This is a genomic window from Pigmentiphaga soli (assembly GCF_039541095.1).
Classification (GTDB): domain Bacteria; phylum Pseudomonadota; class Gammaproteobacteria; order Burkholderiales; family Burkholderiaceae_B; genus Pigmentiphaga; species Pigmentiphaga soli.
Genome location: NZ_BAABFO010000031.1, coordinates 1 through 55,378 on the forward strand (window position 1 = coordinate 1; position 55,378 = coordinate 55,378).

53 protein-coding genes, 1 tRNA gene and 1 riboswitch are annotated in these 55,378 nt (G+C 69.1%); of the genes, 25 read left to right on the top strand and 29 right to left on the bottom strand.

Annotated elements, in window-relative coordinates; all coding sequences use genetic code 11:
• From ABD927_RS21820 to ABD927_RS21835, 4 genes are all read left to right on the top strand, one after another.
• The coding region (locus tag ABD927_RS21820; protein WP_345251983.1) for a YifB family Mg chelatase-like AAA ATPase at window positions 1-994 on the top strand (994 nt) is incomplete at its 5' end.
• Between the two features lie 89 nt (window positions 995-1,083).
• The gene (locus ABD927_RS21825; RefSeq protein ID WP_345252047.1) at window positions 1,084-1,332 is read left to right on the top strand and encodes a FitA-like ribbon-helix-helix domain-containing protein; all 249 of its coding nucleotides are present in this window, start codon (window positions 1,084-1,086) and stop codon (window positions 1,330-1,332) included.
• Window positions 1,329-1,748 carry a type II toxin-antitoxin system VapC family toxin gene (locus ABD927_RS21830; RefSeq protein ID WP_345251984.1) on the top strand — a complete coding sequence of 140 codons (420 nt, stop codon included), beginning with the start codon at window positions 1,329-1,331 and terminating at the stop codon, window positions 1,746-1,748. Before ABD927_RS21825 ends, ABD927_RS21830 begins: the two co-directional genes overlap by 4 nt.
• 103 nt (window positions 1,749-1,851) lie before the next feature.
• On the top strand, window positions 1,852-2,751 hold the full coding sequence (locus tag ABD927_RS21835; RefSeq protein WP_345251985.1) for an AEC family transporter: 900 nt from the start codon (window positions 1,852-1,854) through the stop codon (window positions 2,749-2,751).
• 24 nt (window positions 2,752-2,775) lie between these two features.
• Here the strand turns inward: ABD927_RS21835 and ABD927_RS21840 are convergent, their stop codons facing one another.
• Window positions 2,776-3,702 (bottom strand): LysR substrate-binding domain-containing protein, encoded by a 927-nt coding sequence (locus ABD927_RS21840; protein WP_345251986.1) that lies wholly within the window; start codon window positions 3,700-3,702, stop codon window positions 2,776-2,778.
• A 246-nt stretch (window positions 3,703-3,948) separates the two neighbouring features.
• Here ABD927_RS21840 and ABD927_RS21845 point away from each other — a divergent pair, with 246 nt between their 5' ends.
• The 4 genes from ABD927_RS21845 to ABD927_RS21860 all read left to right on the top strand — a co-directional run bounded on the left by ABD927_RS21845 (window position 3,949) and on the right by ABD927_RS21860 (window position 7,692).
• Window positions 3,949-5,172, top strand: a complete 1,224-nt coding sequence (locus tag ABD927_RS21845) for an aspartate racemase/maleate isomerase family protein (protein ID WP_345251987.1) — start codon at window positions 3,949-3,951, stop codon at window positions 5,170-5,172.
• A 20-nt stretch (window positions 5,173-5,192) separates the two neighbouring features.
• Window positions 5,193-6,278: a tartrate dehydrogenase gene (locus tag ABD927_RS21850; RefSeq protein WP_345251989.1), complete on the top strand. Its 1,086-nt coding sequence runs from the start codon at window positions 5,193-5,195 to the stop codon at window positions 6,276-6,278.
• A gap of 90 nt (window positions 6,279-6,368) precedes the next feature.
• Entirely contained in the window at window positions 6,369-6,680 is a 312-nt protein-coding gene (locus ABD927_RS21855; protein WP_345251990.1) for a hypothetical protein, read from the top strand.
• Window positions 6,667-7,692 (top strand): CobW family GTP-binding protein, encoded by a 1,026-nt coding sequence (locus ABD927_RS21860; protein ID WP_345251992.1) that lies wholly within the window; start codon window positions 6,667-6,669, stop codon window positions 7,690-7,692. The genes ABD927_RS21855 and ABD927_RS21860 overlap by 14 nt, the downstream gene beginning before the upstream one ends.
• A 17-nt stretch (window positions 7,693-7,709) precedes the next feature.
• On the opposite strand, the gene ABD927_RS21865 is transcribed toward ABD927_RS21860, so the two are convergent.
• The 9 genes from ABD927_RS21865 to ABD927_RS21905 all read right to left on the bottom strand — a co-directional run bounded on the left by ABD927_RS21865 (window position 7,710) and on the right by ABD927_RS21905 (window position 18,098).
• Window positions 7,710-8,591 (bottom strand): polysaccharide deacetylase family protein, encoded by an 882-nt coding sequence (locus tag ABD927_RS21865; RefSeq protein ID WP_345251994.1) that lies wholly within the window; start codon window positions 8,589-8,591, stop codon window positions 7,710-7,712.
• Window positions 8,592-8,639: 48 nt separating this feature from the next.
• The gene (locus ABD927_RS21870) at window positions 8,640-10,019 is read right to left on the bottom strand and encodes an amidase family protein (protein ID WP_345251996.1); all 1,380 of its coding nucleotides are present in this window, start codon (window positions 10,017-10,019) and stop codon (window positions 8,640-8,642) included.
• Window positions 10,016-10,600 carry a hydrolase gene (locus ABD927_RS21875; RefSeq protein WP_345251998.1) on the bottom strand — a complete coding sequence of 195 codons (585 nt, stop codon included), beginning with the start codon at window positions 10,598-10,600 and terminating at the stop codon, window positions 10,016-10,018. The genes ABD927_RS21870 and ABD927_RS21875 overlap by 4 nt, the downstream gene beginning before the upstream one ends.
• Entirely contained in the window at window positions 10,601-11,974 is a 1,374-nt protein-coding gene (locus ABD927_RS21880; RefSeq protein WP_345252000.1) for an amidase family protein, read from the bottom strand.
• Window positions 11,975-12,022: 48 nt separating this feature from the next.
• Entirely contained in the window at window positions 12,023-13,669 is a 1,647-nt protein-coding gene (locus ABD927_RS21885; protein ID WP_345252002.1) for a thiamine pyrophosphate-binding protein, read from the bottom strand.
• A 78-nt stretch (window positions 13,670-13,747) separates the two neighbouring features.
• Window positions 13,748-15,892 carry an acetate--CoA ligase family protein gene (locus tag ABD927_RS21890; protein ID WP_345252003.1) on the bottom strand — a complete coding sequence of 715 codons (2,145 nt, stop codon included), beginning with the start codon at window positions 15,890-15,892 and terminating at the stop codon, window positions 13,748-13,750.
• Window positions 15,893-15,918: 26 nt separating this feature from the next.
• On the bottom strand, window positions 15,919-16,899 hold the full coding sequence (locus ABD927_RS21895; RefSeq protein WP_345252005.1) for a Bug family tripartite tricarboxylate transporter substrate binding protein: 981 nt from the start codon (window positions 16,897-16,899) through the stop codon (window positions 15,919-15,921).
• Window positions 16,900-17,253: 354 nt separating this feature from the next.
• On the bottom strand, window positions 17,254-17,553 hold the full coding sequence (locus tag ABD927_RS21900; RefSeq protein ID WP_345252006.1) for a YkgJ family cysteine cluster protein: 300 nt from the start codon (window positions 17,551-17,553) through the stop codon (window positions 17,254-17,256).
• A complete protein-coding gene (locus ABD927_RS21905) occupies window positions 17,550-18,098 on the bottom strand; it encodes a hypothetical protein (RefSeq protein WP_345252007.1) in 549 nt (182 codons plus the stop codon). Before ABD927_RS21905 ends, ABD927_RS21900 begins: the two co-directional genes overlap by 4 nt.
• Before the next feature lie 171 nt (window positions 18,099-18,269).
• Between ABD927_RS21905 and ABD927_RS21910 the strand changes: the two genes are divergently transcribed.
• From ABD927_RS21910 to ABD927_RS21925, 4 genes are all read left to right on the top strand, one after another.
• Window positions 18,270-19,094 carry an alpha/beta hydrolase gene (locus ABD927_RS21910; protein WP_345252008.1) on the top strand — a complete coding sequence of 275 codons (825 nt, stop codon included), beginning with the start codon at window positions 18,270-18,272 and terminating at the stop codon, window positions 19,092-19,094.
• A 321-nt stretch (window positions 19,095-19,415) separates the two neighbouring features.
• Window positions 19,416-19,829: a nucleoside diphosphate kinase regulator gene (gene rnk, locus ABD927_RS21915; RefSeq protein WP_345252009.1), complete on the top strand. Its 414-nt coding sequence runs from the start codon at window positions 19,416-19,418 to the stop codon at window positions 19,827-19,829.
• A 186-nt stretch (window positions 19,830-20,015) separates the two neighbouring features.
• A riboswitch (cobalamin riboswitch) is annotated at window positions 20,016-20,263 on the top strand.
• A 232-nt stretch (window positions 20,264-20,495) separates the two neighbouring features.
• The gene (locus ABD927_RS21920; protein ID WP_345252010.1) at window positions 20,496-22,352 is read left to right on the top strand and encodes a TonB-dependent receptor domain-containing protein; all 1,857 of its coding nucleotides are present in this window, start codon (window positions 20,496-20,498) and stop codon (window positions 22,350-22,352) included.
• Complete coding sequence (locus ABD927_RS21925) at window positions 22,349-23,293, top strand: cobalamin-binding protein (RefSeq protein WP_345252012.1); 945 nt, start codon at window positions 22,349-22,351, stop codon at window positions 23,291-23,293. The genes ABD927_RS21920 and ABD927_RS21925 overlap by 4 nt, the downstream gene beginning before the upstream one ends.
• A gap of 69 nt (window positions 23,294-23,362) precedes the next feature.
• Here ABD927_RS21925 and ABD927_RS21930 read toward each other — a convergent pair whose 3' ends face one another.
• From ABD927_RS21930 to ABD927_RS21985, 12 genes are all read right to left on the bottom strand, one after another.
• A complete protein-coding gene (locus tag ABD927_RS21930; RefSeq protein ID WP_345252014.1) occupies window positions 23,363-24,346 on the bottom strand; it encodes a Bug family tripartite tricarboxylate transporter substrate binding protein in 984 nt (327 codons plus the stop codon).
• A gap of 47 nt (window positions 24,347-24,393) precedes the next feature.
• Window positions 24,394-24,873 (bottom strand): hotdog family protein, encoded by a 480-nt coding sequence (locus tag ABD927_RS21935; protein WP_345252016.1) that lies wholly within the window; start codon window positions 24,871-24,873, stop codon window positions 24,394-24,396.
• Window positions 24,870-25,388, bottom strand: coding sequence for an FAS1-like dehydratase domain-containing protein (locus ABD927_RS21940; RefSeq protein ID WP_345252017.1), 519 nt, complete (start codon window positions 25,386-25,388; stop codon window positions 24,870-24,872). The genes ABD927_RS21935 and ABD927_RS21940 overlap by 4 nt, the downstream gene beginning before the upstream one ends.
• A 29-nt stretch (window positions 25,389-25,417) precedes the next feature.
• Complete coding sequence (locus ABD927_RS21945) at window positions 25,418-26,239, bottom strand: MBL fold metallo-hydrolase (protein WP_345252018.1); 822 nt, start codon at window positions 26,237-26,239, stop codon at window positions 25,418-25,420.
• A complete protein-coding gene (locus ABD927_RS21950; RefSeq protein WP_345252019.1) occupies window positions 26,232-27,635 on the bottom strand; it encodes an MmgE/PrpD family protein in 1,404 nt (467 codons plus the stop codon). The genes ABD927_RS21945 and ABD927_RS21950 overlap by 8 nt, the downstream gene beginning before the upstream one ends.
• Before the next feature lie 101 nt (window positions 27,636-27,736).
• Window positions 27,737-28,441: a GntR family transcriptional regulator gene (locus ABD927_RS21955; protein ID WP_345252021.1), complete on the bottom strand. Its 705-nt coding sequence runs from the start codon at window positions 28,439-28,441 to the stop codon at window positions 27,737-27,739.
• 235 nt (window positions 28,442-28,676) lie between these two features.
• Entirely contained in the window at window positions 28,677-29,480 is an 804-nt protein-coding gene (locus ABD927_RS21960) for an HpcH/HpaI aldolase family protein (protein ID WP_345252022.1), read from the bottom strand.
• 23 nt (window positions 29,481-29,503) lie between these two features.
• A complete protein-coding gene (locus tag ABD927_RS21965) occupies window positions 29,504-30,712 on the bottom strand; it encodes a CaiB/BaiF CoA transferase family protein (protein WP_345252023.1) in 1,209 nt (402 codons plus the stop codon).
• Entirely contained in the window at window positions 30,709-31,686 is a 978-nt protein-coding gene (locus ABD927_RS21970) for a hydroxymethylglutaryl-CoA lyase (protein ID WP_345252024.1), read from the bottom strand. Before ABD927_RS21970 ends, ABD927_RS21965 begins: the two co-directional genes overlap by 4 nt.
• A gap of 46 nt (window positions 31,687-31,732) precedes the next feature.
• Window positions 31,733-32,962: an acyl-CoA dehydrogenase family protein gene (locus tag ABD927_RS21975; protein ID WP_345252025.1), complete on the bottom strand. Its 1,230-nt coding sequence runs from the start codon at window positions 32,960-32,962 to the stop codon at window positions 31,733-31,735.
• A 36-nt stretch (window positions 32,963-32,998) separates the two neighbouring features.
• Window positions 32,999-33,847, bottom strand: a complete 849-nt coding sequence (locus ABD927_RS21980) for an amidohydrolase family protein (protein WP_345252026.1) — start codon at window positions 33,845-33,847, stop codon at window positions 32,999-33,001.
• A 39-nt stretch (window positions 33,848-33,886) separates the two neighbouring features.
• Window positions 33,887-34,723: an amidohydrolase family protein gene (locus ABD927_RS21985; RefSeq protein WP_345252027.1), complete on the bottom strand. Its 837-nt coding sequence runs from the start codon at window positions 34,721-34,723 to the stop codon at window positions 33,887-33,889.
• 237 nt (window positions 34,724-34,960) lie between these two features.
• On the opposite strand from ABD927_RS21985, the gene ABD927_RS21990 reads away from it, so the two are divergent.
• Entirely contained in the window at window positions 34,961-35,935 is a 975-nt protein-coding gene (locus ABD927_RS21990) for a tripartite tricarboxylate transporter substrate binding protein (RefSeq protein WP_345252028.1), read from the top strand.
• Window positions 35,936-36,070: 135 nt separating this feature from the next.
• Here the strand turns inward: ABD927_RS21990 and ABD927_RS21995 are convergent, their stop codons facing one another.
• Window positions 36,071-37,012, bottom strand: coding sequence for a LysR substrate-binding domain-containing protein (locus ABD927_RS21995; RefSeq protein WP_345252029.1), 942 nt, complete (start codon window positions 37,010-37,012; stop codon window positions 36,071-36,073).
• 214 nt (window positions 37,013-37,226) lie between these two features.
• Here ABD927_RS21995 and ABD927_RS22000 point away from each other — a divergent pair, with 214 nt between their 5' ends.
• The 11 genes from ABD927_RS22000 (at window position 37,227) to ABD927_RS22050 (ending at window position 49,086) form a co-directional block, all read left to right on the top strand.
• Window positions 37,227-38,204, top strand: a complete 978-nt coding sequence (locus ABD927_RS22000; protein ID WP_345252030.1) for a TRAP transporter substrate-binding protein — start codon at window positions 37,227-37,229, stop codon at window positions 38,202-38,204.
• Window positions 38,205-38,405: 201 nt separating this feature from the next.
• Window positions 38,406-39,113, top strand: coding sequence for an isochorismatase family protein (locus tag ABD927_RS22005; protein WP_345252031.1), 708 nt, complete (start codon window positions 38,406-38,408; stop codon window positions 39,111-39,113).
• A gap of 2 nt (window positions 39,114-39,115) precedes the next feature.
• Window positions 39,116-40,828 (top strand): GMC family oxidoreductase, encoded by a 1,713-nt coding sequence (locus tag ABD927_RS22010; protein ID WP_345252032.1) that lies wholly within the window; start codon window positions 39,116-39,118, stop codon window positions 40,826-40,828.
• On the top strand, window positions 40,825-41,349 hold the full coding sequence (locus ABD927_RS22015) for a TRAP transporter small permease (protein ID WP_345252033.1): 525 nt from the start codon (window positions 40,825-40,827) through the stop codon (window positions 41,347-41,349). The genes ABD927_RS22010 and ABD927_RS22015 overlap by 4 nt, the downstream gene beginning before the upstream one ends.
• A gap of 2 nt (window positions 41,350-41,351) precedes the next feature.
• Window positions 41,352-42,668 (top strand): TRAP transporter large permease, encoded by a 1,317-nt coding sequence (locus ABD927_RS22020; RefSeq protein WP_345252034.1) that lies wholly within the window; start codon window positions 41,352-41,354, stop codon window positions 42,666-42,668.
• Window positions 42,665-44,164 carry a carboxylase gene (locus ABD927_RS22025; RefSeq protein WP_345252035.1) on the top strand — a complete coding sequence of 500 codons (1,500 nt, stop codon included), beginning with the start codon at window positions 42,665-42,667 and terminating at the stop codon, window positions 44,162-44,164. Before ABD927_RS22020 ends, ABD927_RS22025 begins: the two co-directional genes overlap by 4 nt.
• The gene (locus ABD927_RS22030; protein WP_345252036.1) at window positions 44,161-44,772 is read left to right on the top strand and encodes a biotin/lipoyl-containing protein; all 612 of its coding nucleotides are present in this window, start codon (window positions 44,161-44,163) and stop codon (window positions 44,770-44,772) included. The genes ABD927_RS22025 and ABD927_RS22030 overlap by 4 nt, the downstream gene beginning before the upstream one ends.
• 5 nt (window positions 44,773-44,777) lie before the next feature.
• The gene (locus ABD927_RS22035; protein WP_345252037.1) at window positions 44,778-46,229 is read left to right on the top strand and encodes an acetyl-CoA carboxylase biotin carboxylase subunit; all 1,452 of its coding nucleotides are present in this window, start codon (window positions 44,778-44,780) and stop codon (window positions 46,227-46,229) included.
• Window positions 46,226-46,987 (top strand): SDR family NAD(P)-dependent oxidoreductase, encoded by a 762-nt coding sequence (locus ABD927_RS22040; protein WP_345252038.1) that lies wholly within the window; start codon window positions 46,226-46,228, stop codon window positions 46,985-46,987. Before ABD927_RS22035 ends, ABD927_RS22040 begins: the two co-directional genes overlap by 4 nt.
• A gap of 166 nt (window positions 46,988-47,153) precedes the next feature.
• The gene (locus tag ABD927_RS22045) at window positions 47,154-47,957 is read left to right on the top strand and encodes a citryl-CoA lyase (RefSeq protein WP_345252039.1); all 804 of its coding nucleotides are present in this window, start codon (window positions 47,154-47,156) and stop codon (window positions 47,955-47,957) included.
• Complete coding sequence (locus tag ABD927_RS22050) at window positions 47,950-49,086, top strand: CaiB/BaiF CoA transferase family protein (protein ID WP_345252040.1); 1,137 nt, start codon at window positions 47,950-47,952, stop codon at window positions 49,084-49,086. Before ABD927_RS22045 ends, ABD927_RS22050 begins: the two co-directional genes overlap by 8 nt.
• A gap of 46 nt (window positions 49,087-49,132) precedes the next feature.
• On the opposite strand, the gene ABD927_RS22055 is transcribed toward ABD927_RS22050, so the two are convergent.
• From ABD927_RS22055 to ABD927_RS22080, 6 genes are all read right to left on the bottom strand, one after another.
• Window positions 49,133-50,128: a Bug family tripartite tricarboxylate transporter substrate binding protein gene (locus ABD927_RS22055; protein WP_345252041.1), complete on the bottom strand. Its 996-nt coding sequence runs from the start codon at window positions 50,126-50,128 to the stop codon at window positions 49,133-49,135.
• A 67-nt stretch (window positions 50,129-50,195) separates the two neighbouring features.
• Window positions 50,196-51,065: an isocitrate lyase/PEP mutase family protein gene (locus tag ABD927_RS22060; RefSeq protein WP_345252042.1), complete on the bottom strand. Its 870-nt coding sequence runs from the start codon at window positions 51,063-51,065 to the stop codon at window positions 50,196-50,198.
• The gene (locus ABD927_RS22065; RefSeq protein ID WP_345252043.1) at window positions 51,062-51,925 is read right to left on the bottom strand and encodes an amidohydrolase family protein; all 864 of its coding nucleotides are present in this window, start codon (window positions 51,923-51,925) and stop codon (window positions 51,062-51,064) included. Before ABD927_RS22065 ends, ABD927_RS22060 begins: the two co-directional genes overlap by 4 nt.
• A 9-nt stretch (window positions 51,926-51,934) precedes the next feature.
• Window positions 51,935-53,053 (bottom strand): ketopantoate reductase family protein, encoded by a 1,119-nt coding sequence (locus tag ABD927_RS22070; RefSeq protein ID WP_345252044.1) that lies wholly within the window; start codon window positions 53,051-53,053, stop codon window positions 51,935-51,937.
• Window positions 53,054-53,325: 272 nt separating this feature from the next.
• Window positions 53,326-54,282 carry a LysR substrate-binding domain-containing protein gene (locus ABD927_RS22075; RefSeq protein ID WP_345252045.1) on the bottom strand — a complete coding sequence of 319 codons (957 nt, stop codon included), beginning with the start codon at window positions 54,280-54,282 and terminating at the stop codon, window positions 53,326-53,328.
• A 99-nt stretch (window positions 54,283-54,381) separates the two neighbouring features.
• Window positions 54,382-54,457, bottom strand: a tRNA-Arg gene (locus ABD927_RS22080).
• A 307-nt stretch (window positions 54,458-54,764) separates the two neighbouring features.
• Here ABD927_RS22080 and ABD927_RS22085 point away from each other — a divergent pair.
• Window positions 54,765-55,378, top strand: a 614-nt coding sequence (locus ABD927_RS22085; protein ID WP_345252046.1) for a c-type cytochrome, incomplete at its 3' end; no start/stop codon positions are given.

Below are 55,378 nucleotides of genomic sequence, written 5' to 3' on the forward strand. Positions count from 1 at the left end.
CGCCGCTCTGGCGCCCGCCCAGCCGGCGCCGGCCGCCGCTGCGCCTGCCGTGCCGTGCATGGCCGACGTCAAAGGCCAGGCGGGCGCCCGGCGCGCGCTGGAGGTCGCCGCGGCCGGCGGCCACAGCCTGCTGCTGAGCGGTTCGCCCGGCGCCGGCAAGACCATGCTGGCGCAGCGCCTGCCCGGCCTTCTGCCGCCGCTCGAGCCGGTCGAAGCGCTGGAAGCGGCGGCCATCGCCGGCCTGGCCGCCGGCGGCGAGCCTTCGGCCGGCATCGCACTGGGCGCGCGCCCGCTGCGGGCGCCGCATCATTCCACCAGCGCCGCCGCGCTGGTCGGCGGCGGCACCCGGCCCCGCCCCGGCGAAATCAGCCTGGCCCACCTGGGCGTCCTATTTCTCGACGAGCTGCCCGAGTTCGGCCGCCACGTGCTCGACATGCTGCGCGAACCGATGGAAACCGGCCGCGTCGCCATCGCCCGCGTCGGCTACCGCGTCTGCTACCCGGCCCGCTTCCAGCTGGTGGCGGCGATGAACCCCTGCCGCTGCGGCTGGCACGGCCATCCGCGGCGCGCCTGCTCCTGCACTCCGGACCAGGTGGCCGCCTACAGGGCCCGCGTCTCCGGCCCGCTGCTCGACCGCATCGACCTTTATGTGGACGTGCCGCCGCCGGCCGACGACTGGCCCGACGCGCCGCCGGCCGAACCCACCGCCGCCATCCGCCCGCGCGTGGAGGCCGCCCACCGGCGCCAGCTGGCGCGCCAGGGCCGCAGCAACGGCGCCCTGGACGCCACCGGCACCGAAGCCCACTGCCGGCTCGAACCCGACGCCCACCGCCTGTGGAAGCGGGCGCTGCTGCGCATGGGCGGCTCGGCGCGGGCGGGCCACCGCATCCTGCGGGTGGCCCGCACCGTGGCCGACCTGGCCGGCGCCGACACGATCGGACCAGCCCATATTGCGGAGGCCGTGCAGTACCGGCTGCCCGATCGGACGAACTGAAACTCAGGACGTCGCAGAGGGACTTCATGAAAAAGTTGTCAGAGCATCCATCAATGATTAAAATGCAGTCAATGATTAACGAGGTGCCCATGGCAACCATGACCATCCGCAACATCGACGATCAGCTCAAGGGGCGCTTGCGCGTGCAGGCGGCTTTGCACGGCCGTTCGATGGAAGACGAAGCGCGCGACATCCTGCGCGCCGCATTGTCCGTCGAGCCGGCACGGGGCGTTTCCTTGATGGCGGCGGTCCGGGCGCGTATCGCGCCGCTGGGAGGCATCGAACTGGAACAGCCGGCCCGCGAAGCGATCCGCACGCCGCCGGAGCTGGGCGCGTGATCGTTCTGGATACCAATGTGCTGTCCGAGATCCTGCGGCCGGCTCCCGATCCGCAAATGCTGGCGTGGCTGGAAAGCCAGCCGCGCTTCGCGCTGTTCACCACGACGGTGACGCAAGGCGAGCTGCTTCATGGCGTGCGGCTGCTGCCCGATGGCCAACGCAAGTCGGCCCTGCTGACGGCGGTGCAGGCCATTTTCGCGGCGGATTTCGCAGGACAGGTGCTGGGTTTCGATAGCGACGCGGCGGGCGCCTACGCCGAGATCGCGGCAACGCGCCGGGCGATGGGCCGGCCGATCAGCCAGTTCGATGCCATGATCGCGGCCATTGCGCGCTCGCGTGGCGCGAGCCTGGCAACGCGCAACGCCAAAGACTTCGGCGACTGCGGAATCTCCGTGATCAACCCGTGGAACCGTTGACCGGGAAACCCGAAGCGATCCGGCACGGCCGCCCGATGCGCGCGAATGGCGCCGCGTTCGCGCTATGCTGCGGGTCTTCGACTTTCCGGCACGATACCTGGGCATGGGCCTCCTGATCCCCTACGTCTCGATACTGGGGCTGCTGGCCCCGCCCGTTACGGTCATTGCAATCGGCGCGGCTTGGGCCAAGAAGGGACTGGAATTTCCTGCCCATTTCCTGAGCCTGCTGGTCACCACGGTCGCCACGCCGGCGCTGATCTTCCATATCCTGGTTACCACGCCGCTCAGCAACCATGTGATCGCCGTCATCGCCGCCGCGTCGGTGCTAGCCCTGGGGCTGACCATGGCGGCGGGCGCGGCGGCGCTGAAGCTGGCCCGCCTGCCGGTGCGCAAGCTGCTGCCCACCGTGACGTTTCCCAATGCCGGCAACCTGGGCCTGCCGGTTTCCCACATGGCGTTCGGCGACGCCGGCCTGTCGACGGCCGTCGCCTTCTTCGCCATATGTACCTTCCTTCAGCACACGGTCGGCGTGCGCACGCTGCCCGCCACGCACGGCATGCCCCCGGCGTGGAGGAGCCCGGTCCTGCTGTCTGCCCTGCTGGCGGTGGCCTGCCGGCTGTCGGACTTCGTGCCGCCGCAGTGGATACTCGACACCACCGACCTGGTCGGCAGCATGACCGTGCCCCTCATGCTGCTGAGCCTGGGACACGCGCTGGCCCTCATCCCGTCCGACGGCCTGCGCGCCGGCGCCAAGATAAGCGCGATGCGGCTGGCGATCGGCCTCGCAGCGGGCTATGCCGCCAGCCGCGTGGCGCTGCCGGCGGACGTCGCGGGCGCCCTGACACTGCAGATGGCCATGCCCTGCGCCGTCGTCAGCTATATCTACGCCAGGCGCTATACCGACGTGGCCGACGTCTCGGCGGGCGCCGTGCTGGTGTCGACGCTGGCGTTCCTGCTGCTGGCGCCCCTGCTGCTGTGGCTGCTGGGATCGACGCCGGGCTAGACGCGGGCCGCCCCGGCCGCGCGGTCAGGGCAGGTAGCGCCCTTCGTGGGACGCCTGCAGCTTGCGCAGATAGGCATCCATGAACTCCACCGTCACGCGCACTTTGGCGGAATTGTCCAAGCGCGAGGGGTAGACGGCCCAGAAGTTCGCCTCCTGGCAATAGTCCGGCAGGATGTGGACCAGTTTTCCCGACCTGATCGCCGGCTCGATGTTCCAGAGCGAGCGCAGCAGGATCCCGCGCCCTTCGACCGCCCAGCCCAGGGCGATCTCGCCATTGTTGGTCGACAGGGAACCCGTTACCTTGACGGTTTCTTCCTTGGCGCCGGCACGCAGCCGCCACACGCCGAACGGATGGTCCCGTTCCTTGATCACCAGGCAATCATGGTTCAACAGATCGGACAGGACGCGAGGCGTGCCGCGTTCCCGAAGATACTTGGGCGAGGCGCACAGGATCCGCTTGTTGGCGCCCAGGCGGCGCGCGATCAGGTGGGGCGCGATGTCGTCGCCGACCCTGAAATCCAGGTCGTAGCCTTCGGTGGCGACATCCACCAGCCGATCGAAGACCTCCAGGCGTACCTGCAGGGTCGGATAGCGTTCGCGCAATGCGGAGATGGCGGGCGCCACGATGTTGCGCCCGAATCCGAAACTGCTGCTGATGCGCAACGAGCCGCGCGGAATCTGCTGGGTGATCCGCACGCCTTGCACGAGCTGGTCGAGCTGGTCGAGGACGCCCTGGGCCAGGTGGTAGACCCGCTCGCCGGCCTCGGTGACGGCCACGCGCCGGGTGGTCCGATGCAATAGCGGCGTGCCCAGTTCCTGTTCGAGCAGGCGCACCCTCTTGCTGATATAGGCCGGCGAAACGCCCAGTTCTTCGGCCGCCGCGGCGAATCCGCCTTTCCGAACGACCGTGATGAATACTTGCAAATCCGGATTGGCGGGAAATTTCTGCATGGCAAGGCGTTCGGCCCACCCCTTATCGAAAAGAAAGGTCCTTCCTCCGACACCTATAGCTTTTGTTTATTTAAGTTACCCCATCGCCAAGCCCTCCGCAATTGCCCGCTACCGGGAATTGCCCGCCGATTCTTTCTGATTTGTGTTCTGGGCATTCACGAAGCGTGGCAGTAAATCCCTTGCGCCGCTCACTACAATGTCCGAGCCGATCCGGCGAAGCCGCCGGCTCTACACAAGGGGATCAACATGCGCAAGCGCCTGCTGTCGCGAGACGGTCTTGGGTCACTCAAGAAAATAGGTTTCATCACCCCGTCCTCCAACACCGCGCTGGAGCCGCTCACGGCCATGATGTTCGAGCCCGTCGGCGATCTGGTGTCGGTCCACTGCGCGCGCCTGAGCGTCAGGACGCTGACGCTGGATCCGGCCGACGTCGGGCAGTTCCAGACTGACTCGATGCTCGCGGCGGCCCGCCTGCTGGCGGACGCGGAAGTCGACGCCATCATCTGGAACGGCACGTCCGGCGCCTGGTCGGGCGAAGGACTCGATATCGACCGCGAGATCTGCGAAAGCATTACGCGGCATACCGGCATTGCGGCGTCGACCTCTTCGCTGGCGCAGGTCGAGGCTTTCCGCAAATACGGCGTGCGGCGCTACGGCCTGGCGGTCCCGTACGTCGAGGGCCCGACCGCGAAGATGCTGGCCTCCTATGAAAAGGAAGGCTTCCACGGCATCCGCCAGGCTCGCCTGGACGAAACGGTCAATGTGCGCGTCGGCCGGACGACGTTCGAACGCCTGCGCCAGCTGCTGCGCGACGCCGATCATCCCGAGGCCGATTGCCTGATGGTTGGCTGCACCAATCTGCCTGCCACCGTGCTGCTGGACGAAATGGAGCACGAACTCGGCAAGCCGGTGCTCGATAGCATCGCCGTGACGGCGTGGCATGCCCTGGCGATGGCCGGCGTGGACCGCCCCATACACGGCTGGGGCATGCTGCTGCGCGACCATCCCGTCATCAACGCGCTGCAGGAGGTGATGCAGGAGCTGCTCCACGAATGCAAGGCAAGCCGCACCACCATCCGCCTGGACGTGCCGGAACACAACATCCACTGCGACGACGTCTACGCGGAGGCCACCGCCCCCGGCGTGGCGCCGTTGAAGCTCGACTCGTCGCTGAACCAGCGCAGCCTGGGCACCGTCCGCTGGCTCGAAGCCAACCGCAGGCTGCTGGTGCAGGACGACTGCGTCAACTCGGAAGTGCCGCCGCCCGCGGCCCTGATGAACGTCTACGGCGTCAAGGCCCAGGTGCTCGGCCCCATTCTTGCCGGCGACCACATGATGGGATGGATCTCGGTCCATCATATTCCGGGCACGCGCACCTGGACCGACACGGAACTGAACGCGCTGGAGCGCGCGCTGAAGCGCGCGCGCAGCATCCTCGAACAAGCCTCCTGGCTGAAGGCGCAAGCCTGAGCAAGGCCTGGAAACGGAATATGCACAAGATAGCAGTCATCGCCGGCGACGGCATCGGCAACGAAGTCATGCCCGAGGGCCTGCGGGTACTGGAAGCGGCGGCGCGCAGGTTCGACCTTGCCCTTGGCTACGAAACCTTCGACTGGGCCAATTGCGACTATTACCTGAAGCACGGCCAGATGATGCCCGACGACTGGTTCGAACGGCTGCAGGGATTCGACGCCATCTATTTCGGCGCGGTCGGCTGGCCCGACAAGGTGCCCGACCACATCTCGCTGTGGGGCTCGCTGCTGCAGTTCCGGCGCAGGTTCGACGAATACGTCAACCTGCGGCCGGTGCGACTGCTGCCGGGCGTGCCGTGCCCGTTGAGCGGCCGCCGTCCCGGCGACATCGATTTCCTGGTGGTCCGCGAGAATTCCGAAGGCGAGTATTCGTCAGTGGGCGGCCATATGTACGAGGGCACCGAGCGCGAGGTCGTGGTCCAGGAGGCGGTCTTCTCGCGCTACGGCGTGGACCGCATCCTGAAGTATGCGTTCGACCTGGCCCGAAGCCGGCCCAAGCGCCACCTGACCTCGGCCACCAAATCGAACGGCATTTCCATCAGCATGCCGTTCTGGGACAAGCGGCTGGAGGCGGTCGCCGCCGGCTTTCCCGACGTGGCTTGGGACAAATACCACATCGACATCCTGGCCGCCCACTTCGTCCTCAATCCGCAGCGCTTCGACGTGGTCGTGGCCTCCAACCTGTTCGGCGACATCCTGTCGGACCTCGGCCCCGCCTGCACCGGCACCATCGGCCTGGCGCCGTCGGCCAATCTGAATCCCGAACGGCGCTATCCCTCGCTGTTCGAGCCGGTGCACGGCTCGGCTCCGGACATCTACGGCCGCAATATCGCCAACCCCATCGCGATGATCTGGTCCGGCGCCATGATGCTCGACTTCCTGGGCGACGGCGCGCCGAACTACCGGGCCGCGCACGATGCGATCGTCGCTGCGATCGAATCGGCGCTGGAAGGCGGCGAACGCCTGACGCCCGACCTCGGCGGCACCGGCAGCACCACCGATCTGGGCAAGGCCATCGCGGCCGCGCTGGAAAACGCGGGCTGAGCAAGCCGACGGGAGGCCACCTGTACAATCGCAGCCAACCGTCCGGCAAAGCAGCATCGCGCGAGGAATGACATGTGCGGTTTGTGCGGAGTGCTCGTCCAGCGCCGCCACTGGGCCGACCAGGGCGGCGCCGATACGCCGCGCCGGCAGCGCCTGGCGCGGCTGGGGATTCTCAGGCAGATACTGGCCGCGTATGCCTGCCGGATCAGCGACTGGCAGGGCAGCGCCTACGTGCTGGAAAGCTACACCGGAAAATCCGAGATCGTCCACGACCTGGCGCAGATCTGGGCTGCCGTGGAAAGGCTGACCGGCCGCAAGCCCGACCCCCTCGCGCTGGTCCGTTCGGCCGGGCGCATCCAGCTGCGCCCCGAACCGTCCGCCCCCGCCGATGCCGCCCGCTGAAGATCTGCTGCCGGTCCACGTCGTCACCGGTTTCCTGGGAAGCGGCAAGACCACCCTGCTCAAGCGGCTCCTGGCCGACGCGGCATTCGCCGACAGCGCGGTGCTGATCAACGAACTGGGCAGCGTCAGCCTGGACCACCTGCTGATCGACTACGTCGAGCAGGAAACCATCGTCCTGAAGAACGGCTGCATCTGCTGCGGCGTGCACAGCGACATGCGGACGGCGCTGGCCGGGCTGCTCGACAGGCGGGACCGCGGCCTGGTGCCGCCGTTCCGGCGCGTATTCATCGAGACCACCGGCATGGCCGACCCCACGCCGGTGCTCAACACGCTGACGGTGGACGACATGCTGGTCCACCATTTCCGCCTGGGCGCGGTGGTGGCCACGGTGGACGCGGTGGCGGGGCTGCGCCAATTGTCGAACTACCCCGAATCGGCCAAGCAGGCGATCGTCGCCGACCGCCTCATCGTCACCAAGGCCGATCTCGCCGAGCCGGACAGGGTCGATGCGCTGGTGGCGGCGCTGCGCGCGCTGAACCGGACCGCCCTGCTGGAAGTGCCGCTGCACGGGCCGGACCCCGGCGGGCTGAGGCTCGACGAAGACATCGCCTCGCCCGGCCGCGCCAGGGAGATCCTCCGCTGGCTGCCGGCGGACGACGCGCCGGGCGACGGCTACCTGCGTCCGCGGCCGGCGAACCGGCACGCCAGCCGGTTCCGCACCGTCACGCTGACCTTCGATGCGCCGCTGGACTGGACCGTGCTCGGCACCTGGCTCAGCATGCTGCAATACCGCTACGGCGATACCCTGCTGCGCATCAAGGGCCTGCTGAACATCGCCGGCGCCGACCGGCCCACGGTGCTGCACGGGGTGCAGCACCTGATGCATCCGCCGGCCCACCTCGACGCCTGGCCGGGCGGCGACCGGCGCTCGCACCTCGTGCTGATCGGCGACCTGCCCGACGAACAGGCCCTGCTGGCCTCCTATGCCGAGTTCGATTCCTGGCGCGGCTGAACGCGCCAGGCGCCGCCTCACCCCTCGAACGGGAAGCGGCGGTCGAAATCGTCGGCCATCTCGTCCAGCGTCACGAAGCGCACCCCGGGATGGCTGCGCATGTGGTTGAACAGCCGCTCCAGCATCAGCAGCACCTGCGGCCGGCCCGACACATCGGGGTGGATCGTGATCGGAAAGACCGCGTAGTCGCACTCGCGGTAGACCCAGTCGAACTGGTCGCGCCACATCTCCTCCAGGTGGCGCGGGTTGACGAAGCCATGGCTGTTGGGCGACTTCTTGATGAACATCATCGGCGGCAGATCGTCCAGGTACCAGCTGGCCGGGATCTCGATCAGCGGGGTTTCCTTGCCGCGCACCAGCGGCTTCATCCACTCGCCGGCCTTCTTGCCGTAGTCGATCCGCGTCCAGCTGTCGCCGACGCGCACGCGGTAGGGCTCGAAGTCCTTGTGCATCAGGCTGTGGTCGTACTTGATGCCCTTCTTCAGCAGCAGTTCGTTGGTGATGCCGCTGAACTCCCACCACGGCGCGACATAGCCCGTAGGCCTGCGCCCGGAAATCTCCGTGATCAGCTCGATGCACTTGTCCAGGACGTCTTCTTCCTGCTGCGCGCTCATCGCGATGGGATTCTCGTGCGAGTAGCCGTGGACGCCGATCTCGTGGCCGGCCTCGCTCACCTTGCGGATCTGCTCGGGGAAGGTCTCGACGGAGTGGCCCGGCACGAACCAGGTGGTCTTGATGCCGAACCGCTCGAACAGCGACAGCAGGCGCGGCACGCCCACTTCGCCGGCGAACAGGCCGCGCGAGATGTCGTCGGGGGAATCCTCGCCGCCGTAGGAGCCGAGCCATCCCGCCACGGCATCCACGTCGATGCCGAATCCGCACAATATTTCCTTTGCCATGCCGTACGCTCCTTTATGACTTCATGAATGACGAAATGCCGCGGCCGCTCATCCCCGCTCCAGGGCCGCCTGCAGCGACACGCCCGCCCGCAGCAGCGCGCTTTCGGTCCCGGCCATGCCCTGGAACAGGATGCTGGTGGGCATGCCCGCCTGGCCGGTGCCGCTGGGGATGGCCAGGCCGCACAGGTTCAGCAGATTTCCCAGGTGGGTATTGCTGATCGTGCGCAGATTGGTCTGCGCGAACAGCGCCGGGTCGTTGGCCAGGGGCTCGAGCAGCGGCGCCACGTGCGGCACGGTCGGCACGGCGATGAGCGCGTCGCCGGCGGCGGCGCGCAGGCTGCGCCGCAGCCGCAGCCGACCTTCGCGCAGCGCCGTGAAATGCAGGCCGGCCATGGGCCGGCCTGCCAGCATGCGCGCCCGCACGAACGGATCCATCCGTTCCGCGCTGCGGCTCTCCAGCAGCTTCGCATGAACGGCATAGGCCTCGGCCGCCGCGAATGCGCCGTGTTCGTCGACCAGACGCTGCATCATCTCCAGTTCGGGCACCGACCGCTGCTTCACGCGCGCGCCGAGCTTCTCCAGCCGGTCGACGGCATCCAGGAAGTTGCGCGTCACCTCCGGCTCCACCGGCACGCTGGCGTACTCGTGCGGCACCACGATCGACACCTCCGACAAGGGCAGCGGCCGGCCTTCATCCGGCTCGTCCTCGCCGGTGAGCGCCCGGTCCACCAGCAGGCAATCGGCGGCGCCGCGCGCCAGCACGCCCACCGTGTCGAGCGTGGTCGACAGCGGAAACACGCCGGTCCTGTCGTAGCGGCTCTCCGCGGGCTTGAAGCCGACCAGGCCGTTGAACGCCGCCGGCACCCGGGTCGAACCGCCTGTATCGGTGCCGATCGCCACGGGCGCCAGGCCGGCCGCGACGGCGACCGCCGACCCGCTGGAGGAGCCGCCCGGCACACGCGCCTCGCCCGTGGCCAGCGGATTGCGCGGCGTGCCGAAATGCGGATTCATCCCCAGGGCGGTATAGGCGAATTCGCTCAGATTGGCCTTGCCCAGCGTGACCATGCCGGCAGCGGCGAGGCGGCGCACGACCGCCGCGTCTTCGCGCGCCGGCGCCGCGTCCCTGAACAGGGCGGACCCCGCCGTGGTGACGCTGCCGGCCACGTCGATGTTGTCTTTCCAGATGACGGGGATGCCGTCGAGCGGTCCCAGTGGCTTGCCCGCGCGATGGCGCGCGGCGCTCTGCGCGGCCTCCCCGCGCGCCCGCTCGAAGCAGGTCGAGATCAGTACCGCGCGGTCGGGGCAGGTCTGGATGCGCGCGATGAAGTACTCCGCCAGCTCGACCGGATCCGTCGCCCCCTGCGTCAGCATGCGGCCCAGTTCGACGACCGGCAGCCGCCACGATCCGGCATCCAGGCCAGCGCTCATGACAAGCCCTTCACGCGCCGCGACACGTGCTTGAACGCATCGGTGCCCGCCGCGCCGACCCATTCGAACAGCACCATCTCGGTGGATACGATCGAGGCCCCCGCCTGCCGCATGCGGTCCAGCGCCAGGGCATGGTTGGCGGGATGGCGCGAGTCGACCGCGTCGGCCACCACGAACACCTCGAAGCCCTGCGCCAGCAGGTCCAGGCAGGTCTGCAGCACGCACACATGCGCCTCGATACCCGTCACGATGGCCTGGCGCCGGCCGGCCCGCTCGCGCAGCTGCGACATGCGCGCGGCCAGCGCGGGCTCGCCCACGCAGGAGAACGCCAGCTTGGCAAGCGCGGGCTGATCGGCGGACAGCAGGGCGGCCAGCGGTTGCACCGTCGGCCCGAGCCCCTGCGGGTATTGCTCGGAGCACAGCCACGGGATGGCCAGGTCGGCTGCCGTCCCGGCCAGCGCCAGGACGCGCTCCAGCGCCCGCGGTCCGGCATGCATGGCCGGCAGCAGCCGTTCCTGCATGTCGACCACGAGCAGCTGCGACTCGGCGGCGGACATCTTTTTGGCGGAAACACTCGTCATTCATTTCTCCTCGACTCGATATTGGATGGCGGACTCTACGCGCAGCGCCCACGACAGCAGTTCCCGCTCGGACCCCGCCGGCATGCCGAGCGAGACGCCGACCGGCATGCCGGCCTGTCCGCGGCCGCTCGGAATCGACACGCTGCAGCCGTCCAGCATATTGGCCATGACCGAGAAACAGGTGGTTCTCCGGTTCAGGCGCTCGAACTCCGCGGGCGAACCCTCCACTTGCCCGAGCAGCGGCGCCACGTGCGGCGCGGTCGGCATCAGCAGCGGACCGCCCCGCACGGCGGCCCACACCCGGCCGGCACAGTCCCGCCGCAGTGCCTGCAGCGCAAGCAGATCGTATGCCGACATGGCCCGGCCTTTCAGGATCCGCTGCCGCACGAAGGGATCCATCAGGCGCGCGCCCTGCGGGCTTTCCACCCAATTGCGGTGCTCGCGATAGGCCTCGGCCAGGCTGATGCCGCCGTGCCGCCGCATGCCTTCCTCGATCAGCCCGAAGTCCGGCAGGGCAAGCATCCGGCAGGCGATCCCATGCCGTTCCAGGCAGGCCAGGACGGACTCGAAATTCTCCCGCACGTCGGGGTCGGCCCAGGCCAGGATATCGGCCGGCACGTGACAGCACAGCGGGTCCTGCGGCACCGGCAGCCGGGCATCGCCGCACAGGGCGGCGTCCAGGGCCGCGCAGTCGGCGACACTGCCGGCCAACAGGCCCACGGAGTCCAGCGACGGCGCCAGCGGAAACACGCCGCGCATGTCGTAGCGCCCCACCGAGGCCTTGAAGCCCGCCAGGCCGTTGAACGCGGCAGGCGTGCGGATCGATCCGCCGGTATCGGTGCCGACGGCCAGCGGCGCCAGACCGCGCGCCACCGCAACCGCCGCGCCCGACGACGACCCGCCCGGCACCCGCGGCGCATCGGCCGCGCGCGGGTTGTGCGGCGTGCCGTAGTGCGGATTGAGGCCGAGGGCCGAGTTGGCGAACTCCGTCAGATTGGTCTTGCCCAGCGACACCAGGCCGGCCAGGCCGGCGCGGTGCACGACATCGGCGTCCGCCACCGGCGGGCCGCGGTCCGCCAGCAGCCGCGAACCGGCGGTCGTCGGCGTCCCGGCCAGATCGAAGACGTCTTTCCAGACGACCGGCACGCCGTCCAGCGGGCCCAGCGGTGCGCCGCGCCGCAGGCGTTCGCCGCTGGCGCCCGCCTCGCGCCGCGCGCGGTCGAAGGTGGCATGGAGGAAGACGGCCGGGTCGGGGCAGGCGCGGATGCGGTCGATGAAATGCTCAGCCACCTCCTCGGCCTGGCACTCGCCGGCACGCAGCCGGCGCCCCAGCTCGACCGCGCCATATTGATGGAATGCCGGAACGTCAGCCATGGCGTAGCGGACTCCGAAGGCCGGGGCGCACGAACCGCACGGCGCCCGTCAGGTGCTGTAGCTGGAAAACTTGGCGGTGACGGCGCGGGCCAGGGGATCGGTCCGGACGTTCACTACGGCAGGCACCTTGGCGGCGAAAGCCCGTTCCAGCGCCGGCCGGATGTCTTCGGCCTTCTCCACGTAGGCGCCGAAGCAGCCCAGGCCTTCGGCCATCTTGTCGTAGCGGGTGAAGCCGAGGTCGCGGCCGGGCTTGACGCCGTCCGGATCGGCCGTCCAGCCGCCGTTCAGGCTGATCACCGTGACCAGGGGGATATTGAACCGGCGCGCGGTGTCCAGCTCCATCGCATGCATGCCGAACGAACCGTCGCCGTGCAGCACCAGCACCTGTTTGTCGGGATGCGCCAGCTTGGCGCCGATACCGAACGGCAGGCCCACGCCCATGGTGCCGAAGGTGCCGGAATTCAGGCGGTGGCCGGGATGGAAGGTCGGGATCGACTGGCGGGCATAGTTGAGGATCTCCTGGCCGTCGACCACGAGGATGGCGTCGCGGTCCAGGAAATCGCGGATTTCCTTGCACAGCCGCAGCGGATGGATCATCTCCTGGTCGATGTTCAGCTTGGCTTCCGCCTGCTGCGCCTTCTCGGCATTGATCGCCGTCAGCTTCGATACCCAGTCGTGGTAGCGCTGCTTGTCGAGGCGGCCCTGGCCGGCCTCCAGCAATTGCCCCAGCACCGCCTTGGCGTCGCCCACGATGCCGACGTCGCAGCCGCGGGTCAGCCCGATTTCCTGCGGGTCGATGTTGATCTGGATGATCTTCGCGTCCCCGTTCAGCCGCGGCGCGCGCAGATGGCCGTTGACGTAGTTGGAGCGGGTGGCCACCGAGATAACCAGGTCAGCCTCGCGCATGGCGGTGGACTTGGCGTACAAGAAGGCCAGTTCGTGATCGTCGGGCAGCACGCCGCGCCCCTGGGGCGTGGTGAAGAACGGGATGCCGGCCTGCTCGACGAAGCGCCCGAAGGCGGACGAAGCCTGCGACCACAGCACGCCGCTGCCGCTCAGGATGATCGGCTTGCGGGCCTGCTCCAGCAGGCGCAGGGCCTGGTCGATGGCGGCCGGCGCCCCGTACGGGCGGTGCGCCGGCTGGGCCCGTTCGAGTTCGGGGTAGACGATCTCTTCTTCGTCGATCAGCTCATACAGGATGTCGCCCGGCATATCCAGGTACACGGGGCCCGGACGGCCATGGCGAGCCTGCCGCAGCGCGGTCGCCACCATTTCGGGAATCCGGCGGATGTTGGTGACGCGCTCGGCCCATTTGGTGATCGGCCGGAACAGCGCGACCTGGTCGATTTCCTGGAAAATGCCCTGGTTGCCGCCGATCGAGTTCAGGGGCGCTGACCCGCCGATGGCGAGCACCGGCACGGCATCTCCCCAGGCGGTGGCCACGCCGGTGACCATGTTGGTGGTGCCCGGTCCGGAGCACCCCATGCAGACGGCAACCTTGCCGGTGGAGCGGCCCCAGGCGTGGGCCATCATGGCGCCGGCGCTTTCGTGGCGCACGTCGATGGCGCGTATCCCCTGCCGGATGCAGTGCGACTCGACCTCCAGCATCGGGCCGCCCATGATGTAGAACATGGACTCGACGCCCATCTTCTTGAGACTGTTCGCGAGAATCTCCGAACCCTTGATCTTGCTCATTTATTTTCGCTCCTTGGCGGCGGGCCGGGCCGCGCCGCTTGTTTTACACATGCTGCTTCGCAGGAATTCCGCGGTATGTCAGGACGCCGGCGCCACGATCATGCGGGCGTCGACCACCGAATACCCCTTGTCGTGCAGGATGACCGGGTTCAGGTCGATCTCGGCCAAGTCCGGATGCGCCGTCGCCACCTGCGACACCTTCATCAGCAGGTCGACCAGCGCCTCCTTGTCGGCCGCCGCCGCGCCGCGCACGCCGTCGAGCACCGAGGCGTAGCGCAGCTCGGCGATCATCTCCCGCGCGTCGGCCTCCTTCAGGGGCAGCGAACGGAACGCCACGTCGCGGATCACCTCGACGAAAATGCCGCCCAGGCCGAACATGATGACCTTGCCGTATTGCGGATCCTGCGTGACGCCTATGATCAGCTCCACGCCGCGCGCCGCCATCGGCGTGGCGAGCGCCCCGGTCACCTCGGCGCCGGCGTCGTACCTGGCCGCGTTGGCCTTGATCTCGGCGAATGCCGCGCGCAGCGCCTGCTCGCCCGTCACGTTCAGCTTGACCCCGCCCGCCTCGGACTTGTGCAGGATGTCCTTCGAAACGATCTTGACGGCCAGCGGCGCGGCGCCCAGCTTGCCGATCGCCGCGGCGGCGTCGCCGTCGGTCCGCATCAGCACGCTGGGAGGAACCTGGATGCCGTACTCGCCAAGGATTTCGCGCGACTCGGTCTCCAGCAGGTCGCGCCCCTGCTTCCGGGCCGCCTGGATCAGGGCTTCGGCATGGGCCCGCGGCGCAAGCGCCTGGTCCGCGCCGGCCGAGGCCAGCAGCCGTTCGCGCGCCCGGCCATAATCGGCCGCGGCGGCCAGGCACTGCACGGCCACCTCGATGTGGCGATGGAAAGGCACGCCCGCCTCGCGCAGCACCGCCAGCGAGGACGGCTTGAAATTCGCGAAGTGGGTCTGCACGATGACCGGCTTGCCGTGCTTGTGCATCAGTTCGCCCAGCTCGCGGCACACGGCCTGCTCGGCTTCGGCGACCGAATCGTCGTAGCGGGTGGTATAGCCGCCGAAATAGCCGACCAGCAGCAGCGCGTCGATGTTCGGATCCTCCAGGATCGCCTTGGAGATCGGGCCGTAGTACTCCACCCTCGGATCGGTGCCGCCGCCCGCGTCCACGGGATTGGAGATCGCCGAGGCGGCCGGCACCACCGCGTGGATCTTGGCCTGCGTCTCGGCAGACAGCTGGGCCAGCACCAGGCCGTTGGCGGCCAGCGCTTCGGCCGCCATCGTGATCGGGCCGCCGCCTTCCGAGACGACGGCCACGCGGCGCCCCTTCATGACCGGAAACAGCGACAGCGCATCCGCAACCGGGTACATGTGGTCGGACTGCCCCACCATGACCACGCCGGCCTGCTGCAGCACGCCGCGGCTGACGGCGTAATCGCCCGCCAGCGAACCGCTGTGCGACTTGGCGGCGCCCTTGCCGGCGTCGCTGCGGCCGGCCACGTACATCACGATGGGCTTGGCCGGCGCCACCTTGCGGGCCGTTTCGATGAACGCCGGCCCGTTCTTGAACCCCTCGACGTAGAACAGCGCCGCCCGGGTGGCGTCGTCCGTGCCCAGGTAATCCAGGTATTCGTGGAACTGGATGTCGGCCTGATTGCCGACGCTGAGCATGGTGCTGATGCCGGTGTTGGCCTGGAACTGGAATTCGGCCACCAGCGAGAGCAGCACGTTGGCCGAATTGGACAGCAGCGCCAGCGGTCCGGTGGGCACGTTGAACCAGCCCGAGGCATTGCATCCCATGCGGGCGCTGAACATGCCGCTGGTGTTAGGCCCGATCAGCCGCACCCCGTACCGCTTGGCCACCGCTACCGCGCGCTCTTCCAGCACGCGGCCTTCTTCGCTGGCCTCGCTGAACCCGCCCGCCAGCAGCACGGCCCCCTTGACGCCCTTGCGGCCGCATTCCTCGAGGATGTCCGGCACGGTCGCGGCGGCGGTGCAGACCAGCGCCAGGTCGATGTCGAACGGAACGGCGGCTACGGACGGATAGGCCTTGTATCCCAGGATCTCATCATCGGACGGATGAATAGGCAGAATTGTCCCTTTATAGTTAGCCGAGGCCAGTGTCCGGATGGCCCGGTTGCCGCGCTTGAGCGGACTTTTGGAAGCGCCGATGACGGCGACGGTGCGAGGATTGATGACGGGATCGAGGTAGTGCTGTGACATGGCGGTAAGGGAAAGAAAATGATGCGTTACATGAGGGGCATGCCGGAGGCCTTGACCAGCTCGCCGTACAGCTTGATGCTGTCGTTCAGCCGTTGGCGCGCCTGTTCGGGCGTGCCGCCGGTCACCGTCAGCCCCGCCTCCGTCAAGCGCCTGCCCAGGTCGTTTTGCAGGGCCTTCTGGATCGCCGCGTTGAGCTTGTCGACCACGGCCTTCGGCGTGCCGGCCGGCGCCACCAGCCCGTGCCAGCCGACGAATTCGTAGCCGGCCACGCCCGCCTCGTTCATCGTGGGAACGTCCGGCAGCAGCGCCGAACGCTGCGAGCTAGACACGGCCAGCGCCTTCAGGCGGCCGCTCTTGATGTGGCCGATGATCTCGGGCAGCGGCGAGAAGTTCACGTCGATCTGGCCGCCGAGCAGGTCGGCGATGGCGTTGGCGCCGCCCTTGTACGGCACGTGGAGCAGTTCGACGCCCGCGCGCATGCTCAGGGCCTCCATCGCCAAATGCTGGGTGGAGCCGTTGCCGGCCGACCCGTACGACACCTTGCCAGGATTGGCCTTGGCGTAGTCGACCAGCTCGCGCACCGAAGAAATCGGCAGGCGGGCATCCTTGGCCTTGATCATCAGCACGTTGGGCTGGATGCTGTATTGGATGATCGGCTCGAAATCCTTGCGCGGATCGTAGGGCAGTTGCTTGTAGACGCTGACGTTGGCCGACAGTTCGGTAGAGCTGCCGGACAGGAGCGTGTAGCCGTCCGGGGCGGACCGGGCCACGGCCTCGGCCGCGATGATGCCGGCCGCGCCCGGCCGGTTCTGGACCACGAACGGCTGGCCCAGCGCCTTGCTCAATTCCTCGGCCACGAAGCGGGCGATGGTGTCGCCGCTGCCGCCGGGGGAATAACCCAGCAGAATGTTCACAGGCTTGCTCGGATATTCCTGCGCTTGCAGCGGCCCCGCCATGCAGGCGGCGGCGAATAGCGCGAATCCGATTTTCCCCAGAGCTGTTTTCATCGTTGCCCGCCTTCGTCTACATATCTCAAAAAAGGAGAACAAACTGTAGGCCAGCACCTCGAATGGCAACAATGTCGAGTTCGGTTAATTCATAAGATACGGATCATGAATAATTGCCGATTAAGCGAGAGGAAACCTTCTTCTAATCGTCTGACCGGCGGAGACCCAGGCGGAGCAAGGGTTTGGCCGGAGGCGATTATTAACACTTTTTTGGTGCGGCGCCGCACATTAATAGTGCGGCATTCTCTTTTCATGCCTGAGCCGCCCCCGAATAGTGCGGCATTTATTTCGACTGGAATCGGCGCAGCCGGCATTTTGAAAATGAATTCGCGGCACCGGGAAAATATGCGTGGCCTACCGCCGGTCGCGCGCCGCGTTTCCGTCCGGATCTTGCTGCGCTGCAGGAGCGGTCATTCGCTCCAGACGGCCGAGCCAGCGCAGCGCCTGTTCGCGGCTCTCGCCGCACATCGACTCGTCGGGCTGCAGAGAGCCGCACACCGCCGGCCGGTCCGGGTGGCCGAAGATCCGGCAGCGCTCGTCGTGGTCGAGTTGCACGCAGCGCACGCCGGCCGGCTTGCCACCGGGCATCCCGGGGATCGGGCTGGAGATCGACGGCGCGATGCAACAGGCGCCGCAGCGTTCGCGGCAGTTCATTCCGCCCGCAGCGACTGCACGAAGGTTTGCGCCACGTCGCGCGGCAGGTCGGCCTCGTTGCCCAGCGCGATCACTTCGATCAGCATGTCGCCCAGCACCACCATCCGCCCCAGCAGCCAGGCAGGCGAGTCGGCCACCGTGCCGTGCACTTCGAGTTCGACCGACCGGTACAGCCTGCGCGTGTCGGACGGCGCCTGCTTCAACGCGACGTCGCGGCGGCCGGTCTGGGAGCCTTGCAGGTTGGCGCGCAGCACCTCTTCGAAGCCGTCCGCCACCTTGGCCATCTCGGCCGGGTCGTCGCGCACGGCGGGCGGCAGCCGGGCATGGCCGACGGCGAACACCGAGGTGTCGATCTGCGCCACGGTGAAGGTCAGCGACAGGGTATGGCCGCCCACGTCGACGTCACGGGTTTCGCTTTGCGGGCGGGACGGGAAGGCCACCCGCACGGCGCCGTCGGCGGCCGGCATTTCGCGCCAGTCGTACTTGGGCGAACAGGCCGCCAGCAACAGCACGACCCAGGCGAAGGCGATGCGCAATCGGGACAACGTGGCCCTCCGGGCAGGAACGAAACAGGGAAAGGGCGGCGGCACGAGGCCGCGGCGACAACAAACCGGTACAACCCGTTACACCGCCCGCCGCCTGCCGGCGGCGCCGGCTGAGCGACAATGCCGCGTTCAGAATCAACCGAGACGGGCTTCCCATTGTCGCTGATTTCCATGACCACCGCGCCGGACGGCACCCAGCTGGCGAGCCATCGCTGGCCGGCGACGGCCGGCGAGGCGGGACGGCCGGCCTACCTGCTGCACGGCCTGGGCGAGCATGCCGGCCGCTATGACGGCCTGGCGCGCTGGCTGGCCGAACGCGGCTGGGCGCTCGCGGCGCACGATCACCGCGGCCACGGCCGTTCCGGCGGCAAGCGCGGCAGTCTTGCCCACGACGACGACCTGGTGCGCGACGCCGAACACCGGCTGGCCGAGTACGCGCAGCAGACGGGCGCGCCGCCGCTGTTGGTAGGACACGACCTGGGTGCGCTCGTAGCCGCGCGGATCGCGCTGCGCGGCGAGATGCCGCTGGCCGGCGTGGTGCTGTCGTCGCCGCCCTTCGCCTTGCCCGCGGCGCGCGGCCGGCATCTGCTGCGCGGCGCGCTGGAGCGCTTCGCGCCCGACCTGCGCCTGGGCACCGGGCTGCGCACCGACGCGCTGTCGCACGACCAGGCCACGATCGACGGCTACGACAACGACCCGCTGGTGCACGACCGCATCACGCCGCGGCTGGCGCGCTTCATCGGACAGGCCGGCGAGCGTTCCATCGCCGAGGCCGGCGCGCTGAAATGGCACACGCTGCTGCTGGTGGCCGGCGGCGATACCGTGGTCGACCCCGCGGGCAGTCGCCGCTTCGCCGACGGCGCGGCGCCCGGCATGCTGGCGCTGCGCTGGTACGCCCAGGCGCGCCACGACATCTTCAACGAGACGGCGGAATTCGCCGGGCCGGCCTATGCCGACCTGGAGGCGTGGCTGGCCACGCTGAGCGCGCGGGCCTGACGGCCGGCGCCGGGCCGAATCGGGCCGGCCGCGCCCAAGGTCGGCCGCAATACGCCAGCAGCCACTGCGTCGATGGCGTGCAATAGGCTATGCTTTAGCCATGGATCCTCTGTTCTCCGCCTCGCCGGCGCGCCTTCCGATGCGCCGCGTCGCGCCTCCCGGCCCGTGCCGGACGGCCGCGCGCCCGCGCTCGTCCGCACCCTGCCACGCCTAGGCCCGGCGACCGATCCATTTCTTTCCGCGTCTTCCGCTCCGGTCGCCGGGCCCGCCCCGAGCGGCGCGCCACCCGCGCGCAATTCATCTGCTTCCCGGAGTCCCGACATGACCATCGCCTTGCCCGACGACCTCGTCGTCAATGAACTCGACTATCTCCGCATCACCCGCCTGCTGGCCCAGCTGCCGCGCGACGCCGGCGTGCGCGAAGCGCTGGCCGGCGCGCTGGAGGCCGCCGACCGGGTGCTGCCGGCCGAAATGCCGCCCGACGTGGTGACCATGCATTCGCGCGTGGTGACCGAGGACGCCGACGGCACCCGTCGGACGCTGACCCTGTGCTACCCCGATGCCGCCGACGCCGCGCAGGGCCGCGTCTCGGTGCTGTCGCCGCTCGGCTGCCGCCTGCTCGGCGCGGCCGTTCCGGGCACGGTGCAGTGGCAGCCGCCCGAAGGCGCGGCGCGCAGCCTGCGGCTGCTCGAGCTGCAATACCAGCCCGAAGCAAGCGGCGACTACGCTGTGTGAAGAGACCCACCCCTACGCGCTTCGCGCGCCCCCGGAGGAGGCCCTCCCCTACGCGCTTCGCGCGCCCCTCAAGGGGCGATGCGAGCGGACCGGCGGAGCCGGATCCGCCGCATCCTGGAGGGGCGGCGCAAGTTCGTGTGTTTGGAGAAGGCGCGACGCCGCGGTGCCCTCTGCGGCCCGGCGTGATAGAGTAGCCGCCGAGTTCGGTGCCCTCGCACGAGGGTCAAACGGGAAACAGGAGAGCCGGCCCGTCCGGTCTTAACCTGTGCTGCCCCCGCAACGGTAAGCATTCCGCCGCAACCGGCATGGCCGGCCGCGGCACACCGCGCCAGTCCCACTGTGGTCCGCGCCCCGGCAAGCCGGGCGCCGCGCCATGGGAAGGGGGCGCGGCCAAGGATGCCAGCCCGGATACCGGCCGGCTCGCCGACCTTCCCGGTCGGCAGGGGGAAACGCTGCGGAGGGCAGCCATGATTCCGACGCCGCGGCCGCAGGGCCGGCGGCGCAACCCGAACGCGGCATGCGCCGTGGCCGCGCGGCATGCGCGGCCCAGTCCGCCATGCCAGGCGGGGGGCGCGCGCCATCGGGCTCGGCATCGGGCGGCCGCCGCGGCGTTTCCGGTTTCATTTCCGGCGTGCGGGGTCGCACGCCATACCGGACACCGCATCCATGTCCCTTTCCGTTTCCCGGCCGCTGGCCGGCATCGCAAGCGTTCTTTGCTGTGCGGCGCAGGCCGCTTCGCCCTCTCCCGCCGGCAATCTCGAGCCGGTGGTCGTTACCGCCGCCCGCGCCGAACAGCCGCTGTCGAACGCGCTCGGCGACGTCAGCGTGATCGACGCCGAGACCCTGCGCAACGCCGGCCAGAGCAGCCTGGCCGAACTGCTGCAGAGCCAGTACGGGGTCGACATCGCCACCAACGGCGGCCCGCAGACCACCACCAGCGTATTCCTGCGCGGCGCCAACAGCGCCCACACGGTATTCCTGATCGACGGCCAGCGCGTGGGCTCGTCTTCCGCCGGCGGCGCCGGCATCAACGCGATCGGGCTGGCCGACGTCGAGCGCATCGAGATCCTGCGCGGCCCGGCCAGCGGCCTGTACGGCGCCGACGCGATCGGCGGCGTGGTCAACATCATCACCCGCCGGCCCGCGGCCGACCGGCCGCTGGAGGCGCACGGCTCGGCCGGCATCGGCAGCTGGAACACCCGCAAGGCCGACGCCGGCCTGTCGGGATCGAGCGGCATGTGGCGCTACGCCCTGTCGGCCGGCCACGCCAGCAGCGACGGCTTCAACGCCACCAAGCCGACCGAACCCGGCGGCCTGTTCGATCCCGACCGCGACGGCTACCGCGAAGACCACGCGGCCGGCCGCCTGGGCCTGACCTGGGCCGATGGCCAGGACATCGAGGCCTCGTTCCTGCGCTCGCGCCTGAACGGCCAGTACGACGGCGGCGACGGTTTCGACGACCGCATGATCCAGAAGACCGAGTCGTACTCGCTGGCGTCCACCAATCGCATCGCCCGGTCGTGGACCAGCCGGCTGCGGGTCGGCCGCACGATCGACGACAACGTCAGCCTGTACGCGCCCAGCGCGTTCGACCCGGCCGGCCGCGGCGCCTTCCGCACCCGGCAAACGCTGTTCTCGTGGCAGAACGATTTCGCGCTGGCCGCCGGCCAGTCGCTGTCGGTGGCCGCCGAGCGGCGCGAGGAAGACGTCGACGGCACCACGGCCTTCGATCCGTCGTCGCGCAACACCAACTCGCTGGTGGGCGTGTACCGCGCCGACCTGTCGGCCCACCACATCCAGGGCAACCTGCGCTACGACCACGTGGCCGCCTACGGCAGCCGCGTCACCGGCGGCCTGTTCTACGGCTACGACCTGAGCCCGGCCTGGCAGGCCACGGCGGCGGCCAGCACCGGCTTCCGGCTGCCGACCTTCAACGACCTGTACTACCCCATCTACGGCAACCCCGACCTCGGCCCCGAATCGTCGCGCAACGTCGAGGCCGGGCTGCGCTACCACCGCGGCAACGTCGAGGCCGGCGTGCAGGCCTACCGCAACAAGATCGACAACCTGGTGGTCTACCAGAACCCGTTCGCGGTCAACAAGGACGCCGTGATCAAAGGCATCACGCTGAACGCCGCCGCCCGGCTGGGCGCGACCTCGCTGCGCGCCAGCCTCGACGTGACCGACCCGGAAGACCGCAACACCGGCCAGACGCTGACCCGGCGCGCGCGCCAGGCGCTCAAGCTGGCGGCCGAACACCGCGTGGCCGGCTGGCTGCTGGGCGCGGAATGGCTGGCCAGCGGCTCGCGCCTCGATACCGCCTACAACGCCTCGTCGTTCTCGAATGAAACGTACAGGCTGGGCGGTTATAGTCTGCTCAATCTGACCGCTTCCTACGATCTGACCAGGCAACTGCGGCTGCAAGTACGATGGAACAACGTGACGGACAAGGACTACGAATTCGCGCGCGGCTACGCCACGCCGGGTTCGAACGTCTTCGTCAGCCTGAGCTATCAGCCGTGAACGCCGGCGGCCGGCGGCTGGCTGCGGCGCTCCTGGCGGTGGCGGTAGCGGCGCCGGCCGCTGCCCGGGCCGACCCGGTCCGGGTGTTCGACGACGAAGGCCGCCTGGTGCAGTTGCACGGCCCGGTGCAGCGCGTGGTGTCGCTCGCGCCGCACCTGACCGAGATGCTGTTCGCCGCCGGCGCCGGCGCCCGCGTGGTGGGGGTCGACCAGCACAGCGACTATCCGGCCGCCGCGCGGGCGCTACCGCGCGTGGGCGACGGCCTGCGGATCGACGTCGAACGCATCCTGAGCGTGAAGCCCGACCTGGTCGTGCTGTGGTCCTACGGCGCGCTGCCGGCGGCCAGCCAGAAGCAGCCGCTGCAGCAATTGCAGGACATGGGCGTGGCGGTGTACTACAGCCACCCCGCGCAACTGTCCGACATTCCCGACGAGATCGGCCGCTTCGGCCGGATCATGGGCACGGCCGGCGCGGCCGACGCCGCCGCCGACCGCCTGCGCCACAAGCTGCAGGACCTCGCCTTCCGCTACGCCGCGCAGCGCCCGGTGCGGGTGTTCTACCAGATCGGCGGCAACCCGGCCTATACCGTCAACGGCCGCAGCATGATCAGCCATGCGCTGGGCATCTGCGGCGGCGTCAACGTATTCGCGGCGCTGCGGCCCACCTCGCCCATCGTCGGCACCGAGAACGTGCTGGTGGCCAATCCGCAGGCCATCATCGCCGGCGGCAGCGATGCCCAGTCCCGGAACCGGCTGGCCGCCTGGAAGAAATACGCGCCCGGCCTGGCCGCCGCCGCCCTGGGCAACCTGTGGACGGTGGACGCCGATCGCATGCACCGGCCCGGCCCGCGCATGATCGAGGAAACCGGGCAGCTGTGCGAATACCTGGACCAGGCCAGGCAGCGGGCGTACGCCGATTCCGCGCCCGCCGAGCCGCGGTAAAAGGCGTCCACGCGGCCGGGCGCCAGCCCCGGCCGGACTGCATACGGTACGCGCCGCGCGGCTGGCCGTTCACTGCGCCTTGATGCCGGCCACGTCGATCACGGTCTTCCATTTCCTGTTTTCTTCGTCGATCCGCTGCCCCAGCTGTTCGGGCGTGCCCCCGCCGATCTCCAGGCCCAGCTTGTCGGCCTGCTCCTTGAACGGCTGCGACTGCAGCATCTGGTTGACCGCGGCGTTGAGCTTGTCGATCACCGGTTTCGGCGTGCCGCCGGGCGCCAGCACGCCGTACCAGCCAGAGCTTTCCACGCCCTGCACGCCGGCCTCGGCAAAGGTGGGGATGTCGGGCATCAGCGGCGACCGCGCCGAGGTGCTCACGGCCAGTCCCGCCAATTGGCCGGAGCGGATGTGCGGCAACACGATCTCGGGTGCCAGCGTCATCTGGACGCGTCCGGCCAGCACGTCGACGATGGCCGGCCCGCTGCCGGGGTAGGGAACGTGCATGATGTCGGTGCCGGTCTTGAGCTTGAACAGTTCCATCGAGAGATTCAGGTTCGAGCCGGTGCCGGGCGACGCGTACGCCAGTTTGCCCGGCGCCGCCTTGGCCTTCGCGATCAGCGTCTTCACGTCTTTGGCGACGTCGGGCCGCGCCGCCAGGAAATAGGCGGTGCCGCCGATGTAGGTGATGGGCTCGAAACTCGTGGTCGGGCTGTACGAGGCGTTGGAGAACAGGTTCGGGCCGATCGCCAGCGTGGCCGGGCCGGCCAGCAGCAGCGTGTAGCCGTCGGGGCGCGCCTTGGCCACGTACGCGCCGCCGACCAGGCCGCCGGCGCCCGGCTTGTTGAGCACCACCACCGATACGCCAAGAATCTTGGAAAGCTGGTCGGAAATGACGCGCCCGACCGAATCGAATCCGCCGCCCGCGGCGAACGGCGCGATCAGCTGGATGGGCGCGCGGGGGAAAGATTCCTCGGCCATGGCCGGCGCGGCGATCGGCAGCGCGAGCGCCAGGGCCGGGAGCGCCCCGAGGCGGGGCCAGTTGTGCCTGTTCTTCATTTCTGTCTCCTATGGGATGGTGCCTGTCGTATTGCGGTTGGACGGCTTCAGTCCGCCGGCGGCCTGAACGGATAAGGCAACGGCGCGCCATCGGCGAAGGGCAGCGCCACGGTGGCCTTGCCGGGCGTCGATTCCAGCCCCGCCTCGTTGCGTATGCCCAGCGTCAGGTCCACGCAGCCGAACTGCGCATGGCGGCGCACGGCGGCCACCTCGGCCCAGACCGAGAGCGTTTCGCCGGCCACGTTCATCGCCCTGAACTGGAAGGCGACCTTCCACACCCATCCGGTGTAGCCGGCCCAATGCCTCAGCAGCGAAACGATGAACTGCTGCTTGAAAGACCCGTTGATCAGCAGGCCGGGCAGCTGCTCGTGCCCCACCGTGAACGGATGGTCGTAGTGGATCTTGTGCCAGTTCTCCATGGCGGCGGACCACCGCATCAGGTGCGCGGTGCCCAGCGGGCCGTAAGAGGCTTCGATGCGGTCGCCTACCTGGACGGATTCGAAACTGCGATGCGGGAACGTGTTCATCGGTAGATCGCCGTGCTGCGCACGCGCATGAGGAGTTCGTCGGACGGGGCGAGATAGTCGGTCTCCACCACCACCAGGACCATCGGCCCCTTGCCGGACTCGCGCTGCGTCATGTCCGCATAGCGGGACTTCATGCGCACGCGCTCGCCGTGCCGCGCATAGCGGAAGAACTCGACTTCCGAGCCGCCGTTCAGGCGCGTCTTGCCGCGGATGGGCAGCTCGGGCAGGCCGCGGATGCTGGAGCCGACGGCCGCGTCGAAGTCCGGATCGCCGGCATGTTCGGTGAGCGGGTCCGGGGTGCCGAAGGGGCGCCGGAACATATGGGTGGGGAATAGCGGCGGCGCGACCGGCGCGCCGAAGGGCGCCGTGTCGGAGCCGGGGGCGAAGATCGGGTCCTCGTCCATGATCGCCTGCGCGTAGCGGCGCACCGCGCCGGCCTCGACCGGTTCGGGCGCCTCGATGGCGGGGCTTTCCATCCCGACGAAGTCCAGCAATTCCTGAGTGAGCGTAGCCATGGTGGGTTGAGCAGGTAGAGTGGATGGGTTCAGTCGCCGGCCAGGTCGAACACCGTCGTCTCTTCCAGGGAATCGCCGAACATGGCGGCGATGCCGGCGCGGCGCTTGCCGAGCAGCCGCGGCCAGCCGTCTTCGAGCACCATCGGCAGGTCGTGGCCCGGGATCAGTACGCTGCCCGGCCGCCGGCCCCAGAGGGCGATGATCTTGTCGATCGACGCGGCCGAGAGCCTGGCGTCGTAGGTCATGTCCGTGTGGCGCGACACCAGTTCGGCCCGGTTCTTGGCCGCGTCCTGGACGACGATGAGGTCGCGCTTTTCGCCGGCCAGCACGAATACCAGGTGGCCGGGCGTATGGCCGGGCGCCAGGTGGACGGACACCGCGGGCAGCACCTCTTCGCCTTCCTGCGCCAGATGCAGCGAAGGCCACGCGGCCAGCTCCTTGACGTAGACCTCGGGCACCGGCGTGGAGCCCCATGGCGCCTTGCGGGCCCATTCGAGTTCGACCGCGCCGATCACCATGCGCGCCTGGCCGAACAGCGTGAAATTGATCATGTGGTCGTGGTGCGCGTGGCTCAGCAGCACGTCGGTCACGTCGCCGGGCGTCACGCCCAGCGCTTCGAGCGCCGCGATCAGCGGTTTGCGCATGCCGAAGGCGCCGGTGTCGATCACCGCCACGCGCCCATGGCCGCGCAGCAGGATCACCGAACTCCAGCCCAGCCCGCCGTGGCAGGTGGCCTTGCCGGGATAGCCCTGCAGGAGCAGGTCCACGCGGTAGCCGCCCACCTCGAAGGTGGAGGCTGCATCGCTTGCGGCCGCGCCGGCGGGCGGGACCGGCGAAAGGGTTCTAGCCATGATGGGTTACCTCGCGCTCGATGTTTTCCTTGCGCCGCGCCGCGCCGGCCCAGCGCCGGACGAAGGCCGACATGTCCGGCACCGCGGCCAGGTCGAGGAAGGACTCGAACAAGGCCTGGGCGGGCGCGCCGTAGTCCGCCACCCGCAGGCAGGATTCGAACTTGGCGAACAGTTCGCGGTCCCCGATCGGGTTGGCAGGCGTGCCGCGCATGTCCGACACCGAGGTAGCCAGGCGCCGGCCGTCTTCGGTCTCGATCGTGATCGTGTCTTCCGGCGCGTAGCCGGTCAGCGGGTCTTCGCGCGAGTCGTGTTCGACCGCCACGCGGCGGATCAACGCCTGGACGTCGTCGCGCAGCACGAAATCGTCGGTCAATTCGGCCAGCGTGAGCCGGCCCGCCGCCAGCATCGCGGCCACGGCGAACTCGATGCTGAACTTGCCTTCCAGCGCGGTGCGCGGCCGGTGCGCGTGCAGGATGGTGGCGTTGCGCGCGCTCATCCGGACCGTCACCCGCCTGACGCTGCCGGCCGGCAGCGTCCCCTGGGCCAGCAGTTCATGCATGCCGTCCAGCCCGCGGTGCGTGCTCAGGCAGGTGGGGTATTTCTTGATCGTCAGCCCGCGGGCGAGCAGGTGCCAGTCGCTGGCGGCGCGCACCGGGCTGTCGAGATCGACCCGGCCGGCGGGAGAGGCGGCGCGCAGCAGCCCCTGCGGATGCTCGATCGCGTCCGGCGAAGCCTGCATGCCTTCCGCGGCCAGCCGCGCCGACAGGACGCCGGTGCAGGCCGCCGAGCCGGCATGGAAGGGCTTGACCATGCTGCCGAAATTGGCCATCACCCCCGCGCTCTGCGAGGCGGCGATGCCGAGCGCATGCGCGCTTTCGCGCGGGCCGAGCCGGCGCAGCCGGGCGCAGGCGGCGGCCGCGCCGACCGCGCCGAACAGGCCGGTGGGATGCCACCCTTTGCGGTGATGCTGGTCCGGTTCGCGCAGCACCAGTTCGGCCCAGGCCTCGAAGCCCATCACGTAGGCGTCGAGGAAGTCGCGGCCGCTGGCGCCCAGCACTTCGGCCTCGGGCAGCAGCGCCGCCAGCAGGACCGCGCTGGGGTGGCCCTGGATCGACACGTCGTCGAAATCGAGCGCGTGCGCCGCCGTACCGTTGACGCGGGCGGCATCCATGGGATGGGCCGTGTCCGGGCCGAGGCATACATGGGCCTGGCCGCCGGCCGGCAGGGTGCGGCGGACGATGCCCGTGACGGGCTCGACGCTGCCGGCGATCATCGTGCCGACCGCGTCGACCAGGCCGCGCGCCGCGATGCCGCGCGCGGCCTCCGGGATGTCGGCCGGCCGGACGCCTGCGATCAGCGCGCCCAGTTCATGGGTAATGGCGGGTTTGTCCGGCACATTCCTCTCCTCATATTAAATGCACTTTTGCATCCAAATTAAGATGCAAATCCTCTCGTATCGAATCACGTCAGGCGGCGCAGCCGGCGCTGCGCCGCCGTTCAGGCCATGTCGCGCCCGCCCCGTTTGCGCCGCGGCACCAGCGGCGATTCGCGGTCCATGTTCTCCAGGTGCAGGTATCTCAACAGGCGGTCGCAGCCGCCGCGGATGTGGCTGCCGAGCACTTGCGTGGCCTTCTTCACGTTGCGCGCTTCCAGCGCGTCGAGCACGCGTTCGTGGTCCTTGAACGGCGCCTCGCTCGGCAGCGGCCCTGGGCCGTCCACGCGGCGCTTGAAAATGAGCTTCTCGAAAATGGCGTCCAGCGTGCGGCACAGGTAGCGGTTGCCCGACAGCGCCGCGAGCTGCAGGTGGAAGGTCTTGTCGAGTTCCAGGCGTTCGTGGGTCAGGCCGATATCCGGGCCGAACATCTTCGCGTAGGCGGCGTTGGTCTTGCGCAGCGCGGCGATGTCGGCGGCGGCCACCTCGCCGCCGAGCGTCTGCGCCAGCGCGAACAGTTCGAGCGCCTCGCGCGTCTCGTACAGGTCGCGCACGTCGGCCACGGCAAGCTCGACCACGAAGTATCCGCGCCGCGGCTGGCGCCCGGCATAGCCCTCCTGGTGCAGGCGCTCCAGCGATTCGCGGATCGGCGTGCGCGATACGTCCATCGCGTCGGCCAGCTCCTGCGGGATCAGCTTGTTGCCCGGGCGCAGGCGGCCGGTCAGGATCCACTGCTTGAGCGTCGTGTAGACGAAGGTATTGGTGCTCATCTCGGCGCCGCCGGACATTTGACCTTTATTCGAATCTATCAAGACTTGTTCTCGTGAAGACCATCGATGAATTCGAGCACGGCCGCCGCACACTCGAGCGGCCGCGACGCCGTCAACTGACGCCCGACATTTTCGCTCAATCGCTCAAGTGAATGGCATGCAGTCTCGAATCCGGGACCTTGCTCTGCCATGCCTGTCTTCGGGAAACCGCTTGCCGGGCGGGCCTTATGGCGCGTCACGCGCCCAGCGCCTTGCGCACCCCCGAGGTCCATTGATCGGCCGCCGCCAGCAGGAATCCCGCGTCGGTCTGCGTGGTGAGGAAGCGCGCGCCGGCCTGGATCGCCTTTACCTGCCGCTCGACGTCGCGGTTGCCGCCGCAGCCGGCGAACTTGCCGTGGCGCCGCGCCGCCTCGATCACCTTTTCCTGCGCCGCCTTCAGCGCGGGATGGTCGAACTGCCCCGGCTTGCCGATATCCGACAGGTAATCGGTCGAACCCAGGTGCAGGACGTCGACGCCGTCGATCGCCGCGATGGCCTCCACGTTGGCCAGGCCTTCCTCGGTTTCGATCATGCAGGCCACCAGCGTCGCGTCGTCGAGCTGGGACACCAACCGGCCGGCCGGCACCGGGCGGAAATCGAAATGCGGATACCCCCCGGCCAGCGAACGCCGGCCGCGCGGCGCGAAGCGGCAGGTCTCGACCCCGCGCCGTGCCTGCTCGGGCGTATTGACGTCGGGGAAGACGATGCCCAGCACGCCGTTGTCCAGCAGCAGCGAGGTATCGGGATCGTCCACGCCGCGCACCCGGACCACGGGCGCGATGTCGCAGGCCATGGCCGTCTGCGCGATGTGGCCGATGGTCTCCAGGTCGAAGATCGAATGCTGCGTATCGATGAAGATGAAATCGTGCCCGCTGGCGCGCGCGATGCGCGCCACGTCGGCCGAGCGGGACAGCCTGACGCTCATGCCGAGCGCGGCCTCGCCTGCCCGCAGGCGCCTGAGCACCGGATTTTCCAGGCGCGGTTCCGAAGGGATGGTCATGACGGCTCCGAATGGGTGAAGGTTCAGACGACCCGCTGCGCGCGCAGCGCGGCGATCCGCGCGGGGTCGTAGCCGAGGGTTTGCAGCACCTCGTCGGTATGCTCGCCCAGCATGGGCGGCGGCAGGTCGACGTCCGGCTGCGCCCCGCCCAGGCGGAAGCCGGCGCGATGCACGGTGAACGGGCGGTCCACCACCTCGTTGGGCGGGAAGGTCTTGAGCAATTCGCGCGCTGCCACCTGCGGATGCGCCAGCACTTGCGGCAGCGACAGGATCGGCCCGGCCGGCACGCCCACGGCGGCCAGCATCGCGTCGAGTTCGGCCACCGTCCACGCGGCCAGCTTGGCTTCCAGCCCCTCGCGCAGCGCCTCTCGGTGCACGACCCGGGTCGGCCGATCCACGAAGCGCGGGTCGGCCTTGAGCTCGGGCGCGTCGAGCGCGTCGCACAGCGCCTCGTACTGGCGCTGGTCATTGGCCACGATGTTGATGACGCCGTCGCGCGCGCGGAAGGCGCCCGAGGGGCTCGAGGCCGGATTGTCGTTGCCCATGGGGCTCGGCGGCTTGCCCGCGTTCAGATAGTTGGAGATCGGCCACGACGGCATCGTCGACAGCGACGCGTCGAGCATCGACACGTCGATGAACTCGCCTTCCCCCCGCACGGCGCGCTTGTACAGGCCGGCGGCGATCGCGAAGGCGGCGACGATGGCCGCCGTGCTGTCGCACACCTGGTAGCCCGCCCGCACCGGGCTGGTTTCCCTGGTGCCCGTGTTGGCCATCAGGCCGCAGTAGCCCTGCACGATCTGGTCGTAGGCCGGGCGCGAGGCCAGCGGCCCGTACTGGCCGAAGCCGGAGATCGAGCACCAGACGATGCCGGGCTTGATCCGCCTGGCGGTGTCGTAGCCGAAGCCCAGGCGCTGCATCGTGCCCGGCCGGAAGTTCTCCAGCAGCACGTCGCACCGTTCCAGCAGCCGGCCGAGGATCTCCAGGCCGGCGGGCTGTTTCAGGTCGAGCGTGATCGATTTCTTGCCCGCGTTGTTCGACAGGAACGAGACCCCCATCTGGCGGGCCGACAGTTCCGGGTCGCCGCCCAGGCGGCGGGCGATGTCGCCGATGCCCGGCACCTCGACCTTGATGATTTCCGCGCCCAGCAGCGCCAGCTGGAAGGAGCACAGCGGCCCGGCGATCACGCTGCTCAGGTCGAGCACCCGCACGCCGGCAAGAGGCAGGACGCTCATTGGCCTACCCCCTTGTTCGCCGCGATCGCGGCACGCCGGCGGGCCAGCGTGCCGCCGGTCTTGACCGAGCCGGGCAGCGGATGCCCCACGATGCGTTCGGCAAGCCGGGCCGCTTCGATCATCGCCTCGGCCGACACGCCGGTCTCGATGCCCAGCTCGTCGCACAGGAAAACGAGGTCCTCGGTGCAGACGTTGCCCGCCGCCGCCGGGTTGCCCGCGAACGGGCAACCGCCGAGTCCGCCGACGCAGCTGTCGAAGGTCGACACGCCCATCTCCAGGCCGGCGTAGGCGTTGGCGATGCCCATGCCGCGCGTATCGTGCAGGTGCAGCGCCAGCTCGAGATCGGGAAAGCGCGCGCGGACCTTCTCCAGCACTTGCCGGATGGTGCGCGGCGTCGCCCAGCCCATCGTGTCCGACAGGTTGAGCTGGCGGATCCGGGACCCATGCCCGGCGGCGATGTCGATGCCGGCCTGCACCAGGTCCAGCACTCGCTCCACCGGTATGTCGCCCTCGAAATTGCAGCCGAACGCCGCCATGATCGACACCCGGTTGACGTCGATGCCATGCGCCTTGTACAGACCCACGGCGCCGCGCTGCTTTTCGATGCTCTCGGCCATCGTCTGGCGCTGGTTGCGCAGCAGGAAGGCCTCGGACGCCGTCAGCGACACGAAACCCTCCAGGTCGAGCCGCCCGGTGGCCAGCGCGCGGCGGATGCCGGCCTCGTTCAGCGCCAGGGCGGTATAGCGCACGCCTGGCTTGGGCGTGATGCCGGCCACCACGGCCTCGGCGTCCGCCATTTGCGGCACCATCTTCGGATTGACGAACGAGACGGTCTGTATCTGCGAGAGGCCGGTGCCCGACAGCGCGTCGATCAGTTCCACCTTGGCAACAGTGGGAACCGGCTGCTTTTCGAACTGGAACCCTTCGCGCGGTCCCTGCTCGACGATGCGTATGGCCTTCGGAAAATCTGACATGAGGACAACCTTCTGACTGTCGTTGTTGCTCGGCCCGCCCTGCGCGTCAGGCCGCCAGCAGCTTGCGGGCGATCAGCACGCGCTGGATCTCGCTGGTGCCGCCGCCGATCTGCGCATGCCGCAGGTAGCGGTAGAAATGGGTGAGCGGCAGTTCGAGCGACTCGCCCATCGCGCCGTGCACCTGGATCGCATGGTCGATGCAGCGCGCGCCCCATTCGGTGCTGCACAGCTTGACCAGCGCGGCCTCGGCGCGCACGTCGTCGCCGGCGTCGGCGCGCGCCGCGGCCTCGTAGGTCATCGACCGCAAGGCCTTCAGGTCGATGTACATGTCCACCAGCTTCCACTGGATCGCCTGGCGGTCCGAAATAGGCTTGCCGAAGGTGACGCGCTGCTTGGCCCATTCGATCGACATGTCGAGCGCGCGCTGCATCTTGCCCAGCGCCAGCGGCCCGCGCAGCAGGCGATCGTGGATGGTCAGCCAGCGCTGGCCCAGCGAGAAGCCCTTGCCGACCTCGCCCAGCACGGCCTCGGCCGGCACGCGGCAGTTGTCGAAGTGGACGATGTATTGCGCCGAGCGCGGGCTCAGCCAGGTGCGCAGGCCCGGCTGTTCGATGTGCACGCCGGGGTTGTTGCGGTCTACCAGGAACATCGTGATGCCGCCGCGCTGGCGCTTTTCCGGGTCCGTCACGGCCTGCAGCATGATCACATCGGATTCCGCGGCCATCGAGATCCACATCTTGGTGCCGTTGATCACCCACTCGTCGCCGTCGCGCACCGCATGGGTCTTCATCATGCCGCCCGGGTCCGAGCCGGCGTTCGGCTCGGTCTGGCCGAAGCTGGTGGTCTTCTCGCCCTCGATCACGGCCTTCAGGTATTTGTCGACCTGCTCGCCCTTGCACTCGTAGAGGATGTTGGGCACGTTGGCCAGCGGGAACGGCACGGCCGTATACATGAACTGCTCGATGATCGCCACCTGGGCCAGCAGCGACAGGCCCGAACCGCCGAACTCCTCCGGCACCATCAGGTACCACAGGCCGGTATCGCGCGAGATGCGCTCCAGCCGCTTGCACACGTCTTCCGGGAACACCGACTTCAGGTTCAGCGTTTCCTTCAGGCCGTGCGCATGGTTGGGCGAAAGCAGGAATTCCTTTTCGAGCGGCAGCAGTTCGTCGTGGACGATGCGGCGGGCGAGTTCCTGCAGTTGTTCGATGTCGGGCGGCAGCTTGAAGGCGCTGTCGTTGGCGTTTTCGTGGTCGGCGGGGAGGGTGTCCAGCACGTTTCTAACTCCGGATTGCGTTTGATTTGGATTCAGTCACACGGCGTCGGACCGGCCGATCGGCCAATCCAGCCAAGAACACAGGGCGCGGCCCATCACCTGTTCGAGCGCCTCGCCCGACAGCCACGGCATTTCCTCCGTGTACATCGTGACGCACTGCGTATAGGTGCAAGGCATGCGGGTCAGGTCCGAGCCCCAGAACACCCGCTCGGGCCCGTAGGCATCGATGACGCTGCGCACGGCGTCGAACATGTTCCTGTACGGATAGGGCTGAGACGAATAGAACGGCACGCACGAGGCCTTGACGGCCGTATTGGGCCGCGATGCCATCTCCACCAGCAGCGGGATATCGACCTTGGCGGCCTCGTCCTTGCCGCGGCGCAGGCCCAGGTGGTCGATGACCAGGCGCAGCCCGGGATGCGAGGCCAGCACCTTGCTCAAGGCTTCCAGCTGCCCGTTCGGATAGACCAGCAGCGGAACGCCTTTTTCTTCCGCCAGGCTCCAGACCCAGTCTTCGGCCGGGTCGTACAGCAGGCGGCGCTCGCGCTCGGTGCGCAGGGTCAGCCGCAGGCCCAGCATGCCGGGCTGGTCCATCCAGCCACTGATCTGTTCGCGGCGATCGGGCGCTTCCATCGAAACGCGGCCGGTCACGGCGAATACGTCTGGATGCCTGCGCGCAGCTTCCAGCGCGACATCGTTGCGGTCGCCCTCCCACGAGGGCGGCACCAGCACGCAGCGGCTGACGCCGGCTTCTTTCATGCTGGCCAGCAGATCGTCGGCGGTAAAGGGCCGTTCCTTGTGAGGCTTGGCCGGACTGTCGGTCACCCAGGGGCGTTCCGGCGTATCGGCGGCCCAGATGTGGACTTGCGAATCGACGATGAACATGAATGGAATCCAGATTGCGTTACGAGGCAAAGGCCGCGTTCAGGCGGCCGCGCCCAGGGGCCATCCCATCCACTCGCACAGGCCGCGCCCCATCACCCATTCCTTGTCGCTTGCCGACAGGAAGGGCAGCTCTTCGGTGAACAACGTGACCGCCTGGCGATACGTGCAGGGCAGGCGGGTCAGGTCGGTGCCCCAGAACACGCGCTTGACGCCGAAGGCGTCCACCACGCGCCGGATCGGGTCGTGCAGCGCGGGGTAGGGATAGGACTGGGTCGAATAGTGCGGCAGCGCCGAGGCCTTCACGGCCACGTTCGGGTACTGGGCGAGCGCCAGCAGGTCGGGCAGGTTGGCGAAGGCCTCGGCATCCTTGGCGCGCTGCGCCGCCATGTGGTCGACCACCAGGCGCAGGTCGGGATGGCGGGCCGCGACGCCGGCCAGTTCGCGCAGATAGGCATACGGATAGAGCATGACCGGCACGCCGTGGCGCTGCGCCGCCGACCACAGGTCTTCGCTGCGCGGGTCGCTCATCAGCGCCTTTTCCAGGTCGGTGATGAAGGTCAGGCGCAGGCCCAGCATGCCTTGCGCCTTCCACTGCGCGACCAGGCCGGCGCGGTCGGGATGGTCCACCGGGAAGCGGCCCACCGCCGCGAAGCGCCCGGGGTAGGCGCGCGCCGCCGCGATGACGGTGCCGTTATAGTCTCCGGCCCACGACGGCGGGATCAGGATGGCGCGTTCGACGCCGGCAGCATCCATTTCCCACGCCAGGTCGTCGGCCGAGAACGGCTGCGCGCGCTGCGGCGGCCGCATGCCCTTGGCCCAGGGACGTTCCGGGGAATCGGCTTCCCAGATGTGTACCTGGGCGTCCACGATGTGCACCGCTGTCTCCTTTTGTTCGAGCTATTTTGCATCCAGATTGGGATGCAGTTTGACAGCGGAAAGACGGGCGGCGCAATACCATCCGGCCCGGATTTCCCATTGCTATTTGGAATAGCCGATTCCTCGGAAGCTCATTTGCAGAAGCGGGGCGCGCTGATAACTTCCTGCATCGTTTCACATTCGGCGGGGGCCGCCATTGCCGCGGACGCCGAGCAATAAGACAGCAAGGAGACAAGCATGACGAAGTCCATGAAGACACTGGCCGCGTGCGGCCTGTTCGCCGCTTTCGCGGCCGGCGCCGGGCAGGCCGCCGCGGCCGCCGATGCCTACCCGAACCGCCCCATTCGCCTGATCGTCGGCTTCGCGCCCGGCGGCAGCGTCGACACCGTGGCGCGCCTGCTGGCGCAGCGGCTGGGCGAGGCCCTGGGGCAGCCGGTGGTGATCGAGAACCGGCCCGGCGCCGACAGCAATATCGCCAATGAATTCGTGGCCCGGGCCGATCCGGACGGCTATACGCTGCTGCTGAACACCGGCGCGCTGGCGATCAACGTCAGCCTCTACAAGCACGTGCGCTACGACGCCATCCGCGATTTCGTGCCGATCTCGATGGTCGGCAAGAGCAACATCGTGCTGGTGACGGGGCCCGGCATGCCGGTCAAGTCGTACAAGGAACTCTACGAGAAGCTGCGCGCCAACCCCGGCAAGTTCAACTACTCGTCGGCCGGCGGCCCGCAGCTGCTGGCGGCCGAGCTGTACAAGCAACGCACCGGCACCGACGTGGTCCGCATCTCGTACAAGGGCGGCGGCCCGTCGATCAACGCGGTGATGTCGGGCGAGGTGCAGATGTCGTTCTCCAACATCCCGACCGTGATGCCGCACGTCAAGAGCGGGCGCCTGCGCATCCTGGCGGTGGCCGACGACCACCGCAACCCCAGCATTCCCGACGTGCCGACCTTCAAGGAGCAGGGCGTCGACATGAACGTGTCGCTGTGGCAGGGCATGTTCGCGCCGGCCGGCACGCCGCAGCCGGTCATCGACAAGCTGTACTCGGCGGTGACGACGGTGGCGAAGTCGGAAGAATTCCGCAAGCAGATGGCCGCCGCCGGCGTCGACGTGGTCGCCAACACGCCGGCCGAGTTCTCGCAGCAGGTCCAGGCCGAGGTCAAGCAGTGGGCCGAGGTGATCCGCATCTCCGGCGCGGCGGTGGACTAGGGCCCACCCCCTGGCGGCCTTCGGCCGCTCCCCCTCAAGGGGGCGGCACTGGCGGACCGGCAAAGCCGGATCCGCTGTGCCCTGGGTGGCGGCGGATTCATGCGGCGGGGGGGCGCGTAGCGCGTAGGGGTGGGTTCAATCCATCTGCTGATGGCGGGCTTTTTCCATTTCTGCCTGCACCGCGGCGCGCGTCCAGCGCGGGCCGCACATTTCGATGAACTCGTACTGGTGCGGCTGCAGGTACTGGTTGCTGCGCAGGAAGATGCGCGTGGTCGACGGCTCGAACAGGTCGCCGGCCGGAATCGCCCGCAGGCCGACGTCGCGCTCGGCGTCGAAACTGGCCTCCGACAGGACGGCGATGCCCAGGCCTTTTTCCACGTAGGTCTTGATCACGTCGGCGCCGATCGCGATGACGGACAGCGTCGGCTCGATGCCGGCGCGGTCGAAGGCGGCCATGATCTGCCGGCCGGCCGTGAACATCGGATCGTAGGTCACCAACGGATAGCGGGCCAGGCTGGCCAGCGTCGGCTGGCCGGCGTCCAGCAGCGGATGCCCGTGCGGCACGATGACCTGCTTGGCGAAGCTGCGGCAGGGCAGCGATACCAGCCCCTTCATGGCCGAGGGTTCGTCGGTCGATACGCCGATGTCGGCACCGCCGCTGCGCACCAGCTCCAGCATGCGGGCCGGATCCGAATGCCGCAGGATCACGCGCACGTCGGGATAGCGGGCGGCGAAGCGGCCGACGATGTCGGGCAGCACGTAGCGGGCCTGGGTGTGGGTGGCGGCGATGACCAGCGGATCGGTGTGCTGGCCGCTGGCCGCCTGGCTGATGGCCTTGATGTTGCGCACCTCGGCCATGATGTTCTGCGCCATCGTCAGGATCTTGGCGCCGTCGGCCGTGATGCCGGACAGGCGGCTGCCGCGCCGCTCGAAGATGCGGAATCCGAGTTCGTCTTCCAGCGCCTGCACCTGCTTGCTGATGCCGGGCTGGTGCACGTGCAGCGTCCTGGCCGCCTGGGAGATGTTCAGCCGGGCATCGGCGATCTCGCAGATGAAGCGCAACTGCTGGAGGTTCATCGGGGCCTGGGGCTCAGGGCGAAAGAAAAGCGGGACGATACGCACCCCGGATGATAAGCGGTCGGCCGCCGGGCCGTCACATCACCGTCAGGGGGAAATGGGGACGCTCGAGCATTTGACACGTCTGAAAAACTAACATAATGTCAAAAATACGAAAAAAAGCAGTTGTTGTCCCATTTTTTAACCATGTGCGCTTCACAGGGGGTCAGGGTCCATGAAATTGCTGAAATCGCTCGCCGTCGCGGCATCGTCCATGCTGCTGGCCGCCTCCGCCACGGCCAAGGACTACCGCATGTTGTCCAGCTGGGATCAGAACTACGCCTATAACCCTTACATCGTCGACCCCTTCGTGCAGGGTCTGGACAAGGCCACCAACGGCCGCATCAAGATCACCGTCAGCGGCCCGGAAACGGTGCCCCCGTTCGAACAGCTCGAGCCGGTCGGCTCCGGCGTGTTCCAGTTCCTGTTCACCCATGGCGCCTATCACGTGGGCTCGACGCCCATCATGATGGTGGCCGAGGCGATCGATGCCGACCCCGAGAAGCTACATGCCTCCGGCCTGTTCGACTACCTCGACAAGCAATACCAGCGCTTCGGCGTGAAGCTGGTCGCCGCGCCGGTCACGCCGAAAGGCGCCTACCACTACCTGCTGCGCGCCCCGATCGGGCCCGACGGCGGCATGAAGGGCCGCAAGATCCGCGGCACCGTCACCTACAAGGGCGTGACCGACATGCTGGGCGGCGTGCTGGTGGTGCTGGCGCCGTCCGAGATCTACACCTCGCTGGAGAAAGGCCTGGTCGACGGCGCCGTCTGGCCGGCCGTCGGCGCCTACGAATACCGCTGGTACGAAGTCGCCAAATACCTGGTGCGGCCGGCGATCGGCGTCAACTACGAACCGATCTTCATGAATCTCGACGCCTGGAACGCGCTGCCCGCCGGGGACCAGAAGATCGTCATGAGCGTGGCGCGCCAGATCGAAGACGCCTGGTACAAGCAATCGCCGGCGGTCTGGAAGAAGGAAGAAGACGCGCTGCTGGCCAAGGGCATGCAGATCACCAAGCTGGGCCCGGCGCAGCAGGCCAAGCTGGACCAGACCTGGAAGGAAGGCCTGTGGGCGGCCGGGGCCGAGAAGAACGCGGCCGACACCAACAAGCTGCGCGACTTCGCCCGCAGCAAAGGCCTGGCGCAATAGCCTTCGGAACATTTCTGGAACAAAATTCTTTTATTTACCATTTTCAGTAAACGTTCCATAATTTTCCACAACCCGCGAAGCGGGGCGCCCGGTCAAAGTCCGGGCGCGTCGCCGCCGGTGCGGCGGCGGCGACTTTTTCCGATCCCGGTCGACGGGGTGAATGGGGGGAATGGCGGCATGGCGCGGATCTGGGACGCATTCTTGACCGAGCGGGACAAGGCCGTCATGCAGGCGGCCGGCTACGGCGCGCGCGGCGGCTTCGGCCGGCGCCCCGCCCTGCTTGTGGTCGACGTCAGCTACGCCTTCACGGGCGAGCGGCCCGAGCCGATCCTGCAATCGATCGAACGCTGGAACAACTCCTGCGGCGCCGAAAGCTGGGACGCCATTCCCCATATCGCCCGGCTGGCCGAACGGTTCCGGGCGCGGCGGCTGCCGGTCATCTATTCCACCGGCATCGCCCGCGCCGACAACTGGGACGCCTGCAGCTGGTCGTGGAAGAACAGCCGCACGGCGGCAGCCCCGGCGCCCGAACCTCGCCGCGACGGCAACCAGATCGTCGACGAACTCGCGCCGCAGCCATCCGACATTGTCATCACCAAGCAGAAGCCCAGCGCCTTCTTCGGCACCCAGCTGGCCAGCTACCTGGTCTATCTCGGCTGCGACAGCCTGGTCGTGACCGGCTGCACCACCAGCGGCTGCGTGCGCGCCACCGTGATCGACGCGTTCAGCCTGAACTTTCGCTCCACCGTGGTCGAGCAAGCCTGTTTCGACCGCTGCCAGGCCAGCCATGCCATCGCCCTGTTCGACCTGAACTGCAAATACGCCGACGTCGTCGCCACGCAGGAAGTCCTGGACTACGCCGACACGCTGCCGGCCGACCTGTTCCCGGCGCTGCCCAGCCGGCCCTGAACATGCGCGGCACGGAAGGTTACGACTACGTGATCGTCGGCGCCGGCTCGGCCGGCTGCGTGCTGGCCGACCGCCTGACCGAAGACGGTTCGGCCTCGGTGCTGCTGGTCGAGGCGGGCGGCTGGGACCGCGATCCGTTCATCAAGATCCCGATCGGCTGGGGCCGCCTGATGCAGAAACGCCTGCACGACTGGGGCTACGACACCGAACCCGACGCCGCCCTCGGCGGGCGCACCATGGAATGCACGCGCGGCCGGGTGATCGGCGGCTCGTCGTCGATCAATGCGATGGCCTATGTGCGCGGCAACCCCGGCGACTACGACCGCTGGGCCGGCTACGGCCTGCCCGGCTGGTCGTACGCGCACGTGCTGCCCTACTTCAAGCGCCAGGAACGCTGGCAGGACGGCGAAAGCCTGTACCGCGGCGGCAGCGGGCCGCTGTCCACCGTGCGCGCCAGCTATCGCGACCCGCTGTCGGCCGCCTGCCTGGAGGCGGCCGACAGCGCCGGCTTCCCGCGCACCGACGACTACAACGGCGCGCGGCAGGAAGGCTTCGGCATCCTGCAGTCGACCATCGGCAAGGGGCGCCGCTGCAGCGCCGCCGACGCCTACCTGCGCCCCGCGCTGGGGCGGGCCAACCTCACGGTGGCCACCGGCGCCCTGGTGACCGGCATCGCCTTCGAGGGCGAGCGCGCCGTGGCGGTGGAATACCGCCGCGGGGGCCGCGCCCGCAAGGCGGCGGCGCGGCGCGAGATCATTCTGTGCGCCGGCACGATGAACACGCCGCAGATCCTGATGCTGTCGGGCATCGGCGACCCCGCCGAACTGGCCCGCCACGGCATCCGCACCCGCGTGGCGCTGCCCGGCGTAGGCGCCAATCTGCAGGACCACCTTACCGTGGCGGTCGAATTCCGGCGGCGCGAAAGCGGGCCCTTCGTCCACCACATGCGCGCCGACCGCCTGCTGGCGGGCCTGGGCCAGGCCTACTTGCGCGGCACCGGCTTCGCCACCGACCTGCCCAGCGGATGGACGGCCTTCCTGCGCACGCCCCTGGCCGGTGCCCTGCCGGACATCCAGCTCATCTTCCGCGCCGTGCCGATGGCCGCGGCGCCGTGGTTCCCCGGCGTGCGCAAGCCGTTCGAAGACGGCTTCGCGGTCCGCGCGGTGCTGGTGCGGCCGGAAAGCCGCGGCCGCGTCGCGCTGCGTTCGGCCGACCCCGCCGACAAGATCATGATCCGCCAGAACCTGCTGTCGGCCGGCCGCGACCGCGCCGTGATGCGCGCCGCCCTGCGCCTGATACGCGAGCTGGCTGCGCAGCCGGCGCTGCGCCGCTACATCGGCGCCGAGCTGGCGCCGGGCGAGGCGAACTGGTCCGACGCCGGCCTGGACCGCCACATCGACCGGTACGCGGCCACCGCCCACCACCCCGCCGGCACCTGCCGCATGGGCGGCGGCGACGATCCGGGGCTGGTGCTCGACCCCGCCTTCCGCGTGCGCGGCACGGCCGGGCTGCGGGTGGTCGACGCTTCGGCCTTCCCGGATCTGGTGGGGGGCAACATCAACGCGCCGGTCCTGATGATGGCCGAGAAGGCTGCCGACCTCATCCTCGGCCGCGAACCGCCGGCCCCGATCGCCGCGCGCACGCAGGCACGCACAAACACGCAACGGCAATACCAAGACCAGGGAAAGAAGAAGATGGAGTCCGCGCATCCATGAACGCACCAGCCACCCTCCGCCCGCCGGGCCGCCTGGCGTCGATCCACGACGCCATCACGCGCTTCGGCTTCTATTGCTCCGGCGCCTGCCTGGCCGCCATCGTGCTGTCGTACTGCTACGAAGTCGTCTCCCGCTACTTCTTCGCCGCGCCCACCACCTGGGCCTCGTCGCTCGTTTCCTACCTGCTCTGCTACACGGTTTTCCTGGCCATGCCGGAGCTCACGCGCGACCGCATCCACATCTTCATCAGCATCGTGCTAGACCAGATGCCCGTACGCGCGGCCACCCTGCTGCAGCACGGCGCCTACGTGATCGCGGCCCTGGCCTGCCTGGCGGCCGCCTGGTTCTGTTCCGAGGCGACCTGGACCCAGTACGTCCGCGGCATCTCTACCGTGAACGAATGGCCCGCGCCCAAGTGGCTGCTGTCGATCGCCATTCCCTACGGCTTTCTTTCCACCGCCATCTACTTCGGCCGGCTGGCGTTCGACGGCCAGCCCTATCAATCGCCGGAGGGCATCTGAACATGGCCTGGTGGGCAATCCTCCTCGTCGGCATGGCCACGCTGCTGGGCCTGATGTTCCTGGGCATGCCGATCTTCGTCTCGTTCCTGATCCTGAACGTGGTGGGCGTGCTGGCGCTGATCGGCCCCACCGGCTTCGGCATGTTCGCCAACAGCATCTACACCACCGCCACGCTGGCCGACCTGGCCGCGGTGCCGCTGTTCATCCTGATGGGCGAGCTGCTGTTCAAGTCGGGCGCGATGGAAGTCGTGATCGATTCGCTGGACCGCCTGGTGGGCAAGGTGCGCGGGCGGCAGTACGTGCTGTGCATCCTGCTGTCGGCGATCTGCGGCGCGCTGTCGGGCGCGGCCATGGCGGTGGCCGGGCTGCTGGGCCGCTCGCTGTACCCGACCATGGAAGCGCGCGGCTACGACCGCAAGCTGGCCACCGGCACCATCCTGGGCGGCGCCAGCCTGGACCCGATCATCCCGCCCAGCGTGCTGGCGATCGTGATCGCCTCGCTGGCGAAGGTGTCGACCGGGCAGATGCTGATCGCCGGCATCGTGCCGGGCCTGTTCCTGACGCTGCTGTTCCTGGCGTACGTGTTCATCCGCGTGCGCCTGAACCCTGCGCTCACGCCCGACGTGTCGGCCGAGCTGCGCGACCCCGCCACGCGCGGCAGCGCGCTGATGGCGATCGTGCGCATGCTGCCCGTGTCGATCATCTTCTTCATGGTGGTCGGCACCATCATGCTGGGCGCGGCCACGCCCACCGAAGCCGCGGCCACCGGCGTAGCGGCGTCCATCCTGCTGGCCTGGTATTACGGCGGGCTCAGCATGCGCATGCTGCTCGACGCGGTGGGGTCCGGCATCCGCGTGGCCGGCATCATGCTGGCCATCATGGCGGCGGCCACCATGTTCAGCCAATTGCTGATCTTCTCGGGCGCGCTCAATTCGCTCGGCGCCTTCATCCAGCACCTGCAGCTGCACCACGCGGCGATGCTGGCGGTGCTGCTGGTCGTGCCGTTCTTCCTGTTCATGTTCCTCGACCAGACCTCGGTGCTGATGGTGCTGATTCCGCTGTACCTGCCCATCATCGGCATCTATCACTTCGACCAGATCTGGTTCTGGACGCTGATCCTGATCATCGCCACGGTGGGCGGCATCTCGCCGCCCTTCGGCTACACGCTGTACGCGTTCAAGAGCGCGGTGCCGTCGATGCCGACGCGGCTGCTGTTCAGCGCGGCGTGGCCCTTCGTGTGGCTGATCATGCTGGGGGCGCTGCTGATGATCGTGTTCCCCTCCATCATCACTTTCCTTCCCTACCTGGTGCGGTCATGAGCGTCCCCTCGAACCAAGTCCGCTTCGTCGACACCACGGTGCGCGACGGCCAGCAGTCGCTGTGGGCCACCAATATGCGCACCGCCATGATGCTGCCGGTGCTGCCCACGCTGGACGAAGCCGGCTTCGAGGCGATCGAGATCCACGCCAACAGCTTCGAGAAGAAGATCGTGCGCGAGCTGAAGGAGGATCCGTTCGAGCGCCTGCGGCTGTGCCGCGAACGCGCGCCGCGCACGCCGCTGCGCATCATCCGCGGCCGTTCGCTGATGTCGTTCCAGACCGCGCCGCGCGCGATGGAAGAACTGTGGTACCGGACGATGGGAGCCTACGGCATCCGCGAGATACGCACGTCCGATTCCTCGCATACCGCATCGAACTGGCACGAGCACGTGGAGATGGCGCGCGCCGCCGGCCTGGACACGATCATCAACCTGATCTTCTCGATCTCGCCGCGCCATACCGACGACTACTACGCGCAGAAGGCGCGCGAGGCCGCGGCGCTCAAGCCCTACCGCATCTGCCTCAAGGACCCCGGCGCGCTGTTCACGCCCGAGCGGCTGCGCACGCTGGTGCCGGCGGTGCTGGCCAATGCCGGCGGCATCACGGTGGAGTTCCACACCCATTGCAACACCGGGCTGGGCGGCCTGTGCACGCTGGAGGCCATCAAGCTCGGCATCCGCACCGTCAACACCGCCATCCCGCCGATGGCCGAGGGCTCGTCCAACCCGTCCACCTTCGACGTGGCGCGCAACGCGCGCGTGCTGGGCTACGACACCGTGCTCGACGAAAGCCGGCTGCCCACGGTGGAAGCCCACCTGCGCGAGGTGGCCGCGCGCGAGAACCTGCCGGTGGGCATGCCGCTGCCCTACGACGCCGCGCACTACATCCACCAGGTGCCTGGCGGCATGATTTCCAACCTGCGCTTCCAGCTCAGCAACGCCGGGCTGATCGACCGCCTGCCGGCCGTGCTGGAAGAGATCGGCCGGGTGCGCGCCGATTTCGGCTATCCGATCATGGTCACGCCGTACTCCCAGTTCATGGGCGCGCAGGCGGTGATGAACGTGCTGGCCGGCGAACGCTACAAGACCGTCTCCGACGAGATCATCCACTATGCGCTGGGCACCTGGGGCGCGGACGAACGCGACGCGATCGACCCCGATGTGCGCGACCGCGTGCTGGCCCGGCCGCGCGCGAAGGAACTCGCGCGGCAGCCGGCGGACGAGCCCAGCCTGGCCGAGCTGCGGCGGCGCTACGGCGGCCCCGGCGTATCCGACGAAGAGATGATGCTGCGCATCTTCACCGACAAGGAAACCGTCGACGCGATGAAGGCGGCCCGCGGCGGCGGACCGTGGAGCGCGGGCGGCGGCATCGCCGGCCTGATCGAACGAGTGTCGCGGCAGCGGCGCGTGGCCTTCGTCCAGGTCCAGGCCGGCGACATGCGGCTGCGCATCGGCCGCGCCGCCGCCCCGGATACCAGCCCCCAAGGAATGAAATGAGCAAGTTGGATGCGTTGAGCGACGCGGAGATCGCTAAAATCGGCAAGCTGGTCGAGGTGCTGGACAAATCGGCCTTCGATTTCATGACGCTGGAGCTGGGCGACTTCCGGCTGACGGTGGGCACCGGCAACGCGGCCGCCGGGCTGGCCGGCGGCCCGGCGGCCGGGCCCGTACATCCGGTGCCGTCCGGGGCCGCCGGCAGCGCGCCGGCGCCGGCGCCGATGCCGATGCCGGCCACGGCGCAATCCGCCGCGGCTGCGGCAAGCCCGGCCCAGGCCGCAGATTCCGGCGCGCCCGGATCGGCAGCGCCTTCATCCCCGGCATCACAGCCGCCGTCGGCCGAAGCCGTCCCCGGCGCGGTCGACGTCACCGCCACCACCATGGGCCGCTTCTATTCGCGCCCCGAACCGAACGCCGCGCCCTTCGTGTCGGTCGGCGCGCAGGTCGAATCCAGTTCCACCGTCGGCCTGATCGAGGTGATGAAGCTGTTCAACAGCGTCGCCGCCGGCGTCGACGGCGTCGTCGCGCAGATCTGCGTGGAAGACGGCCAGCTGGTGGAGTACGGCCAGGTGCTGATGCGCGTGTGCCCGGCCGGCGCGGCGGGCTGAGCGCCATGGCCATCGCCCGCGTCCTGGTGGCCAACCGCGGCGAGATCGCGGTCCGCATCGTGCGCGCCTGCCAGGCGCTGGACATCGAAACGGTGGTCGCCGTTTCCGATGCCGACCGCCACAGCCTGGCGGCGCGCATCGCCGACCGCGCCTTCTGCGTCGGCGCCGCCAGCGCCGCCGAAAGCTACCTGAACGCCCCGCGGATGGTGGCGGCCGCGGTCGAGACCGGCTGCGACGCGCTGCACCCCGGCTACGGCTTCCTGGCCGAATCGCCCGAACTCGCCCGGCTCTGCATCGACCACGGCGTGGCGTTCGTCGGTCCCAGCTCGGAACAGATCCGCCAGATGGGCAACAAGATCGAGGCGCGGGTGCTGGCGCGCCGCTACGGCATCCCGACCCTGCCCGGCTCCGAGAAGGTGGCCTCGGTGGCCGAGGCCGCCGCGGTGGCCGAACGCGTGGGCCTGCCGCTGATGATGAAGGCCGCGGCCGGCGGCGGCGGCCGCGGCATGAAGATCGTCGAGCGCATCGAAGACCTGCCCGGGCTGTTCGCGCGCGCCTCGGCCGAGGCCGGCGCCGCCTTCGGCGACAGCACGATCTACCTGGAGCGCTACATCGCCAACGCGCGCCATGTGGAAGTACAGGTACTGGGCGACAAGTTCGGCAACGTCATCCACCTGGGCGAACGCGACTGCTCGCTGCAGCGCCGGCACCAGAAGATGGTGGAAGAAGCCCCGGCGCCCAACCTGCCGGAGGCCCTGCGCCGCGGCATCCGCGACGCCGCCGTCACGCTGGCGGCCCGCTTCGGCTACGAAAACGCCGGCACCGTCGAATTCATCGTCGACCAGGACGCCGCCGCCTTCTACTTCCTGGAAATGAACACGCGCATCCAGGTCGAGCATCCGGTCACGGAAATGATCACCGGCATCGACCTGGTGCAGGAGCAGTTCCGCGTGGCGGCCGGCGAGCGGCTGCGCTTCGCGCAGGACGACGTGGTGTTCCGCGGCCACGCGATCGAATGCCGCATCAACGCCGAACTGCCGGAAGCCGACTTCCGCCCCAGCCCCGGCCGCATCACCGCCTGGCGGCCGCCCGAGGGCCCCAACATCCGGCTCGACACGCATTGCCATGCCGATTACCTGGTGCCGATGTTTTACGACTCGATGCTGGCCAAGCTGGTCGTCTACGGCAGCGACCGCGCCGAGGCGATCGCCCGCATGGCGCGCGCGCTGCGCCGCTTCGCGGTCGAAGGCATCCACACCACGCTGCCGTTCCAGCGCTTCCTGATCGACCGGCCGGAGTTCCGCGACGCCACCATGCGCACCACCCTGGTCGATGAGCTGACGGCCCCCCCTACGCGCTTCGCGCGCCCCCCGGGGGGCGATGCGCGCGGACCGGCGGAGCCGGATCCGCCGCATCCTGGATCGGGCCGGGCGCAGCGCCTTGGAGAACGGATATGAGCTGTGTCGTTGCCGACAAGAGCGTGATCGTGACCGGGGCCGCCAGCGGCATCGGCAAGGCCTGCGCGGCCTATCTGCTGGCCGGCGGCAACCGCGTGCTGGCGATGGACCTCGACATGGTCCGCCTGGCGGCGGCCTTTCCCGAGCGCGACGAGCAGCAGCTCGTCCTGTTCGCCGGCGACGTGTCGCAGGCCCCGGCCTGCGTGGCGGCGGTGGAAGCCGCCTGCCGGCAGTTCGGCAGGCTCGACGCGCTCATGCACTGGGCCGGCAGGCACTCGATCAAGACCTGGGACGAACTGACGGCCGAAGACTTCGCCGACCTGCTCGCGGTCAACGTGACGGGCGCCTTCCTGATGGCCCAGGCCGCGGCCCGGCGCATGAAGGACGACGGCGGCGGCGCGATCGTGCTGACCGGCTCCACCGCCGTCATCCACGCCCCGATCGGCGGCAAGGCCGGCAACGGCGGCCCGGCCTACGTCACCGCGAAGGCGGCCGTCACCGGCCTGGTCCGCACCCTGGCGCGCGCGCTCGGCTCCCACGGCATCCGCGTCAACGGCATCGCCCCCGGCGTGACCGAAACGCCGATGATCGGCAACTACTCCGAACAGTCGCGCCAGGCGCAGATCGCGCAGTCGCCGATGGGCCGGATCGGCTCGGCCGAGGAAGTGGCCGAGGCCGGCTGCCTGCTGATCGCCGACGCCTCGCGCTACGTCTCGGGCGAGATGCTGATCGTCAACGGCGCCACCAGCTTCGGCTGAGCCGGCAGCGCCATTCCATGCACACATGTCAGCCTATGCCAACCGCCTCCACCTCGCATCGACCCACGCCCCAGGCCCGGGATGCGACGGATCCGGCTTCGCCGGTCCGCGCGCATCGCTCCCCGGGGGCGCGCGAAGCGCGTAGGGGGGCCCTACAGGAGCCGCGATGAAAGTCGGCAAGCAGGACCATCCATTCACCGCGATCAGCACCTCGGACGCGCACTCCATCAATATCCGCGGCAGGGAGCTGGCGCGCGACCTGATCGGCCGGGTCAGCTTCACCGATCATTTCTTCCTGCTGGTGACCGGCGGCATGCCCTCGCCCGACCAGAGCGCCATGCTCGATGCCGTGCTGGTGGCGATCGCCGAGCACGGGCTGGTGCCCAGCAACCAGGCGGCGCGCATGACGCTGGCCGCCGCGCCCGACGCCATGCAGGGCGCGGTGGCGGCCGGCATCCTGGGCTGCGGCTCGGTGGTGCTGGGGGCGTCGGAATCCTGCGGCCGCTTCCTGGCGCGGATCCTGACCCGCGCCGGGCAGGAACAGCTGCCGCCCGAGGAAGCCGCCCGCAAGGAACTGGCCGAGATGCGCGCCGCGCGCCTGCCGGTGCCCGGCTACGGCCATTCCCAGCACCGCGAGGGCGACCCGCGCGCGATCCGCCTGCTGGCGCTGGCGCGCGAGCGCGGCGTGGCCGGCGCCCACGTCGCGCTGCTGGAACGGATCGAGCCGCTCATCCCCGGCATCTACGGCCGCGAATTGCCGATCAACGTGTCGGGCGCCATCCCGGCCGTGATGCTCGACGCCGGCTTCCCGCTGGCCGCGCTCAAGGGCATCCCGATCCTGGCCCGCACCGCCAGCCTGATCGCCCACCTGTGCGAAGAGGCCGAGCGCCCGATCGGCTTCATCCTGGCCGGCCACGCGGCCGAGGCCATCGGCTACGACGGCCCGCCGCTGGGAGGACCGCATGCCTAGCGTCCTGAACGGCATCCGCGTCGTCGAGCAGGGAACCTTCATCACCGGCCCGGCGGCCGGCATGATGCTGGGCGACCTCGGCGCCGACGTCATCAAGGTCGAGCAGCCCGATGCCGGCGACCCCTTCCGCGCCTTCCGCGGCGGCCTCTACAGCCCGCACTTCCAGGCCTACAACCGCAACAAGCGCAGCATCGCGCTCGACATCCGCAAGGACGAAGACCGCGCCATCTTCGACGACCTGATCCGCAGCGCCGACGTCTACATCCAGAACTTCCGCCCCGGCGCGGCCGACAAGCTGGGCGCGGGCGAAGAGCGCCTGCGCGCGCTGAACCCGCGGCTGGTCTACTGCTCGATCAGCGGCTTCGGCAAGACCGGCCCGGCGCGCCAGCGGCCGGCCTACGATACCGTGGCGCAGGCCGCCAGCGGCTTCCTGCACCTGCTGGTCAATCCGAAGAACCCGCGCGTGGTCGGCCCGGCCATCGCCGATGCGGTCACCGGCTTCTACGCCGCCTACGGCGTGCTGGGCGCGCTGTACGAACGCGAACGCACCGGCCGCGGCCGCTCGGTGGACGTTTCCATGCTGGAATCGATGTGCCACTTCAACATCGACGCCTTCACCCACTACTTCACCATCGGCGACGTCATGGGCCCGTACAGCCGCCCGCGCGCGTCGCAGTCCTACGTGATGGAGTGCGCCGACGGCAAATGGCTGGCGCTGCACATGTCCTCGCCGCCCAAGTTCTGGGAATCGCTGGCCAAGGCGATCGGGCTGCCCGACCTGTTCGACGACCCGCGCTTCGCCGACCGCTTCGCCCGCATCGACAACTACGAAGACCTGACGCAGACGCTGGCGGCCGAGTTCATCAAGCGGCCGCGCGCCGAATGGTGCCGCCTGCTGGAGGCCGGGGACGTGCCGCACTCGCCCGTGCAGCATACCGACGAGGTGCTGGCCGACGAACAGGTGCGGCACCTGCAGATCGCCACCTCCGCGCGGCATCCGACGATGGGCGAATTCCGCTCGGTGCGCAGCCCGGTCAGCTACGATGCCGACCGCACGCCGCTGGCCGAGGCGCCGCCCACGCTGGACGAACACCGGCAGGAAATACTGCGCGAACTCGGCCGGCAGTGAGCGGCGGGCCGGCCGCCGCGCGGAACGGCCGGCATCGCTCCGGGGCCTAGTTGTTGGTGATGTTGGCCGCCTGCAGCATCTTGCGCCACTTCACGATTTCCTCGCGCACGTAGGCATCGGCCTCTTGCGGCGTATTGACGATCGGCTTGAGCCCGTTCTCCTTCAGCACCTTCTTGACGCCCTCGTCCTCCAGCGAGGCCTTGGCCGCCTTGTACAAGACGTCGAGGATGGCCGGCGGCGTCCCGGCCGGCGCCAGAATGCCGTACCAGGAGTCGATGGCGTCGACCTGCAGCCCCGTCTCGCGGATCGACGGCACGTCGGGCAGCACCGGCGTGCGGTCGGCCGACGTCACGGCCAGCGGCACCAGCGAGCCGTCCTTGAGCTGGCCGGCGATGGGGATCGGACTCACGCAGAAAAACTGCACGCGGCCGCTGAGCAGGTCGGCCGTCGTCTGGCCCGCGCCCTTGTAGGGGATGTGGACCATGGAGATGCCGGCGGCATGCTTGATGGCCTCCACCGCCAGCTGCCCGGGCGAGCCCGGGCCCGACGACGCGTACGAGAAGCGGTGCGGATCGGCCTTGGCGGCCTTGATCAGGTCGGGCAGGCTGCGGATGCCCAGCGCGGCCGGCACCACGCAGACCAGCGGCGAGCTGGCCAGGATGGTGGCGGGCGAGAAGTCCTTGATCGAGTCGTAGGGCAGCTTGGGCACCAGCGTGGCGTTGACGGCGTGGGTGACGGTGCCGAGCAGCAGCGTGTTGCCGTTGGGCGCAGCGCGGGCCACGAAATCGGTGCCTATCACCTGCCCGGCGCCGCCCTTGTTCTCGATCACGAAGGTCTGCTTGAGGTTGGCGCCGATGGCCTGCGCGAACGCCCGCCCGATGATGTCGGTGGCGCCGCCCGCGGCATACGGGACGATGACCCGCACGGGTTCCTTGGGATAGCCGTTGGCGGCGCCTTGCGCCAGGCAGGGCTGCAGGGCCGCCAGCCCCATTGCCGCCGATACCGTTCCGGCCGCGAACCGGATTGCTTGGATGCGTTTCACATTGTCTCCTGTGTCTTGTCTTGCATGCGGTTGCGCCGGCCCGGCCGCGGACCGGCGCGCGGGCGCCTCAGCCGCGCAGGGTTTCGGCGATCAGGCGGTCGTACTCGGCCTGCCTCGTCAGGCGATCGATGAGTTCGTCGGACGCGACGTCCTTGATCCCGGCAGGCGCCACGCCCGTGGCCAGCTGATGCATGACCTCGCGCATCGCCTTGATGGCCGCCATATAAGGCTTGTGGCCCTGCAGCACCACGCGCACGCGGTGCTCGACCAGGAACGGACGGTCGTCGAGTTCGGGCGTGATGCGCCCCAGGATGACCGGCAGCCGGGTGGCCGCCGACACGGCCTCGACCTGGGCCCGCGTCTTGGGGCTGCTGAGGAAGATGGCGTCGGCGCCGGCCTGCTCGAAGGCCCGCACCCGCTCCACGATCTCGCCGATCGGCGCCAGCGACAGCGTGGTGCGCGCGATCACGACGGTGGCCGGATCGGTGCGGCCGGCGATGGCGGCCTTGATCTTGCCCACCGCCTCGGCGGCCGGGATCAGCGCTTCCCGGCCGCTGGCGCCGAACGGCACGGGCAGCAGCGTGTCTTCGATGGTCAGCGCCGCCACGCCGGCCGCTTCCAGTTCTTCCACCGTCCGCTGCACGCTCAGGGCGTTGCCGAAGCCATGGTCGGCGTCGATCAGCAAGGGCAGGTCGGAGGCGCGGCTGATGCGCCGGCACAGGCCCGCCAGTTCCGACAGCGTCAGCACCACGAGGTCGGGCGCGCCGAGCACCGCCAGCGATGCGACCGAGCCGGCCAGCATGGCGATCTCGAAGCCTTCGTCCTGCGCGCAGCGGATGGAAAGCGGGTCGAATACGGAAGCGGGATGGACGACCCGCGGTTCCGCGATGAGCGCGCGCAAGCGCTCGCGTTTGGTGGTGGCCGAAAGGGCGCTCATTGGATGTTTCCTTGGTCTTGGTTGTCCGCGGCTTGCCAGCCGACCCAGCTGCACAGCGCCAGGCCCATGATCTGGGCCTTGTCGGCCTCGCTCAGGAAGGGCAGTTCTTCGGTGAAGTGCGTCACGATCCGGCGATACGGCGCGTCCACCCGGGTCATGTCCGAGCCCCAGAACACGCGGGCCGGCCCGAAGGCCTCGACCACCTGCCGCAGCGGCGCCCGCAGCCCGGGGTAGGGATAGGCCTCGCTCGAATAGCTGGGCAGCGCGGTGGCCTTGACCGCCACGTTGGCGCAGTCGGCCAGGCGCAGCAGTTCGGGCAGCCGCTGGAACGCCGCCGCGTCCTTGTTGGGACGCTCCATGGCGAGGTGGTCGATGATGACGCGCAGCGACGGATGCGCCCGCGCGATCCCGGCCACCGCGTCCAGCGCCCGCGGCGCATGGACCATGACCGGGATGCCGGCCTCGGCGGCCGCCGGCCAGATCCAGTCGGGCGCGCCGTCGAGCAGCGCGCGCAGGCCGGCTTCCTTGTGGAAGGTGAAGCGCAGGCCCAGCATGCCGGGCGCGCCGGCCAGCGCGGCCAGCTCCTTGCGGCCCTCGGCCTGTTCCAGGGGGATGCGGCAGAACGCGCCGAAGCGGCCGGGGTGGGCCTTGCAGGCTTCCAGCACCACGTCGTTGCGGTCGCCTTCCCACGAGGGCGGAATCAGGACCGCGCGGTCCACGCCGGCGGCGGCCATCTCCGCCAGCAGCTTTTCGGCCGACAGCGGTTCGGGACGGTGGGCGCGGTGCGCCTCGCCCGCAGGCCACGGGCGGTCCGGACGGTCGGCCGCCCAGATGTGCACTTGGGCATCGACGATCAGCATGCTCGTTCCTCAGCGCGAATGGGTCAGGGCGGCCGACCAGCTCGGCGGGATGTTGTCCAGCGACGGCGCCAGTTCGCCGCGCTCGACGCGCTTGACCAGTTCCACCAGGCGCGCGTTGTTCGGCGCGTCGATGCCGATCTGCTGGCCCTTGCGGACGATGAAGCCGTTGATCTCGTCGATCTCGGTGCGCCGGCCCTTGGCCATGTCCTGGCCCATCGAAGGCCGCTGCAGCGCGCCACGCCCGCCGGTGCCGGATTCGCCGATCAGGATCTCGTTGGCCTTGGCCAGCGCCTCGGCGTCGCCGCGGCTGGCGGCCAGCACCACGGCCGGATCGAGCTTGCCGATCCGCTCCAGCGAAAAGCCCAGCGCCTGGCCCACGGCCACGGCCTCGCCGCCCAGCAGCAGCGTGAAGTTGCGGATGTGGTCGTGCTGGTCGATCTCCCGGCCCGCCAGGCCGGTGGCCGCGGCGATGCCGTTGCGCATCGCGTTGTGGCACAGCTTGGACCAGCGCTCGCCCCACAGATTGGTGGTGGCCTTGGTGGTGTCGATCAGGCTCAGCATCTCGACCAGGCTGCGGATGCGGTCGGTTTCGCGGCCATGCACCTCGCCCACCCGGAACACGGTGTGGCCGGCGGCGCTCTTGGGCGCCTGGCGGCGGATCTTGCCCGGCTCGAACAGCTCGACCGAAATGCGCGAGGCGATGCAGCCCACGGTCTTGCCCCAGCCGACGATCTCGGCGATCGTTTCCTCGTTGATGCAGTTCTGCAGCGACACGACATAGCCCGACGGCGCCAGGTAGGGCTTGATCATCGTGGTGACCCAGGCCGTGTCGTACGACTTCATCGTGATGAAGGCGATGTCGATGGGGCCGCCCTTGGCCAGCTGCCCGATCTCGTACATGTGCAGCGTCTTCGGCCGGAACACCTGCGCCTCTTCGGCCGTCATGCCCGACAGCTGCACGCCGTCGCGGCGGATGGCCTCGATGTGGTCGTGCCAGAAATCGACCAGCGTCACGTCGTGGCCGGCGCTGGCCAGGTATCCGCCGACATATCCGCCGACCGCGCCGGCGCCCATGAAAACGATTCGCGGGGCCTTTGCGTCGACCTTCGGGTTGGCGGGGTTGGGCATCCTTGTCTCCTTCGGGTTTGAAAAACGTGGGGTCCGGCCATCGAAAGGACGGCCGCGGCCGCCGGGCGGCATCGCGGCGATGCGCCCGGTACGGAATGGTTCGACTTGCTTGGGGAAACCGCCGGCCGGCGCCGCGCGGTTCGTGGTGTGCCGATTTCTGCGGGCAAGTCTAGGCGAAGCCCATCGCGCCAGATAGGCGGCAAGGCTTAACGCGCGTTAACTTTTCATAAAGCCTCGGGCGCCGGAAGAAGCGGCGCGCGCGGCCGGACCGCTCAATCGCCGCGGCCGGCGCAAGCGGATACGGCCCCGTCGGCCAGCGTCGCGCCGTGCCACTTGCCTTCCAGCACCAGCGAGCGCGCGACGCTGCCGAGCACGACCCGCGCGGCCAGCGCAGCCGGCGACAGTTCGTCGTCCGACAGGCTGGCCAGGTGGCTGGCCCGCAGCAGCCGCGGCGAGGCGAGCTGGGTGACGATCAGCCCGGCGCCGTTGGCCCCGGCGATGGCCGAGCCCGGCTGGATCGAAGCGCCCAGGCCGGCCCGCACGGCGTTGAGCAGGATCGACAGGCCGTCGATTTCCGCCGCCACCCTGGGTTCCAGCTTTTTCTTGTGGAAAGCTTCGAAGGTCAGGGTGCGCAGGGTATGGGGCGCGCTCGGTATCAGCAGCGGCAGGTCGGCGATTTCCTCGACCGATACCTGCGGGCCGGTAGGCATGCCAGGCAGCCCCGGCGCGCCCACCAGCAGCAATTCTTCCTGCAGCAGAGGCACCGCGCTCCAGCGGCGCGCCTCGTGGTCGTCGAACAGGATCGCCAGGTCGATCCGGCGGGTGTTCAGCAAAGACAGCAGATTGGCCGACAGGCCTTCGAACAGGCGCAGGCGGATGCCCGGATAGCGCTCGCCCATGGTGGCGATGAAAGGCACGCTCAGCATGGCCGCGGTCGACTGCGCCAGCCCGACCGAGACGGTTCCGGTCAGGCGGCCCTTCTGGACGAGGTTGGTGGCGTTGTCGAGCTGCCGCAGGATGAGCTGGGCCTGCTGGAACAGCGTCAGGCCCGCTTCGGTCGCCTGCACGCCGGTGGCGCGCCGCAGCAGCAGCCGCGTGGCCAGCTGCCCTTCGAGCCGGCTGACCTGCTGGCTGAGCGTGGCCGTGGTGGTGCCGAGCTCGGCGGCCGCGCGCCCCATGCTGCCGTGCTCGATGATCTTCACGAAATATCGGAGCTGTCTGATCTCCATCTCTTGGGCAACGACGGAAATCCGATTGTGGCTTGTGCGGCGCAGCGCCTGGGCAGCGAAGGCATCCGGCCTGCCTGGACATGCAGGCCGGAACGGGAATGGCGCGCCCGGCTGGGATCGAACCAGCAACCCCTGCCTTCGGAGAGCAGTACTCTATCCATTGAGCTACGGGCGCGAAGCCGTTTATTGTACCCTGCCCGGCGGGGTTTCGTCTCGGCCGGCGTACAAGGCGGGATCGCGCGGTTTCCGGCGGCGGCGCGGCCGGGATTGAGCCGATCCGGGGCACTGCCGTTATAATCAGGTGTTTGTGTGCGAATAAAGAGCGCGATGTTGCAACGCGAAGTGGCCCGTTTCCGGCGGGCGGCTGCAGTAAAAAGCGCACAGAACCGTACGAGACAGACGCACCCGCTTCAGCTTCGACCACCCATAACCCGTCTCGCACCGGGCATCCGTTCCGGGCGGCAGACCTGCAGGATTTGGCAATGAGCAACGAGCAGCAGAACCACTCGGAAGAACACGAATCGGCGATCAAGACGCCCCGGCAGCTGATCACCGTGGTCATACTGGCCTTCCTGGTCCCGATCGTCATCATCCTGCTGCTCGTGAACTTCGTCGCCAACAGCACGCGGTCCAACGCCGGCTCCAACGCGCAAAGCCCCGACGCCATCGCCGCGCGCATCGCGCCGGTGGCCGGCTTCGAGCTGCGCGACGCCAACGCGCCGCGCGTGTTCCAGACCGGCGAGGCCGTGTTCAAGGCCGTCTGCTCCACCTGTCATGCCGCCGGCGTAGCCGGCGCGCCCAAGTTCGGCGACAGCGCCGCCTGGGCCAAGTACGTCCAGACCGGCTTCGACGCCATGCTGCAGGTTGCGCTGCACGGCAAGGGCGCGATGCCGGCCAAGGGCGGCAACCCCGACCTGGACGATTTCGAAGTGGCCCGCGCGGTGGTCTACATGGCCAACAACAGCGGCGCCAACTTCCCCGAGCCGGCCGAACCCAAGCCCGCCGCGCCGGCGGCCGAGGCCGATGCCGGCGCCGCGCCGGCCGAGGCGCCCGCCGCTGCTGCGCCCGCGCCTGCAACCGCCGCCGCCGCTGCGCC

What these genes read in the sequence shown, in the direction of transcription:
- rnk (WP_345252009.1), top strand. Translation starts at nt 19,416, where the DNA reads ATGACCATCGCCTTGCCCGACGACCTCGTCGTCAATGAACTCGACTAT.
- ABD927_RS22060 (WP_345252042.1), bottom strand. Translation starts at nt 51,065, where the DNA reads ATGAGCGCCCTTTCGGCCACCACCAAACGCGAGCGCTTGCGCGCGCTC.
- ABD927_RS22070 (WP_345252044.1), bottom strand. Translation starts at nt 53,053, where the DNA reads ATGCCCAACCCCGCCAACCCGAAGGTCGACGCAAAGGCCCCGCGAATC.
- ABD927_RS22045 (WP_345252039.1), top strand. Translation starts at nt 47,154, where the DNA reads ATGAAAGTCGGCAAGCAGGACCATCCATTCACCGCGATCAGCACCTCG.
- ABD927_RS21955 (WP_345252021.1), bottom strand. Translation starts at nt 28,441, where the DNA reads ATGAGCACCAATACCTTCGTCTACACGACGCTCAAGCAGTGGATCCTG.
- ABD927_RS22020 (WP_345252034.1), top strand. Translation starts at nt 41,352, where the DNA reads ATGGCCTGGTGGGCAATCCTCCTCGTCGGCATGGCCACGCTGCTGGGC.
- ABD927_RS22050 (WP_345252040.1), top strand. Translation starts at nt 47,950, where the DNA reads ATGCCTAGCGTCCTGAACGGCATCCGCGTCGTCGAGCAGGGAACCTTC.
- ABD927_RS21835 (WP_345251985.1), top strand. Translation starts at nt 1,852, where the DNA reads ATGGGCCTCCTGATCCCCTACGTCTCGATACTGGGGCTGCTGGCCCCG.
- ABD927_RS21850 (WP_345251989.1), top strand. Translation starts at nt 5,193, where the DNA reads ATGCACAAGATAGCAGTCATCGCCGGCGACGGCATCGGCAACGAAGTC.
- ABD927_RS21965 (WP_345252023.1), bottom strand. Translation starts at nt 30,712, where the DNA reads ATGAGCGTCCTGCCTCTTGCCGGCGTGCGGGTGCTCGACCTGAGCAGC.
- ABD927_RS21940 (WP_345252017.1), bottom strand. Translation starts at nt 25,388, where the DNA reads ATGGCTACGCTCACTCAGGAATTGCTGGACTTCGTCGGGATGGAAAGC.
- ABD927_RS21995 (WP_345252029.1), bottom strand. Translation starts at nt 37,012, where the DNA reads ATGAACCTCCAGCAGTTGCGCTTCATCTGCGAGATCGCCGATGCCCGG.
- ABD927_RS21980 (WP_345252026.1), bottom strand. Translation starts at nt 33,847, where the DNA reads ATGTTCATCGTCGATTCGCAAGTCCACATCTGGGCCGCCGATACGCCG.
- ABD927_RS21840 (WP_345251986.1), bottom strand. Translation starts at nt 3,702, where the DNA reads ATGCAGAAATTTCCCGCCAATCCGGATTTGCAAGTATTCATCACGGTC.
- ABD927_RS22015 (WP_345252033.1), top strand. Translation starts at nt 40,825, where the DNA reads ATGAACGCACCAGCCACCCTCCGCCCGCCGGGCCGCCTGGCGTCGATC.
- ABD927_RS21890 (WP_345252003.1), bottom strand. Translation starts at nt 15,892, where the DNA reads ATGTCACAGCACTACCTCGATCCCGTCATCAATCCTCGCACCGTCGCC.
- ABD927_RS21845 (WP_345251987.1), top strand. Translation starts at nt 3,949, where the DNA reads ATGCGCAAGCGCCTGCTGTCGCGAGACGGTCTTGGGTCACTCAAGAAA.
- ABD927_RS21920 (WP_345252010.1), top strand. Translation starts at nt 20,496, where the DNA reads ATGTCCCTTTCCGTTTCCCGGCCGCTGGCCGGCATCGCAAGCGTTCTT.
- ABD927_RS21945 (WP_345252018.1), bottom strand. Translation starts at nt 26,239, where the DNA reads ATGGCTAGAACCCTTTCGCCGGTCCCGCCCGCCGGCGCGGCCGCAAGC.
- ABD927_RS21860 (WP_345251992.1), top strand. Translation starts at nt 6,667, where the DNA reads ATGCCGCCCGCTGAAGATCTGCTGCCGGTCCACGTCGTCACCGGTTTC.
- ABD927_RS21875 (WP_345251998.1), bottom strand. Translation starts at nt 10,600, where the DNA reads ATGACGAGTGTTTCCGCCAAAAAGATGTCCGCCGCCGAGTCGCAGCTG.
- ABD927_RS22010 (WP_345252032.1), top strand. Translation starts at nt 39,116, where the DNA reads ATGCGCGGCACGGAAGGTTACGACTACGTGATCGTCGGCGCCGGCTCG.
- ABD927_RS22040 (WP_345252038.1), top strand. Translation starts at nt 46,226, where the DNA reads ATGAGCTGTGTCGTTGCCGACAAGAGCGTGATCGTGACCGGGGCCGCC.
- ABD927_RS21880 (WP_345252000.1), bottom strand. Translation starts at nt 11,974, where the DNA reads ATGGCTGACGTTCCGGCATTCCATCAATATGGCGCGGTCGAGCTGGGG.
- ABD927_RS22075 (WP_345252045.1), bottom strand. Translation starts at nt 54,282, where the DNA reads ATGGAGATCAGACAGCTCCGATATTTCGTGAAGATCATCGAGCACGGC.
- ABD927_RS22000 (WP_345252030.1), top strand. Translation starts at nt 37,227, where the DNA reads ATGAAATTGCTGAAATCGCTCGCCGTCGCGGCATCGTCCATGCTGCTG.
- ABD927_RS21910 (WP_345252008.1), top strand. Translation starts at nt 18,270, where the DNA reads ATGACCACCGCGCCGGACGGCACCCAGCTGGCGAGCCATCGCTGGCCG.
- ABD927_RS21865 (WP_345251994.1), bottom strand. Translation starts at nt 8,591, where the DNA reads ATGGCAAAGGAAATATTGTGCGGATTCGGCATCGACGTGGATGCCGTG.
- ABD927_RS21825 (WP_345252047.1), top strand. Translation starts at nt 1,084, where the DNA reads ATGGCAACCATGACCATCCGCAACATCGACGATCAGCTCAAGGGGCGC.
- ABD927_RS21895 (WP_345252005.1), bottom strand. Translation starts at nt 16,899, where the DNA reads ATGAAAACAGCTCTGGGGAAAATCGGATTCGCGCTATTCGCCGCCGCC.
- ABD927_RS21870 (WP_345251996.1), bottom strand. Translation starts at nt 10,019, where the DNA reads ATGAGCGCTGGCCTGGATGCCGGATCGTGGCGGCTGCCGGTCGTCGAA.
- ABD927_RS21990 (WP_345252028.1), top strand. Translation starts at nt 34,961, where the DNA reads ATGACGAAGTCCATGAAGACACTGGCCGCGTGCGGCCTGTTCGCCGCT.
- ABD927_RS21930 (WP_345252014.1), bottom strand. Translation starts at nt 24,346, where the DNA reads ATGAAGAACAGGCACAACTGGCCCCGCCTCGGGGCGCTCCCGGCCCTG.
- ABD927_RS21970 (WP_345252024.1), bottom strand. Translation starts at nt 31,686, where the DNA reads ATGTCAGATTTTCCGAAGGCCATACGCATCGTCGAGCAGGGACCGCGC.
- ABD927_RS21900 (WP_345252006.1), bottom strand. Translation starts at nt 17,553, where the DNA reads ATGAACTGCCGCGAACGCTGCGGCGCCTGTTGCATCGCGCCGTCGATC.
- ABD927_RS22035 (WP_345252037.1), top strand. Translation starts at nt 44,778, where the DNA reads ATGGCCATCGCCCGCGTCCTGGTGGCCAACCGCGGCGAGATCGCGGTC.
- ABD927_RS21935 (WP_345252016.1), bottom strand. Translation starts at nt 24,873, where the DNA reads ATGAACACGTTCCCGCATCGCAGTTTCGAATCCGTCCAGGTAGGCGAC.
- ABD927_RS21960 (WP_345252022.1), bottom strand. Translation starts at nt 29,480, where the DNA reads ATGACCATCCCTTCGGAACCGCGCCTGGAAAATCCGGTGCTCAGGCGC.
- ABD927_RS22030 (WP_345252036.1), top strand. Translation starts at nt 44,161, where the DNA reads ATGAGCAAGTTGGATGCGTTGAGCGACGCGGAGATCGCTAAAATCGGC.
- ABD927_RS21885 (WP_345252002.1), bottom strand. Translation starts at nt 13,669, where the DNA reads ATGAGCAAGATCAAGGGTTCGGAGATTCTCGCGAACAGTCTCAAGAAG.
- ABD927_RS22065 (WP_345252043.1), bottom strand. Translation starts at nt 51,925, where the DNA reads ATGCTGATCGTCGATGCCCAAGTGCACATCTGGGCGGCCGACCGTCCG.
- ABD927_RS22025 (WP_345252035.1), top strand. Translation starts at nt 42,665, where the DNA reads ATGAGCGTCCCCTCGAACCAAGTCCGCTTCGTCGACACCACGGTGCGC.